General features: G+C 63.3%; 52 protein-coding genes (2 of these 52 running past the window's edge). 21 read left to right on the forward strand and 31 right to left on the reverse strand.

Features of this window, described 5'->3' with window-relative positions; all coding sequences use genetic code 11:
• The 3 genes from egtB to AC1Q6C_RS01310 form a co-directional block, all read right to left on the reverse strand.
• Positions 1–731, reverse strand: the 5' portion of a protein-coding gene (gene egtB / locus AC1Q6C_RS01300; protein WP_042920949.1) for an ergothioneine biosynthesis protein EgtB. Its footprint begins 577 nt before the window's first position; only the first 731 of its 1308 coding nucleotides appear in the window; it begins with the start codon at positions 729–731; the stop codon falls past the left edge of the window.
• Positions 728–1951 (reverse strand): ergothioneine biosynthesis glutamate--cysteine ligase EgtA, encoded by a 1224-nt coding sequence (gene egtA / locus AC1Q6C_RS01305; RefSeq protein ID WP_211920660.1) that lies wholly within the window; start codon positions 1949–1951, stop codon positions 728–730. The genes egtB and egtA overlap by 4 nt, the downstream gene beginning before the upstream one ends.
• Before the next feature lie 78 nt (positions 1952–2029).
• Complete coding sequence (locus AC1Q6C_RS01310) at positions 2030–3304, reverse strand: APC family permease (RefSeq protein ID WP_492666338.1); 1275 nt, start codon at positions 3302–3304, stop codon at positions 2030–2032.
• Between the two features lie 14 nt (positions 3305–3318).
• On the opposite strand from AC1Q6C_RS01310, the gene AC1Q6C_RS01315 reads away from it, so the two are divergent.
• Entirely contained in the window at positions 3319–4500 is a 1182-nt protein-coding gene (locus AC1Q6C_RS01315; protein WP_050654520.1) for an aminotransferase class V-fold PLP-dependent enzyme, read from the forward strand.
• Positions 4501–4582: 82 nt separating this feature from the next.
• Positions 4583–6043 (forward strand): FAD-dependent oxidoreductase, encoded by a 1461-nt coding sequence (locus tag AC1Q6C_RS01320; protein WP_211920664.1) that lies wholly within the window; start codon positions 4583–4585, stop codon positions 6041–6043.
• Here AC1Q6C_RS01320 and AC1Q6C_RS01325 read toward each other — a convergent pair.
• Positions 6040–7245, reverse strand: coding sequence for a GAF domain-containing protein (locus AC1Q6C_RS01325; RefSeq protein WP_307850414.1), 1206 nt, complete (start codon positions 7243–7245; stop codon positions 6040–6042). The genes AC1Q6C_RS01320 and AC1Q6C_RS01325 overlap by 4 nt on opposite strands.
• A gap of 290 nt (positions 7246–7535) precedes the next feature.
• Here AC1Q6C_RS01325 and AC1Q6C_RS01330 point away from each other — a divergent pair, with 290 nt between their 5' ends.
• Entirely contained in the window at positions 7536–8144 is a 609-nt protein-coding gene (locus tag AC1Q6C_RS01330) for a 50S ribosomal protein L25/general stress protein Ctc (protein WP_003946242.1), read from the forward strand.
• A gap of 106 nt (positions 8145–8250) precedes the next feature.
• Positions 8251–8823, forward strand: a complete 573-nt coding sequence (gene pth / locus AC1Q6C_RS01335; protein ID WP_003946229.1) for an aminoacyl-tRNA hydrolase — start codon at positions 8251–8253, stop codon at positions 8821–8823.
• A gap of 3 nt (positions 8824–8826) precedes the next feature.
• Here the strand turns inward: pth and AC1Q6C_RS01340 are convergent, their stop codons facing one another.
• Positions 8827–10461: a fatty acyl-AMP ligase gene (locus AC1Q6C_RS01340; RefSeq protein ID WP_007728923.1), complete on the reverse strand. Its 1635-nt coding sequence runs from the start codon at positions 10459–10461 to the stop codon at positions 8827–8829.
• A gap of 352 nt (positions 10462–10813) precedes the next feature.
• Here AC1Q6C_RS01340 and AC1Q6C_RS01345 point away from each other — a divergent pair, with 352 nt between their 5' ends.
• The 3 genes from AC1Q6C_RS01345 to AC1Q6C_RS01355 all read left to right on the forward strand — a co-directional run bounded on the left by AC1Q6C_RS01345 (position 10814) and on the right by AC1Q6C_RS01355 (position 13717).
• A complete protein-coding gene (locus tag AC1Q6C_RS01345) occupies positions 10814–12418 on the forward strand; it encodes a peptide chain release factor 3 (protein WP_135000451.1) in 1605 nt (534 codons plus the stop codon).
• Positions 12418–13068 carry a nicotinamide riboside transporter PnuC gene (gene pnuC / locus AC1Q6C_RS01350; RefSeq protein ID WP_050654516.1) on the forward strand — a complete coding sequence of 217 codons (651 nt, stop codon included), beginning with the start codon at positions 12418–12420 and terminating at the stop codon, positions 13066–13068. The genes AC1Q6C_RS01345 and pnuC overlap by 1 nt, the downstream gene beginning before the upstream one ends.
• 340 nt (positions 13069–13408) lie before the next feature.
• Positions 13409–13717 carry a hypothetical protein gene (locus AC1Q6C_RS01355; protein ID WP_306669658.1) on the forward strand — a complete coding sequence of 103 codons (309 nt, stop codon included), beginning with the start codon at positions 13409–13411 and terminating at the stop codon, positions 13715–13717.
• Positions 13718–13735: 18 nt separating this feature from the next.
• Here the strand turns inward: AC1Q6C_RS01355 and AC1Q6C_RS01360 are convergent, their stop codons facing one another.
• The 7 genes from AC1Q6C_RS01360 to AC1Q6C_RS01390 form a co-directional block, all read right to left on the reverse strand.
• Entirely contained in the window at positions 13736–14410 is a 675-nt protein-coding gene (locus tag AC1Q6C_RS01360) for a pyridoxine/pyridoxamine 5'-phosphate oxidase (RefSeq protein WP_397524172.1), read from the reverse strand.
• Between the two features lie 25 nt (positions 14411–14435).
• Positions 14436–14936: a nuclear transport factor 2 family protein gene (locus tag AC1Q6C_RS01365; protein ID WP_003946235.1), complete on the reverse strand. Its 501-nt coding sequence runs from the start codon at positions 14934–14936 to the stop codon at positions 14436–14438.
• Positions 14937–15033: 97 nt separating this feature from the next.
• Entirely contained in the window at positions 15034–15675 is a 642-nt protein-coding gene (locus AC1Q6C_RS01370) for a TetR/AcrR family transcriptional regulator (protein ID WP_235867843.1), read from the reverse strand.
• Between the two features lie 5 nt (positions 15676–15680).
• Positions 15681–17417, reverse strand: coding sequence for an ABC transporter ATP-binding protein (locus tag AC1Q6C_RS01375; RefSeq protein WP_003946272.1), 1737 nt, complete (start codon positions 17415–17417; stop codon positions 15681–15683).
• The gene (locus AC1Q6C_RS01380) at positions 17414–19327 is read right to left on the reverse strand and encodes an ABC transporter ATP-binding protein (RefSeq protein ID WP_492666339.1); all 1914 of its coding nucleotides are present in this window, start codon (positions 19325–19327) and stop codon (positions 17414–17416) included. The genes AC1Q6C_RS01375 and AC1Q6C_RS01380 overlap by 4 nt, the downstream gene beginning before the upstream one ends.
• Positions 19324–20316 (reverse strand): ABC transporter substrate-binding protein, encoded by a 993-nt coding sequence (locus AC1Q6C_RS01385; protein ID WP_058037023.1) that lies wholly within the window; start codon positions 20314–20316, stop codon positions 19324–19326. The genes AC1Q6C_RS01380 and AC1Q6C_RS01385 overlap by 4 nt, the downstream gene beginning before the upstream one ends.
• Positions 20317–20371: 55 nt before the next feature.
• Positions 20372–21754, reverse strand: a complete 1383-nt coding sequence (locus tag AC1Q6C_RS01390) for an MFS transporter (protein WP_047270341.1) — start codon at positions 21752–21754, stop codon at positions 20372–20374.
• An 84-nt stretch (positions 21755–21838) separates the two neighbouring features.
• On the opposite strand from AC1Q6C_RS01390, the gene AC1Q6C_RS01395 reads away from it, so the two are divergent.
• Both AC1Q6C_RS01395 and AC1Q6C_RS01400 read left to right on the forward strand, forming a co-directional pair.
• Positions 21839–22477, forward strand: coding sequence for a TetR/AcrR family transcriptional regulator (locus AC1Q6C_RS01395; RefSeq protein ID WP_030536301.1), 639 nt, complete (start codon positions 21839–21841; stop codon positions 22475–22477).
• 70 nt (positions 22478–22547) lie between these two features.
• Positions 22548–23522 (forward strand): ABC transporter substrate-binding protein, encoded by a 975-nt coding sequence (locus AC1Q6C_RS01400; RefSeq protein ID WP_492666340.1) that lies wholly within the window; start codon positions 22548–22550, stop codon positions 23520–23522.
• Position 23523: 1 nt separating this feature from the next.
• Here AC1Q6C_RS01400 and AC1Q6C_RS01405 read toward each other — a convergent pair whose 3' ends face one another.
• Genes AC1Q6C_RS01405 through AC1Q6C_RS01425 form a run of 5 tightly spaced genes read right to left on the reverse strand, consistent with a single transcriptional unit; the run spans position 23524 to position 28493 of the window.
• Positions 23524–24564: an ABC transporter substrate-binding protein gene (locus AC1Q6C_RS01405; protein ID WP_050654511.1), complete on the reverse strand. Its 1041-nt coding sequence runs from the start codon at positions 24562–24564 to the stop codon at positions 23524–23526.
• Entirely contained in the window at positions 24561–25412 is an 852-nt protein-coding gene (locus AC1Q6C_RS01410) for an ABC transporter ATP-binding protein (protein ID WP_042449225.1), read from the reverse strand. Before AC1Q6C_RS01410 ends, AC1Q6C_RS01405 begins: the two co-directional genes overlap by 4 nt.
• Positions 25413–25435: 23 nt before the next feature.
• Positions 25436–26485 (reverse strand): iron-enterobactin ABC transporter permease, encoded by a 1050-nt coding sequence (gene fepG / locus AC1Q6C_RS01415; RefSeq protein ID WP_492666341.1) that lies wholly within the window; start codon positions 26483–26485, stop codon positions 25436–25438.
• Entirely contained in the window at positions 26482–27609 is a 1128-nt protein-coding gene (locus AC1Q6C_RS01420) for a Fe(3+)-siderophore ABC transporter permease (protein WP_003946222.1), read from the reverse strand. Before AC1Q6C_RS01420 ends, fepG begins: the two co-directional genes overlap by 4 nt.
• Entirely contained in the window at positions 27606–28493 is an 888-nt protein-coding gene (locus tag AC1Q6C_RS01425; protein WP_235808371.1) for a siderophore-interacting protein, read from the reverse strand. Before AC1Q6C_RS01425 ends, AC1Q6C_RS01420 begins: the two co-directional genes overlap by 4 nt.
• 257 nt (positions 28494–28750) lie before the next feature.
• On the opposite strand from AC1Q6C_RS01425, the gene AC1Q6C_RS01430 reads away from it, so the two are divergent.
• Both AC1Q6C_RS01430 and AC1Q6C_RS01435 read left to right on the forward strand, forming a co-directional pair.
• On the forward strand, positions 28751–30409 hold the full coding sequence (locus AC1Q6C_RS01430; RefSeq protein WP_241199025.1) for an ABC transporter ATP-binding protein: 1659 nt from the start codon (positions 28751–28753) through the stop codon (positions 30407–30409).
• Positions 30406–32163: an ABC transporter ATP-binding protein gene (locus AC1Q6C_RS01435; protein WP_492666342.1), complete on the forward strand. Its 1758-nt coding sequence runs from the start codon at positions 30406–30408 to the stop codon at positions 32161–32163. Before AC1Q6C_RS01430 ends, AC1Q6C_RS01435 begins: the two co-directional genes overlap by 4 nt.
• Positions 32164–32206: 43 nt before the next feature.
• On the opposite strand, the gene AC1Q6C_RS01440 is transcribed toward AC1Q6C_RS01435, so the two are convergent.
• Positions 32207–33031, reverse strand: a complete 825-nt coding sequence (locus AC1Q6C_RS01440; RefSeq protein ID WP_003946247.1) for a helix-turn-helix domain-containing protein — start codon at positions 33029–33031, stop codon at positions 32207–32209.
• 139 nt (positions 33032–33170) lie between these two features.
• Between AC1Q6C_RS01440 and AC1Q6C_RS01445 the strand changes: the two genes are divergently transcribed.
• Positions 33171–34661 carry an acetyl-CoA acetyltransferase gene (locus AC1Q6C_RS01445; RefSeq protein ID WP_397524175.1) on the forward strand — a complete coding sequence of 497 codons (1491 nt, stop codon included), beginning with the start codon at positions 33171–33173 and terminating at the stop codon, positions 34659–34661.
• Between the two features lie 80 nt (positions 34662–34741).
• On the opposite strand, the gene AC1Q6C_RS01450 is transcribed toward AC1Q6C_RS01445, so the two are convergent.
• Positions 34742–35980, reverse strand: a complete 1239-nt coding sequence (locus AC1Q6C_RS01450; protein ID WP_492666343.1) for an HNH endonuclease signature motif containing protein — start codon at positions 35978–35980, stop codon at positions 34742–34744.
• A 287-nt stretch (positions 35981–36267) separates the two neighbouring features.
• Here AC1Q6C_RS01450 and AC1Q6C_RS01455 point away from each other — a divergent pair, with 287 nt between their 5' ends.
• Positions 36268–36765 carry a TetR/AcrR family transcriptional regulator gene (locus AC1Q6C_RS01455; protein WP_397524177.1) on the forward strand — a complete coding sequence of 166 codons (498 nt, stop codon included), beginning with the start codon at positions 36268–36270 and terminating at the stop codon, positions 36763–36765.
• Here the strand turns inward: AC1Q6C_RS01455 and AC1Q6C_RS01460 are convergent.
• The 4 genes from AC1Q6C_RS01460 to AC1Q6C_RS01475 all read right to left on the reverse strand — a co-directional run bounded on the left by AC1Q6C_RS01460 (position 36762) and on the right by AC1Q6C_RS01475 (position 41395).
• Positions 36762–38570 (reverse strand): ABC-F family ATP-binding cassette domain-containing protein, encoded by a 1809-nt coding sequence (locus AC1Q6C_RS01460; protein ID WP_003946255.1) that lies wholly within the window; start codon positions 38568–38570, stop codon positions 36762–36764. The two genes, AC1Q6C_RS01455 and AC1Q6C_RS01460, sit on opposite strands and share 4 nt — an antisense overlap.
• Entirely contained in the window at positions 38570–39505 is a 936-nt protein-coding gene (locus AC1Q6C_RS01465) for a 4-(cytidine 5'-diphospho)-2-C-methyl-D-erythritol kinase (protein ID WP_042921272.1), read from the reverse strand. The genes AC1Q6C_RS01460 and AC1Q6C_RS01465 overlap by 1 nt, the downstream gene beginning before the upstream one ends.
• 81 nt (positions 39506–39586) lie before the next feature.
• Positions 39587–40363, reverse strand: a complete 777-nt coding sequence (locus AC1Q6C_RS01470) for an ABC transporter permease (protein WP_042448972.1) — start codon at positions 40361–40363, stop codon at positions 39587–39589.
• Positions 40364–40399: 36 nt separating this feature from the next.
• A complete protein-coding gene (locus AC1Q6C_RS01475) occupies positions 40400–41395 on the reverse strand; it encodes an ABC transporter ATP-binding protein (RefSeq protein WP_082654798.1) in 996 nt (331 codons plus the stop codon).
• 97 nt (positions 41396–41492) lie between these two features.
• Between AC1Q6C_RS01475 and AC1Q6C_RS01480 the strand changes: the two genes are divergently transcribed.
• Positions 41493–42461 (forward strand): helix-turn-helix transcriptional regulator, encoded by a 969-nt coding sequence (locus AC1Q6C_RS01480; RefSeq protein WP_204855501.1) that lies wholly within the window; start codon positions 41493–41495, stop codon positions 42459–42461.
• A 96-nt stretch (positions 42462–42557) separates the two neighbouring features.
• Here AC1Q6C_RS01480 and AC1Q6C_RS01485 read toward each other — a convergent pair whose 3' ends face one another.
• Positions 42558–42761, reverse strand: a complete 204-nt coding sequence (locus AC1Q6C_RS01485) for a cold-shock protein (RefSeq protein ID WP_003946232.1) — start codon at positions 42759–42761, stop codon at positions 42558–42560.
• Between the two features lie 314 nt (positions 42762–43075).
• Here AC1Q6C_RS01485 and AC1Q6C_RS01490 point away from each other — a divergent pair, with 314 nt between their 5' ends.
• The 3 genes from AC1Q6C_RS01490 to AC1Q6C_RS01500 are packed head-to-tail and all read left to right on the forward strand — an operon-like array spanning position 43076 to position 46468.
• Positions 43076–43285, forward strand: coding sequence for a heavy-metal-associated domain-containing protein (locus AC1Q6C_RS01490; protein WP_003946267.1), 210 nt, complete (start codon positions 43076–43078; stop codon positions 43283–43285).
• Positions 43286–43292: 7 nt separating this feature from the next.
• A complete protein-coding gene (locus AC1Q6C_RS01495) occupies positions 43293–44207 on the forward strand; it encodes a DUF8832 domain-containing protein (protein WP_099697980.1) in 915 nt (304 codons plus the stop codon).
• Entirely contained in the window at positions 44207–46468 is a 2262-nt protein-coding gene (locus AC1Q6C_RS01500; protein ID WP_492666344.1) for a heavy metal translocating P-type ATPase, read from the forward strand. The genes AC1Q6C_RS01495 and AC1Q6C_RS01500 overlap by 1 nt, the downstream gene beginning before the upstream one ends.
• Positions 46469–46526: 58 nt before the next feature.
• On the opposite strand, the gene rsmA is transcribed toward AC1Q6C_RS01500, so the two are convergent.
• Genes rsmA through AC1Q6C_RS01515 form a run of 3 tightly spaced genes read right to left on the reverse strand, consistent with a single transcriptional unit; the run spans position 46527 to position 49719 of the window.
• Positions 46527–47426, reverse strand: coding sequence for a 16S rRNA (adenine(1518)-N(6)/adenine(1519)-N(6))-dimethyltransferase RsmA (gene rsmA / locus AC1Q6C_RS01505; protein ID WP_003946263.1), 900 nt, complete (start codon positions 47424–47426; stop codon positions 46527–46529).
• Between the two features lie 9 nt (positions 47427–47435).
• Positions 47436–48563: a resuscitation-promoting factor gene (locus AC1Q6C_RS01510; RefSeq protein ID WP_007729017.1), complete on the reverse strand. Its 1128-nt coding sequence runs from the start codon at positions 48561–48563 to the stop codon at positions 47436–47438.
• A gap of 31 nt (positions 48564–48594) precedes the next feature.
• A complete protein-coding gene (locus tag AC1Q6C_RS01515; RefSeq protein ID WP_042921286.1) occupies positions 48595–49719 on the reverse strand; it encodes a resuscitation-promoting factor in 1125 nt (374 codons plus the stop codon).
• A 236-nt stretch (positions 49720–49955) separates the two neighbouring features.
• On the opposite strand from AC1Q6C_RS01515, the gene AC1Q6C_RS01520 reads away from it, so the two are divergent.
• Both AC1Q6C_RS01520 and AC1Q6C_RS01525 read left to right on the forward strand, forming a co-directional pair.
• Positions 49956–51404 (forward strand): amino acid ABC transporter substrate-binding protein/permease, encoded by a 1449-nt coding sequence (locus AC1Q6C_RS01520; protein ID WP_003946214.1) that lies wholly within the window; start codon positions 49956–49958, stop codon positions 51402–51404.
• Positions 51401–52168 carry an amino acid ABC transporter ATP-binding protein gene (locus AC1Q6C_RS01525; protein WP_003946239.1) on the forward strand — a complete coding sequence of 256 codons (768 nt, stop codon included), beginning with the start codon at positions 51401–51403 and terminating at the stop codon, positions 52166–52168. Before AC1Q6C_RS01520 ends, AC1Q6C_RS01525 begins: the two co-directional genes overlap by 4 nt.
• Positions 52169–52204: 36 nt before the next feature.
• Here AC1Q6C_RS01525 and AC1Q6C_RS01530 read toward each other — a convergent pair whose 3' ends face one another.
• The 3 genes from AC1Q6C_RS01530 to AC1Q6C_RS01540 all read right to left on the reverse strand — a co-directional run bounded on the left by AC1Q6C_RS01530 (position 52205) and on the right by AC1Q6C_RS01540 (position 53914).
• Complete coding sequence (locus AC1Q6C_RS01530; RefSeq protein ID WP_042448984.1) at positions 52205–52630, reverse strand: DUF6578 domain-containing protein; 426 nt, start codon at positions 52628–52630, stop codon at positions 52205–52207.
• Positions 52627–53010: a DUF6578 domain-containing protein gene (locus AC1Q6C_RS01535; RefSeq protein WP_042921287.1), complete on the reverse strand. Its 384-nt coding sequence runs from the start codon at positions 53008–53010 to the stop codon at positions 52627–52629. Before AC1Q6C_RS01535 ends, AC1Q6C_RS01530 begins: the two co-directional genes overlap by 4 nt.
• 76 nt (positions 53011–53086) lie before the next feature.
• Positions 53087–53914 carry a TatD family hydrolase gene (locus AC1Q6C_RS01540; RefSeq protein WP_030536315.1) on the reverse strand — a complete coding sequence of 276 codons (828 nt, stop codon included), beginning with the start codon at positions 53912–53914 and terminating at the stop codon, positions 53087–53089.
• 21 nt (positions 53915–53935) lie between these two features.
• Here AC1Q6C_RS01540 and metG point away from each other — a divergent pair, with 21 nt between their 5' ends.
• Both metG and AC1Q6C_RS01550 read left to right on the forward strand, forming a co-directional pair.
• Positions 53936–55534: a methionine--tRNA ligase gene (gene metG, locus AC1Q6C_RS01545; RefSeq protein ID WP_050654503.1), complete on the forward strand. Its 1599-nt coding sequence runs from the start codon at positions 53936–53938 to the stop codon at positions 55532–55534.
• Between the two features lie 81 nt (positions 55535–55615).
• Positions 55616–56863 (forward strand): DUF2786 domain-containing protein, encoded by a 1248-nt coding sequence (locus tag AC1Q6C_RS01550; RefSeq protein ID WP_397524180.1) that lies wholly within the window; start codon positions 55616–55618, stop codon positions 56861–56863.
• Here the strand turns inward: AC1Q6C_RS01550 and rsmI are convergent.
• Positions 56860–57671, reverse strand: partial view of a 16S rRNA (cytidine(1402)-2'-O)-methyltransferase gene (gene rsmI / locus AC1Q6C_RS01555; RefSeq protein ID WP_003946264.1) — the 3' portion only. It continues 19 nt past the right edge of the window; 812 of the gene's 831 nt are visible here — the last part of the coding sequence; its start codon lies beyond the right edge, outside the window — the gene reads right to left on this strand; the stop codon is at positions 56860–56862. The two genes, AC1Q6C_RS01550 and rsmI, sit on opposite strands and share 4 nt — an antisense overlap.

Here is a 57671-nt window from a genome sequence, read left to right on the forward strand (position 1 = left end):
GCGTCGACGCGATGCCGCCAACCGTCTCGAGACCACAGTTCCGGTCGGGAATAGCCGCCGTCCTCGATGAATTCGACGAACTGCCCATTGGTGACCGGGAATCTGTCGATCGCGAAGTCGGTGAGATAGACCTGATGCGCAGTGCGCTCGTTGTCGAGTGCCCACGGTTCGTCGTCGGTCCCCATGACGAAGGGGCCGGCGGGGATCGTGACCTCGTCGAGTTCCGGCATGCGGGCCGCTTGCGGAGCGGGTGTGGCAACGAGTGCCGTGGGTCCCGAACGCAATTGGTGTGTTGCGAGCATGGTTTCGGCGTGTTGCTGCTCGTGCTGCGCGATCATCCCGAAGGCAAAACCGTCCATGTCGAGTTCTGTGCGTCCGAAGGTGCTGGCTTCGAGCACATCCCAGACCTTCCCGCGAACCGTACGTACGTATTCGCGCGCCTCGGCCGGGTTGAGCAGGGGAAGTGTGGGTCTCGACGATCTCGAATGCTTGAACGCGTCGTACAGCTCGTCTATGTCGCTACGCACCGGATCGCGGCCACCGACATCTCGCACCAGCCAGAGTTCCTCTTGATTGCCGATATGCGCCAGGTCCCACACGAGTGGACTCATCAACGGAGAATGCTGAGCGACCAATTCGGTATCGTCGACGCAGTCTGTGAGCAGCGTCGACCGTTCACGCGCTCGCAGAAGTACGGCCTCGACCGCTTCCTTGGTGATCTCCCCCGTCATGTGTCGCTCTCACCGGGCACAATTGCGCGACAACACCGTTCGGCTGCGGCATCGAGAAGACGGACAAACTGCGGCTCCGGCGCGTACGACGCGGCAAGCGACATCAGAGAGGTTGCCGCCGAACGCAGTTCGACGTCGTCCAAACCGTACTCTGCCGCATCCCGCCATCTCCCGGCCGTCGACGCTGCGGCATCACTCGCCTCACGCATCACGGCAGGCCCGGACAGCAACGCGTCGATCGCTGCTACCGGTACTCGCCACAGATCTCCCGGCTGCGCATCGATGTAGCGAACCTCCAGATGGCCGACAGCGCGAACCGGCGGGAACAGCGTGGACAGGTGATAGTCCAAGTCCGCCCAGACGGGTCGGCGTCCGACCTCGGCATCCAAAGCGCCGTCTATCCAGTCCCCGAAAGTGGCACCCCGCGGAGCCGTCCAATCGTCGCCCTCGTTTCGCACACACATCAGCGGAACATCGAGCGCCCAGCCGGCGTAGTCCTGCACTTCCGGGACTGCGACCGTTCGCCAGGAATCGAGTTCGAGCCACGTCCGCATGCGTTGGGACGCCCAATCCCCTCTCGGAACCCCTTGCAAGCGTGGAGAACACGCAAACGCAGCGATGAGCGCCGGCCCCATGTCCCCGAGGAGCCGCCAGCGCTTGGCAATGGACTCCGGGCTGCCGCCGGCATCGACACTGACCTGCACTGCTGCTGTATTGCACATCATCAAGGTGCCGTACGGTCCTATCCCGGCGAAGCGGGATTCCATTGCGCAATAACGTGGCAACCGGAGAATCCGGGAAGGTGGTCGGGCGACGTCGGCCGCGGCAGAACTGATTTCGATGGAGTACGACGCGAGGAGTGTTTCGAGAGTACGACGGTCTTCGTCGAGACAGTCACACAGTTCTCGGGCGGACGTCCGCGGCGCTGACGAGAGTTCGATCTGTCCGCCAGGTTCTACGGTGACGAGGCTGCCACGAGGAAGCGGAACCGCTGGTGAATCCGGGTCGATACTGGTGGGTGCGTGTCGCCCGAGTGCCTTTGCCAGAGTCGCTGCTGACGGCCGCTCCCCACCGGGAACCTGGCTGGTCAGCCATTCGAGCTCAGCTCCGACCAAACGGGGTGGCCCCTGTTTGAAGCACACACCACCGACGTAGGCCTCGGCCGCAGGACGTGAATCCACCTGCGTGGTCTGTGCTGCTGTCAACGCTGCTGTCACCATTCGACTTCCCCTTCGGGCGGTCTTCGCGGTCGCTACCGACGATAGAACGCCAACGTCCGAGATGCACCCTTTGTGGTGTTACGTGTCGTTGAATTTCTTCAGTCGTATCCACCGGTACCCACAACCGGCCAGAACCACACCTGCGCCGGAAACAACCGCGATCCACGGAAGTGTGACCACCAGAACGACACAACCAGCCGCGCCGACCGCTTGCAGCCACTTCGGATACATCCGGTCCACACCGCGTTGGCTGTACGCACTCACGTTCGCGACGAAGTAGTAGAGCAGCACTCCGAACGACGAAAAGCCGATCACCCCACGAAGATCGGTTGTCGAGACCAAGGCGATCACAACGGCACCGACCACAAGTTCCGCATGGTGAGGGACCCCGAACCGTGGATGGACTGCAGCGAGGGCCACTGGCAGATCGCGCTCGCGGGCCATCGCCATCGCCGTACGACTCACGCCGGCGATCAGAGCCAGCAGCGCCCCCGCCGACGCCGCCGCGGCACCGATCACCACTACGGGAACGGCCCAGCTCCACCCGACTGCGCCCACCGCATCTGCCAGTGGTCGCGCCGAATTCGCCAGCCGATCAGGTCCCAGCGTCACCAACAGCACCACCGCTACCAGCGCATAGAGGATGACGGCGACGGTGAGTGCGATCAGGATCGTCCGCGGAATCGTTCGACGCGGATCACGCACTTCCTCCCCCAGCGTCGCGATCCTGGCGTACCCGGCGAAGGCAAAGAACAGCAGTCCCGCCGATTGCAGAATGCCGTACCACGACCCGAATGCGAGATCCGGGAACTCGCGCACCGCACCAGGACCGACGACGGCAACCACCAGCGCTACACACAGCGCCGTCGTCGACACGGCGACGATCACCCTGGCCATGTGCGCCGTCCGCGTGACTCCGCGGTAGTTGACTGCAACCAGCGCTGCCACCACCAATACCGCGACGGGGACACGCCACGCCGTAGGCGCAACATACGTCGCGAAAGTTAGAGCCATTGCCGCGCAGCTCGCGGTCTTCCCGATCACGAACGACCAGCCGGCGGCAAACCCCCACCAGGGTCCGAGCTGCTCACGTCCGTAGACGTAGGTCCCGCCTGAAGTGGGGTATCTGGCCGCAAGCTGCGCCGACGACGTCGCGTTGCAGAATGCGATGAACGCTGCAATCGCCAGGCCCACAAGCAACCCGGTACCGGCTACTGTGGCAGCGGGCGCGAACACCACGAAGACTCCGGCGCCGATCATCGCGCCGAGGCCGATCACCACGGCATCGGCCGTGCCCAGTCTTCGCTCCATCGGGACAGCTTCGTTCACAGGTAGTTTGAACCACACCGACATGAACGGAAGGTGCCATGTTCGATCTCGACACGATCCGCCGCGACACTCCCGGATGCCTTGACAAGGTGTTCCTCGACAGCGCGGGATCCTCGCTCCCGCCCGAGCCGGTGCCGGCCACGATGATCGAGCACCTGCGACGTGAAGCCGACGTCGGCGGATACGTCGCAGCTGCTCGTCAGAGCGGCGCCCTCGCTGCTGTTCCCCATTCGCTGGCCCGGGTCATCGGTGCTCAGGCAACCGATATCGCTTTGACGGACAGCGCGACCCGCGCGTGGAACGACTTCCTCGCTGCCGTTCCGCTCGGACCCGGTGATCGAATTCTCATCAGCGGAGTCGAATACGCGAGCAACGCCATCGCTGCACTGGGGCGGGCGCGTTCGACCGGTGCCCACGTCGAGATCATCCCGAGCGATCAGTACGGACGCATCGACCTCGACGCACTCGAGAACATGCTCGACGATCGGGTTCGCGTCGTCTCCGTCGTCCACGTCCCCACCAACGGCGGCCTGATCAACCCCGTTCGCGAGGTCGTCGAACTCGCGAGGGCCCACGGCTCGCTCGTTCTGCTCGACGCATGCCAGTCCGTCGGCCAATTGCCCATCGACGTCACCGAACTCGGCGTCGACGCCCTCAGCGCAACCGGCCGCAAGTGGCTCCGCGGGCCACGCGGAACCGGATTCCTGTACGTCCGCCCCGGACTCGTCGATGCACTCGAACCCGCTGCGATGGACCTGCACGGAGCGGAATGGACCGGCGAGAACAGCTTCGTCCCTGCGCCGGATGCAACACGATTCGAACTCTGGGAAACGAGTGTCGCGGCGCGCCTGGGTCTCGGCGTCGCCGCCGACTATCTGCTCTCGATCGGCACCGACACGGCGTGGGAGCAGATCGAATCCCGAGCAGTCACGCTGAGGGAAGGTCTGGCAGCGATTTCCGGAGTCGAAGTCCGCGATCGAGGAACCCATCTGAGCGGCATCGTTTCCTTCACCGTCGACGGTATTTCCGAGCACCTGGTTCGGGATCAGCTTGCAGCACAGAACATCACCGTCACCGTCAGCGGTCGCGGGTCCACCCTCCTCGACATGGATGCCCGCGGACTCGACGCCGTGGTTCGCGCATCGCCGCACTACTTCGTCGACGAAGCCGACCTGGACACATTTCTGGGCGCGGTGAGGAGTTTGCAAACCTCCCGTTGACCGGGACCATGCCTGATCTGCGGAAGTCGAAACTGCAACTGTGGGGTGATCAGCAGTTTCGCCTTCCGAGAGGACTATTCGCATGGCCGACCCCACCGTCAGACCGATCTCCGCTGCCGACATCACCACCTGGGACTACGAGGCCGACGTCGTCATCGCGGGATACGGCATCGCCGGCGTCACCGCTGCGATCGAAGCAGCTCGTGCCGGCGCCGAGGTGCTCGTCCTGGAGCGGACGGGCGGTTGGGGCGGAGCCGCGTCACTGGCTGGTGGATTCATCTACCTGGGCGGTGGAACGCCGTTGCAGAAGGCGTGCGGGTTCGAGGACTCGGTCGAGAACATGAAGACGTTCATGAAGGCAGCGCTCGGCCCCGGAACCGACGATACGAAGATCGACGCGTACTGCGAGGGCAGCGTCGATCACTACAACTGGCTCGTCGACGCCGGGGTCCCGTTCAAGGAATCGTTCTGGGGTCAGCCCGGCTGGGAACCGCCGTACGACGACGGCCTGATGTACTCGGGAGGCGAGAACGCCGCGCCGTTCAACACCCTCGTCGACCCCGCGCCCCGCGGACACGTTCCGCAGATGTCCGAGAAGAACACCGGCGAGAAGGGCGGCGGCTACATGCTGATGAAGCCACTCGTCGAGACGGCCGAAAAGCTCGGCGTCCGAGCAGAATACGATCTGCGCGTCCAAACTGTGGTGGTAGACGGCGATCGGGTTGTCGGCGTCGTCGCCAAGCGTTACGGCAAAGACGTCGCGATTCGCGCACGCAAGGGAGTCGTGCTGGCGATGGGCAGCTTCGCGTACAACAACGAGATGGTGCGCTCGAACGCACCGCGTATCTTCGGCCACCCGGCGGCCTCCATCGAGGCGCACGACGGCCGCGCAATCCAGATCGGTCAGGCACTCGGCGCCGACACCGCACACATGGACGCCACCGAGGTCGCGTTCTTCTGCGACCCGCAGTTGATGGTGCGCGGCATTCTTGTCAACGGCCGCGGTCAGCGATACATCCCCGAGGACACCTACCCCGGCCGCGTCGGCCAGGCAACGCTGTTCCAGCAGGACAACCAGGCATTCCTCGTGATCGACGAAGCTGCGTACGAGGAAGGCATGAATGCCGAATCGTCCAGTGCACAGTTGCGGGCGCAGCCGAGCTGGGTGGCGGAGACCGTCGAGGAACTCGAAGCCGAGATGGGATTGCCCGCCGGATCGCTGCAATCCACCGTCGACCTCTACAACCGGCACGCGGCTGAAGGTTCGGATCCGGTGCTCGGCAAGAAGTCCGAGTGGGTGAAGCCGATCGTCGGCCCGTTCGCGGCAATCGATCTCCGTGGCCGCACAGGCGGATTCACGCTGGGAGGATTGAAGACCACCGTCGATTCCGAGGTTCTGCACGTCTCGGGTGCGCCGATCCCCGGACTTTTCGCAGCGGGTCGCTGCACGTCCGGTGTCTGTGCGGGCGGTTACGCCAGCGGGACAAGTCTCGGCGACGGCAGCTTCTTCGGACGTCGTGCCGGAATCAGCGCGGCGCGCTAGATCACCACAACTCGCACGCCCTCGGCAAAGCGGTACGGCTGAGTCTGCAGGACCGCGCCGAGGTGTTTCCTCAGTCTGGACACCTCGGCGCGCACTGCCACGACATGCTCGCGATCACCGAAGAGCACTTCGCTCAGGCCTGCGGCATCCACACCTGCCGGACCGACGGCTGCCAGTGCCCGCAAGATCTGGGCGTGACGCGGCGAAAGCGCGCGCGTCCAGTTGGCGTCACCACGCACCGTCACCTGCGGCGATGCGCCGAGGGCCAGCTCCAGCTCGATCAACGGCCCGCCGACGCCGGTGCGCAACAGCCAGCCGTCTCCGAGCGGCTCAGGCAGACACATCCCCAGACCTGGCACGATGACGGGCTTTCCCGCACTGGGTGCTGCCACGCGGTCAGGCGCGGCAATCCCGCTGGCGCCGGCCACCCAGCCGTACTCGTCGACCACCAATGCCGGACCTGTTCCTGCCGCGAACAGCGGTGCCGCCCGCGAGCGCAGGCGCTCGAGCGAAGCCGCGTGCTCGCGCCACAGCGTCGCCTCCGCGAGGCGAACCGCGGTGCGCACCAGCGCGACGGTGGTGGGATGCACCGAAGCTGCGGATCCACTGATGTCCACCACGCCCAGTATCTCGCCCGTCCGTGGGTCGTGCACGGGCGAGCCGGTACACGACCAATTGTGATGCGTGGGCGCATAGTGCTCGGCCGAGAAGAGTTGCACCGCAGAGTCTTCGATCAGCGCGGTACCTATCGCGTTGGTCCCCACCGACTGCTCCGACCAGCGTGCGCCTTCCGCGAACCCGAGAGCGTCCGCCGCACGTTTGACGGTCTTCGCCCCTTCGCGCCAGAGCAGGACACCGTCGGCGTCGGCAACGACCACGATGAAGCCCGCGTCCTCGGCGACCTCGGTGAGCGTGGTTCGCAGTTCGGGCAGAACGCTTCGCAGCGCGGTACGCGAACGCCTCGCCTCCAACTCGGAGAAATCGGCAACAGTAGACGCACCGCAGTGATCCGGCGTGAGCCCGCCGGCGGCCACCCTCGACCACGACCGCGCCACGACGGTCCGCGGCTGCGCCGGTGGTTCCTGGCCGGAGAGAACTGCGTCGTGCACCCGACTGAGTAGGCGAGCATGCTGCGACAGGTCGGTACCCGGCACGACGGCACCGAGCCGACTGCCTTCGGGAGCGTTCCCCACGGTGGTCACTCCGTCAGGCTACCGCTTTCGATGTGACGCGAACCACGTCCACACGGCCAGGTCCCCACCACCTGCGATTAGCGGCCGGGAGCAAACTCCGGTAACGTATCCAAAGTTGTCTCGGCGAGGGTGAATCGCAGCAGTTCCACACGTTGCAGGTTTACCGTGATCGACGCGGCTACGGCTCAGCTCGAGCGTTTCGCTCCTGGCCGTGTGCGCGCCTGTCCGCCTTGCCGCAGGCAAAACCACACGTCAGTAAACCGAGCACGAACCCCGTGAGTTGTAGGAGCCGTTTCATCATGTCTGAAGAAAACAACCTCGTCGCCGTCGTCCGCACCGAATTCGGCAAGGGCGCAGCTCGCCGCGCACGTCGTGACGGCCAGGTCCCCACGGTTCTGTACGGCCACGGTGAAGATCCCCGCCACCTCAATGTGCCGGCTCGCGACTTCGCCGCCATCCTCCGTGCACACGGCACCAACGCCATCCTCACCCTCGACATCGAGGGCACGGAGCAGGTTGCACTGACCAAGTCGGTCGTCGTGCACCCCATCCGCAACTACATCGAGCACGCCGACCTCCTCGTCATCAAGAAGGGCGAGAAGGTCACGATCGACGTGAACGTCATCGTCGTCGGCGATGCTGCTGCAGGCACGATGGTCGCGCAGGACGCATCCACGATCTCCATCGAGGCCGACGCGCTTCACATCCCCGAGCAGATCGAGGTTTCGGTCGAGGGTCTCGAGATCGGAACCCAGATCCTGGCCAGCCAGCTCGAACTGCCCAAGGGCTCGACCCTGCAGGCTGACGCCGACACCCTGATCGTCAACGTCGTTGCTGCACCCACCGAGGCAGACCTCGAAGAGGGCGCAGAAGCTCCCGCCGCCGACGAGGCTGCAGAAGAGGCCTGATCCTCTCGGTTCCAACAGAACTCACTGCGCGCGGCGCGTCATTCCGATTCGGAGTGACGCGCCGTTCGTGCGTAGCAGGAAAAATCAAGCCAGAAAGTAGCGTCCGTTGAGCACAGATACCGCCCTCGTCATCGGCCTGGGTAATCCCGGCCCCCAGTACGAGAAGACCCGGCACAACGTCGGCTTCATGGTCGCCGGCACCCTTGCCGGGCGCATGGGCGGAAAGTTCAACGTACACAAGAAGAGTGGTGCCGAAATCGTCGAAGGTCGCCTCGCCGGCCGGCGCGTGATTCTCGGAAAACCACGCTCGTACATGAATCTCTCGGGTGGCGCTGTCGCCGGTCTCGCACGGTTCTTCTCGGTCGACGCCGCGAACATCATCGTCGTCCACGACGAACTGGATCTCGATTTCGGGACGATCAGACTCAAACTCGGCGGCGGCGAAGGCGGCCACAACGGCCTGCGGTCCATTTCGAGTTCGTTGACCACCAAGGACTACCTGCGCACGCGCGTCGGGATCGGTCGTCCGCCGGGCCGCATGGACCCGGCGGACTACGTTCTCAAGCCGTTCTCGTCCACGGAGCGAAAAGAACTCGATCTCGTATGCGAAGAGGCTGCGGATGCAGTGGAGCTACTGCTTGAACTCGGGTTGGAAGCCGCACAGAACCGCCTGCACTGACGGTCAGTTACCCAGCAGTGCAGCCGAATTCGCGCGGCGGAGCTTCCCCGACGACGTCTTCGGGATACTGCCGGGACCCAGGACCGCAACGGCGCGAGGTCGGACACCGACGTCGGCAACCACGGCGTGGACCACTTCGCGTTCGATACGCTTGACCTCTTCCGGATCTTCGAAAGCGTTGGTCTCGACGGCGACTGCAAAGCTCTCACGCTTCTGGCCGGCGTCGAGACGAATCGCGACGGCATTTCCGGGACGCACACCGGCAACGGTTCCGGCCGCCCGTTCGATGTCTGTGGGGTACACGTTCCGGCCGCCCATGATGATGACGTCCTTGACTCGCCCGCACACCACGACCAGTCCTTCCTCGGTGAAGTACCCGACGTCACCGGTGTCGAGCCAACCGTCGGCGTCCTGGGCCGGCTTGTGTCCGTCGACCGTGACGTACCCGGGAGTGACTGCCTTGCCGCGAACCTCGATGATTCCGACACCGCGGGCCGGAAGCACCTGACCGTCACGGTCGACGATGCGTCCCTCGAGGTCAGGCACCATCTTGCCGAGTGTGGCGAGGGCACGAGCGTTGGGGCGATTGGACGGCACCGCTCGAGACATCGATTCGAGAAAGTCTGGATCGACGTAGTCGAGGACCTGACCTTGATCGGGATCCGGAATCGACACGGCGAGCGTGGTTTCCGCCATTCCGTACACGGGCGCCAGCGCAGTCGGGTTCAAACCGAAACGCGCACCGGCCTCGGCGAGTGCATCCATCGTGTCGGGATCCACCGGCTCGGCGCCGTTCCACATGTATCGGACGCTGGACAGGTCGACTGCCCCGTCTTCCGCCTGTGCGAGTCGACGAGCCAAGAGCGAGTACGCGAAGTTCGGTGCGGCGGTGACAGTTCCGCCGTACTTGCCCATCAGTTCGGCCCACAGCACCGGGGTGCGCAGGAAATCCATCGGCGTGATGCTGATGACCTCTGCGCCCACCTGCATCGGAACCGTGAGAAAACCGACCATGCCCATGTCGTGGAAGAGCGGAAGCCAGCTCACCATCACGTCGTCTTCGATGGAGAACTTGATGCGGTTGATCATGGCGTAGGCATTTGTGTAGAAGTTCTCGTGCGTGATCTGCACGGCCTTGGGCGAACCGGTGGAACCGGACGTCAACTGCTGGAGTGCGATATCCGATTCGGCCGTCTCCACGGGATCGATCGACGTTCCGCTGCGAAGCTCGTCCACCGTCACGACGGTGATGCCACGCTCTTCGAGGAGCGGCTTGGCCGCGTCGAAGGGCGCACCCAGAATGACGGCTTTCGCGGAGATCATGTCGATCACAGTCTCGGTGTCCTGAGCCCAGACGCCCAGATCCGTTCGGGGGGTCGGCTGATGCAGCATCGTCACCGACGCACCGCGCATCCACGTCGCCTGGCAGGCAGGTGCGATGTCGACGGGCTGTCCGGCGAGAATGCCGATCGCGACGCCGCGATCGATACCGACCTCGGCCAGGCCGCCGGCCATGCGCCGAGCCTCCTGGTGGATGTCGCCCCAGGTCTGACGGAAAGCGTTGTCCGGCTCTCCCGTCACCAGGCCGCGGTCGGTGACTGCGGCGGTCGCATACATCTCTTCGGTGAACTTGCTCAACGCAACTCCTCGGTCAGTGTCACTCTTCGATCAGTGCAACTCTTCGCAGGACACAAATGGCTGTGTGTTCGAACACACACATACATGGATAATCAGCGATCGTTCGCCGAGTGTTACGCCGCAGTGGCTATTGCATCGTGGTCTGCGAGTATCCTTTCTCTGTTGTGCTGCCGCACTCTCCACCTGTCCGCGCACCGGCACGTCGCCGGCACCGACGCCCACTTCGAGAGGTTCTTCGTTGACTACCCCGTCCGACTCGACCGTCCCTTCCGACTCGACTGTCCAGTCCGACACCGAAGGCCCCGATTCAACCGAGAGCGGGTCGGTCGCGGTCACGACGACGACCAAGGGCCTGTCCGCCGAGGCAGAGCGTCGCCGCACCTTCGCCGTCATCTCGCATCCCGACGCCGGAAAGTCGACGCTGACCGAAGCGCTGGCACTGCACGCGAAGAAGATCTCGGAGGCAGGAGCCGTCCACGGCAAGGCAGGCCGCAAGTCGACGGTCTCGGACTGGATGGAGATGGAGAAAGCCCGCGGCATTTCCGTCAGTTCCACCGCACTGCAGTTCAACTACCACTCCTCCGAGACCCCGGACGAGCAGATCAACGTCATCAACCTCGTCGACACCCCCGGTCACTCCGACTTCTCCGAGGACACGTACCGCGTCCTGACCGCCGTCGACGCGGCGGTCATGCTCATCGACGCTGCCAAGGGCCTCGAACCGCAGACGCTCAAGCTGTTTCAGGTGTGTCGTCACCGCGGCATTCCGGTCATCACCGTCATCAACAAGTGGGACCGTCCCGGTCAGACTCCTCTCGAACTGCTCGACGAGATCAGCGAACGGATCGGCCTCACGCCCACCCCCCTGTACTGGCCGGTCGGCATCGCCGGCGACTTCCGCGGACTGCTGCGGCGCGGTGAAGACGGTGAGGCTCGCGAGTACGTCCGCTTCACCCGCACCGCAGGCGGCGCGAAGATCGCCCCCGAAGAGGTCATGGACGCCGACGCGGCGCTCGCCAAGGAAGGCTCCGAGTGGGAGACCGCGGCCGAGGAGAGTGAACTGCTCTCCGCTACCGGCCAGGACCACGATCAGGAGATGTTCCTCGCCGGTCAGACTTCCCCGGTGATCTTCGCGTCCGCGATGCTCAACTTCGGCGTCCGCCAGATCCTCGACACCCTCGTCGAATTGGCGCCGCCGCCGCGTGGGCGCGAAGACCTCAGCGGAAAGCCACGCGAGGTCACCGATCCGTTCAGTGCGGTCGTCTTCAAGGTGCAGGCCGGTATGGACACCGCGCACCGCGACCGTCTGGCGTTCATGCGCATCGTCTCCGGCGTGTTCGAGCGCGGCATGGTTGTCACACACGCCCAAACCGGCAAGCCCTTCACGACCAAGTACGCCCAGACGGTGTTCGGACGTGAACGTTCCACCGTCGAATCCGCGTTCCCCGGCGACGTCGTCGGCCTCGTCAACGCCACCGCACTCGCACCCGGCCACACGCTGTACACCGAGAAGAAGGTGGAGTTCCCGCCGATCCCGTCGTTCGCGCCGGAACACTTCTCGATCCTGCGCGCCGAAAGCGCCGGCAAGTACAAGCAGTTCCGCCGTGCTGTCGACCAACTCGATTCCGAGGGCGTCGTCCAGATTCTCCGCAACGACATCCGCGGCGACGCCTCCCCCGTCATGGCGGCTGTCGGCCCGATGCAGTTCGAGGTCGTCGCAGCGCGCATGAAGGCCGAGTTCAACGTCGAGGCCAAGATGGAACCGCTCGGCTACGCATTGGCTCGCCGTACCGACGCCGCGTCCGAGGTCGAACTGAACCGTCAGCGCGGTGTGGAGGTCTTCACCCGTTCCGACGGTGTTCTGCTCGCCCTGGTCAGTGACAAGTGGCGCCTGCAGTACATCCAGAAGGAACTCCCGGATCTGACGCTCGAACCCCTCGTCGCTGCTGCGGACTGATGAGCCTGATCGAGGCGCTGTTCGACGCCGAACTGCACATCGGCAGCGCCACGATTCTCTGGCGAGAGATCATCGGAAACGCGTTCGGAATCGGCTCCGCGATCGCGGGCGCGCGACGCTCGGTATGGGCGTGGCCCGTCGGTATAGCCGGAAATGCCTTGTTGTTCACGGTGTTCATGGGCGCACTTTTCCACACGCCGCAAGAGCTCAATCTCTACGGCCAGGCCGGCCGTCAGTTGTTGTTCATCACCGTCAGCGTCTACGGGTGGACTCAGTGGCGACGCGGGGCACGCGACTCCGGTCGCGCAGTCCTGCCCCATTGGGCGACAACTCGCGAGCGCGTCGCCATGATCGCCGTCATGACCAGCGGCACAATCGCTTTCGCCTGGATCTTCGACCTCCTCGGCTCGTACGGAGCGTGGGCAGAGGCCTGGATCTTCACCGGCTCCATCCTCGCGACATACGGCATGGCGCGCGGCTGGACCGAATTCTGGCTCATCTGGATCGGCGTCGACGCCGTTGGTGTTCCCCTTCTTTTCCGAGCCGGCTATTACCCTTCGGCGATCCTCTATCTGGTCTATGCATTCTTCGTCCTGTGGGGCTTCGCAATGTGGCTGCGCATTCAACGCCGAACTCCACAAGGGGTGTGACCGTAAACCAACTCCTGGTATGTTTGCGTCGATTAAGCAAACCGGCGGTCTGTTTACGGGCATCAGGAGCGAAACAATGGAAGACAAGAATTCTCACGGAATAGTGGGCCCCAACGGTTCCGGCAACGGATCGAGAGCCAATAGCTCCGCAAGTAATGGTTCTGCAAGCAATGGTTCTGCAAGCAATGGTTCTGGGAGCAACCTTTCCACGGGTAACGGTTCCACCAGTCCCACCGCCACAGCGGATTTTCTGTCGACCGCACCCAAGCAATCCGATGCATTCACGTTTCCGCTTCCTGCCCGAACCACGGCCGCACACAGCAGCGGAGAGGACCTTTCAGTGCCAGCTTCAACACGCGAATCATCGAGGACGCTCGAAACTCGGAGTCGTACCGTCGTACGTCGCGACGCGATGGGCGTAGCCGCCGTTCGAGTGGCCGGTCGACTCACCCACACCGAACTCATCGCAAATCAGGCCTCACCCTCGAGCGCACATTCCTCCGATCCCACGACGGATCTGGACGAGTTGCTCACGATGCTCGGCAGCTACCTGTTGTCCTCGGGGTTCGAACATCCCGAAATCCACGCCAAGCTGGGCGGACAGTCGATCGTCGTCAACCTCGTATCGCCGGAGATCAGCGCGAGCTGATCTGGGCCCAGCTGCCCCTTAGGGCCACAGCACTGCTCGTGTCCATGCTCGGTCCGAGCCGCGCCGGTACAACCACCGCAGATGCCGACGCCCGGAGTCTGCCTGCCAGAACTCGACAGACTCCGGCTGGAGGCACCACGCACGCCAGTCCTCCGACACGAACCCTGGGTCGTCGCTGATTCTTGCTTCCGCAGCGGCCACCGACGTGTCGTACGCCCCTAAGTCTTCGAGCACCTCGCTCTGCTCACTTGCCGTCGCCACCGCTCTCGCCGTGACGGAGCGTTCGACGAAGTCTCGGCGTCGAAGTGCGTCGTCGCCCTCGCGAACCGTTCCGCGAATCCGGACCTGTTGGCCTGTTTCGCGCCAGTAGAAGGCGAGCGATGCTCGCGGATTTTCTTTCAACTCAACACCTTTCGGCGAAGCAGCTGAACCAGAGAACCAGAACCCACCCTCGGTCACGTCCTTGAGGATGAGGAAACGAGAATCAGGCATACCGTCGCCGTCCACGGTCGAGAGCGCACACACGTGTGGCTCGACGACGCCGAAGGCCACGGCCGCACGGAGCCAGTCGAGGAACAACTCCCCCGGCTTTTCCGGAAAACACTCGGGCGCGGGCGGCGGAGTTCCGGTCAGCGCGGGGATACCGCGAATCCACGTCCGTACGTCAGGCAGCGAAAAATCTGCATCAACCATGAGCCGACTCTAATCGCGGGCGACCTCAGGAGACGTTGCGAACGACCGAGTCGCCGAACGACGGTTGCTGCAGCAGCGCCCACTTGTTGGACGTCAATCGGAAACTCGGCATGTCGGCGAGCGCCACCACCGATTCCCAGGTCCGCTCGTAGCTCGTGTGGGAGATTCGCCATTCACCGTCGCTGCAGCGGGTGTATCTGTCGTGATAGAAGGCCGATCCGCGAAGCAGCATGCCGTCTTCGGGGATTACCACTGTGTCCGCGAGGCACCAGATCCCGGTTGCGGTGTCTCCGTCGACGTCGATCTCGGGTTGCCCGCACTGATGTTCGGTGATGATGTGTGATCCGAGAGTGTTCTCGAGGAAGGAGACGAACGAATCTCGGGAATCGAAACTGAGTTGTTCTCCGTAGATCGCGGTGGCGTCGACGGTCAGAGTGTCGGCGAATTCGACCCACGATTTGGTGTCCAAGGCGCGTGCGTATCGGTACTTGAGTCTTTGGATGAGAACAATCGCTTCGAGATCCATGATCCCCGCCTCCCGGTGCAGCAACCACCCGTCCTATGTGTGCACATTAGCCTGTATCACGCCGAAACGGGCATTACTCTCAAAGCTAGTAGAAATGTCAGCCGATAACACGCTTTTCCAGGCCGTCGAGCATGATCGTGATCTTCTCGTCCAACCAACCTCGCCCGTGCCACGTCGATTCGTCGCCGATTCCCTCGATCAACGACTCCGATGCATTCCAACTTTCCTGATACGCCTGTCGCGCGGAACGTGAATCGGCGGAGCTGACGGTCTTGTCCATCGCCGCCATCATTGCGAACTGCGTCATGGTCACCTCGGAGATGAAGTCCACCGCCAATATCGCATCGTGGGGTGTGAAGCCTTGCGCAGTCAACGAACCGACCAGTTTCTCCACGATCTCGATTATCGCCGGCGGCGTGCCCGGAACTGCGAGACCGACCTGGGCCAGACCTGGATAGCGCTCGAACGAGGACCACAGAACGTCGCAGAAATCCTTCAGGAATTCGCGCCACGGACGATTCGTATCGGGCCATACAGTCTGACGCACAACATGATCCGAGCAGGCACGCAGCAGCGCTTCGCGGTCTGCGAAGTAGCGATAAAGTGCAGAATGACTGACGCCCAGCCGCTTTGCCACGCTCGGCATGGTCAGTTCACTCAGATCACCGGCCAGGGCGGCCTCGACGATGTCCGTTGTCGACAACGTCGGCGGCCGCCCCGTCTTCTTTCCGGTCTGCATTCTGCTCAGCTTGCCACCAACCGCCATCCCGACGCACGGTGGCGCTGGTTCCAGAACGCGGCGTAGTTCCCACCGGCTGCGAGCAGAACTTCGTGGGTTCCCACTTCGACGATCGATCCGTCGTCACCGAGCACGATGATCTGATCTGCGGCCACGACGGTCGACAGTTTGTGAGCGATCACGAGCAGTGTGCTTTCCCTGGCGAGTTCTTGCATCGCACGCTGCACGTGTGCCTCGTTCTCGGGATCGAGCGCGGCCGTCGCCTCGTCGAGCAGAACGACAGGTGCGCGTTTGAGGAGTGCGCGCGCAATGGAGACCCGCTGCCGCTCTCCACCGGACAGTGCCGTCCCGCCCTCACCGACACGGGTGTCCCAACCCCGCGGAAGCCGCTCGACGATTTCCGCGACGCCCGCGATCCGAGCCACGTCGAAGACTTCTTCGTCCGTGGCTTCGGGGCGGCCGAGGCGGATGTTCGCGATCAACGTGTCGTCGAAGAGGTACACGTCCTGGAAGACCAGAGACAGCTGCGACATCAGGTCGGCACTCGTGAGGTCCCGCACGTCGACGCCGCCGACACGCACCACACCGGAGTCGACGTCGTAGAAGCGCGAGATCAACCGGGTGACGGTGGTTTTGCCGGACCCTGACGGACCGACCAACGCCGTCAACGACTTCCGTGGCACGTCGAAGGAGATGTTTCGCAGAACCTGCCCACCGTCCGCGTATCCGAAGTCGACGGCGTCGAACTGCACTGCCGTCTCCCCCGTCGCCGTCCCGCTGGTATCGGGTTCAACCATTGGTTCAACTTCGAGGATCTCGGACATTCGCCGGATTTCATTGCGTGCCATTCTGATTGCACCGCCGAACTCGCCGATCTCACCCAGCGGCTGGATGAACCGTGCGGTCAGCCCGAGTAGCGCGATCAACGTGACCGGATCGATGTCGCCGCCGAGCGCGAGGAACGCACCCAAGATGATCACGGCAGAGAACACGAATTGCAGGGCGATCCCGTTGACCACGGACCCGATCACCACGAACCACAGTTGTGAGCGACCCGCAGTGTGTTGCGCTTCGATCGCGTCGTCAAGCGGTTCGTACACCCCGTGGGTGCGTCCGAAAGCACGCAGGACCGGTTGGCAACGCGCGTATTCGAGCACTCGATTGTTCGATTCGACGGCCGCTGCATGAGCCCGATCGTCGGCCTTGGCAGTCATCGTCGAGGCAAATCGTGCTGCCGCGAAGAGAATCGGAACGCTGATTACCAGCGCGAGCCCGAGCCGCCAGTCGAAGAACAACATGCACACGACAATGGTTGCCGGGCTGGCAATTCCGGAGATGATCGGTGTCATCAGGTGGGCAGCGGCCCCCATCACCGAGATGGTGCCCTTGCTGGCAACCTGCGACACCTGCCCGAGTCGGCCGGCGCCGAACCAGCCGAGCGGCAGAGTGACGAGATGATCTCCCAGGCGCAGATGCATCGTCCGCAGCAGAGTGAGGGCCGACTCGAAACCCTTCATCGCCTGCAGGTAGTGCGCAATCGAACTGATCACAGCGCATACGGCCATGGCGGCGAGCCACCGAACGAAACTGCCCCAGTTCTGATCGAACAGTGCCTGCACCGCCGGGACCAGAAGCGCCACTGCCAAACCCTGCATCACGCCGTACAACACTGCCCACACCAGGAACTCGCGATATCGGCCCTGATTCTGCGGGCCGAGTATCCGGAAGAGGTCGCGAATCATGAGTTGGCCTTTCCTGCTGCGTCAGACGTACCTGCGATGCTGTCGGCCCGACTGTGCTCAATCGAGTCGGCCCGACTGTGTTCAATCGAGTCGGCCCGACTGTGACTCGCCCACATCCGGGCATAGGTTGAACCACTCGCCACAAGCTGATCGTGCGTGCCCTTCTCCACGATCCGTCCGGCGTCGAGGACCACGATCTGATCGGCACTCACGATCGAAGCCAACCGGTGCGCGATCACCAGCACGGTGCGCCCCACCGTCAAGCGCGACAGCGCTTCTTGGATATCGGCTTCGGACTCCGGGTCGGCGAACGCAGTTGCCTCGTCGAGCACGAGAACAGGAGTGTCCGCGAGAATCGCACGCGCGATGGAGACTCTTTGGGCTTCACCACCCGAGAATCTGGCGTCGACCCCGACCACCGAGTCGTACCCCCTCGGGAGCGCTTCGATTCGGGTGTCGATCTGCGCGGCTGCGGCAGCGGCCTTCACCTCGGCCGAAGTCGCCTGCGGTCGGGCAAGCCGAATGTTGTCGAGCACGGTCGCTTCGACCAGCTGCACGTCCTGCAGAACGAATCCGACGTGGCGGTACAGCTCGTCGGTAGCGACTTCCCTGACGTCGACACCACCGATGGCCACGGATCCGGCACGCACGTCGTGGAACCTCGGAACCAGCGTTGCCAGCGTCGACTTACCCGAACCCGAAGGTCCGACCAACGCCGTCACCGTGCCCTCCGGCAGCGTCAGATCGATGTCGGACAGGACGTCGGCGCCGTCGTCGTATGCAAAGGAAACTCCGGAGAATCGAACTTCGTTCCCCACAGGCTTTTTCGGATGATCGGTTTCCGGCAGAGCGTCGGTTGCGAACAGCGCGATCAGTCGCGCCGCAGCGGCGGCTGCCTCGCGGCGAGCCTGCATACCGAAACCGATGGTCGTCACCGACACCGGAATCACCATCGCGACAAGAGAACTGGTCAGCACATCGACGGGTGACACCCATCCGGAGTGGACGAACCACGAGCCGAGGCCAAGGTTGACCACCAGCACAACCGGTGCGCTCAACGCAATCGAGGCCAGCGCCTCGGTCCGGAGCATCGGGCGAACCCAGCCCTCGTACGAGACGGCAAACGCCTTGGCAGCGTCGCGGTATCGAGAATGTGACTGCTTGTCCTGACCGAAGGTCTTGACCACTGCGATGCCGGTGACGAACTCGACGATGGTGTTGCTGATGGCCGCGATGCCCTCATTCATCCGGCTCATCTTGACGGCCATGTCCTTGGTCATCATCGCGTAGGCGATCATGTAGATCGGGAGGGTGGCAATCGCGACCAGTCCCAGACGCCAGTCGATCGAGATCACGTAGCCGAGCCCGACGAGCGGCACCGCAATGGCGCCGGTGGTCTCGACGGCGCTGTGCGCAACCAGGTAGTGGAGATCGGAGATGTCGTTCTGCGCGGCTTTTCGCACGGTTCCGGACGAGTGGGAGGTGAACCAGCCCAGTGGAAGTCGACCGAGTGTCGCTGCGATTCGACGCCGAAGCACAGCTTGAAGATTGACATCGGCGAAGTGCGTCACGATCAATGCACCGCCTCCGAAGAACGCGCGCATACCCAGACCGAAGACGACCACCCACACTATCGTCCAGACGCGAGACGAGTCGATGTCGCCGCCCACGATCAGCGTCTTACCCAACTCGGCGATGGCCACGTACGGCACGATGGCCGCGACCGCGGCGATCACCTGCATCACCATCGCGATGGTGGTCCGTGTACGAACTGGCGCAAGGAGTTCGCGAAGCGCGCTCTTGTGCGCCGCCGCTTCAGCTTTGGCTTGCGAGGCTTCGGCCGTCGCTCCTTGTGATGCGTCGGCCTCTTCAGATGAAATGTCTGCTTTCGTAGCCTGTGTCGTCGTCATTTCGAGAACGCCTTCCATCGGGTTACTGCGTCGGCGTCGGATGCGATGCGGCCTTGGAGTTCCGCGCCGGTGAGAGTGCGATCGGCAAGAGCCTCGAGGTCTTCGAGGATCCAGTAGACCGCGAAAGGATAACTGCCGAACCAAAGTTCACCGCTCACGTCCGCCGTGCGTCCGGCCTTCACTGCGGAGATCTCGTTGAACAGTGGATTTGCGTGAACTAGAGCGCCGTCGTAGATGTTGCCCGAGGTCACGACCATCGCGTCCGCCGCGTGCTGTCCGACCTCCTCGCCGGACACCGAAGACGTGGCAACACCTGTGTTGGGGCCGATCTTCGCGTCGAGTTCGGCTTGCGGGCGCCCGAAACCGGCTTCCTCGATGATCGAGGACATCGGCGACTGTGGGATGACGGTGTAGATGCCGCCGGAGAATCCCACCAGCACTGACAGTGTCTGCGGTTGCGCCTCGACCGTTCCGGATACTTCGGCAAATTTGGCCTCGAGCCTCGACACGATTTCGCGAGCTTCGGACTCTCGACCCAGTGCAGTCGCCGCGGTATTCAGAACTTCGCGCCACGGCGCCGCATAGGCGAGCACCGTCGTCGGGGCAATCTCGTTGGCCTGCACGGTGATCGACGTCAACGAGCCGACATCACTGAGCAGGATTCGGTCAGGATGAACGGCCGCGATCTGCTCCACATCTGGTGATTGGAAGAACGTCGGTTTGTCGACGACCTCGATCCCCTCACTCTGCAATATCTCCTTCGCCGCCTGCGACTGCAGCGTGGCGAAGACCGTATCGGGCTTGACCCCGAGCGTGAGTGCGTTGAGCGCTGCGAACTCGTCCAGTGCGAGCAGTTTCTGAGGTGCAGGTACGGCCGACGACTCGCCTGTTTCCGATGCGTCTGCGTCATCGCCGCCCACGGAGCAACCGACAAGCGCCGTTGCTGTCGCTGCGAGTGCCGTTGCTCGCAGGCCCCACTGCTGCCGCATCCTTCTCTCCCCGCTTTAGTTACACGCTGTCTCGATTAGGGGAGCCTACAATAAGTCACGCCTTTTGTGCAGTCCTCGTCGCTGGAAGTGCAATCGCCGGCAGACAGGCGACAACACTGATGACGGCACCCATCACGAACGCCAGCGCGAACGAGTCGCCGGAAATGCCGATCGCCAGGACCGCTGTGGTCACCGGGGCGCCCACCGCCGAACCGACGGTTCTGATCACACTGTTGACTCCACTGGCTGCTGCCATTTCCGATGGCGGGACGATCGAGGCAACCAACAGAGCACAGACCGCGAACCCCACGCCGTTCCCCAATCCGACGAGGGAAAAGAACGCCACGATCGCAACCACCGAACTCGGCCAGATCGCGAGTCCGACTGCGCCCGCCGCCATGAGGGCCAGCGCTATGACAGCGGGCACCCGCGGCCCGAATCGCCGCGCGAGAGCCGGCGTCAAGCGGCCACCGAGAAAGACGAGGACAGCGGCGGGCAAGAGCGCCAAGCCGGTCTGCACAACGGTGAATCCGCTTCCATACGTGGACGTTTCCGGCGCCTGGAGGATCCGCGGCAGACAGAGATAGAAAATGTACGGCACGAACCCGAACACCAGGGTGAGTGCGCTGGTGATCATCATCGGCTTGTCCCGAAAAACTCGCATGTCGACGATCGGCGCGTCGTGGCGGGAATCGACGGCAATCAGTGTCGCGAACGAAACGAACGCGACTACCACCAGACCCCAGAATCCGAGCGACAAAACTCCCCAGTCGGAGGCTTTCGTGATCGCCAATAGCAGGCTCACCAATCCGAACGCCAGAGCGCCGGCACCGGCCCAGTCCGTCGGCATACCCGGGCGGCGATGCGAGCCCGGAACCACGGCCACCACTGCGACCAATGCGAGCACGATCAAGATCCCGGTGATCACGAACAACCACTGCCAACTGAGATACTCGAGGATGACACCGCCGATCACCAGTGCACTTCCGGCACCGATTCCCAAAGTCCCAGCGAGCCAACCTATCCCTGAAGACAACTCGGGACCTACTACCGTTCTCCGCAGTACTGCCATCGCAAGCGGGAAGCTCGCCATGCTCACTCCCTGGACAGCTCGAACGACAAGCAGCACCCCGATATTCGGGGCGGCTGCCGCGGCAAATGTCGCGAGAGCGAAGATGATCAGGACGATCACCAGGACTCGCTTGTCGCCGAATCGGTCACCCATCGCGCCGACTATCGGAGCCATCACCGCGGCCGCCAACAGGTACGCCGTCAGGATCCAGCCGGTCACCGCCACGGACGTGTCGAAATGCTCACCCAACACCGGCAACGCCGGTACCAGCATGGTCTGCATGAGCGAGTAGACGAGTACCGCCCCCGCAAGCGCGGCGATCACCCGGCTCCCGGATCGCGTGGGCGCCTCCGCCAAGGTTGTCATCGACACCTTCCTCCAATCATGAATCGAATCGGAACGGAACACTCCGTTCCGATTGAGTAAACCATGCATTGCTAGCCTGTGGGAATGGCGAAAGAGAATGCGAGCCTCCCCGGACGCGCCCGAGAAGCCGCAGACAACGACGTCACCGTACTGCGAGCAGCGCGCGAGATTTTTGCCGAACAGGGTTGGAATGCACCGGTATCGGCAATTGCCACCCGGGCCGGAGTGGGAGTAGGCAGCATCTATCGCCGATACCGAGGCAAGGAGGAACTGGCGCAATCCCTGCGCGTCTGGGCGATCGACCACCTCGCCACCCTCGCCCGAGAGTGCATGAGCACCGCGAAAACCGATGAAGCCGTATTGAAGACGTTCTTCTCGCGATATCTCACCGAATCAGTGGGACCGCTCATTCCGGTCCTCGGCGGCAAGTTGCCTGAACACGCCGAAGTCACTCGTGCCGCCGAAGAATTGGAGGCCGCACTGCAATCGATGGTCGACGTCTGCATCGACGCTCGCGAAGTCCCGCCCGACTTCACTGCTGCGGACGTCATGCTCATGACAGTGCATCTGCGGCCGACTCTGCCAATCGAGGGTGATCGAGCCACCGAAATACACACGCGCTATCTCGACTTCATGCTCGACGGACTTCGTGGCGGAACACCTCGACCAACGATCACTCCCCCGTCCTGGAGCGAATGGCTTCAGATGTGGCAGGGCAACTGACCCCGAGAACACCCGAATGACATGTCAGGTTAGGCTTACCTAGCTTATTCGCCATGTTCGGAAGGTTCTCATGAAAATCAATCGCCGGCTCGCCGGCTTCGCCGCACTACCCGCCGTCGCCACGCTCCTACTCGCCGGTTGCGGAAGTAGCGACGCAGCGCCCTCTACCGAGACCAGGTCTGCCGACCAGTCCTGGAGTTACACAACGGGATACGGAAACACGATCACCCTCGACCACGCCCCGGAGCGGATCGTCGTCGACGCGTACTCCGCTGCGGCTCTGTGGGACTACGGCATTCGGCCGGTCGGCATCTTCGGTTACGGCGTCGGCAATCCAGACGTCACCGATCGCGCTGACGAGTCGACGATGACCGTCGTCGGCCGTGAAGGTGAACTCAGCGCGGAAGCTCTTGCGGCGCTGGACCCAGACCTGGTCATCGGGTACGGCAACAGCGACGACCCGACACGATGGACTTGGTGGGACGAGCCGATGGGCAAGACCGTCAACAATGTTGCACCGTTTGTCGGCGTCAAGTTCTCCGGAGCCTCGACACCGGACGTGTTGAACGAGTACGCCTCACTCGCCGAAGCTCTCGGCGGGGACACCGACACAGCCGCAGCACGCGAGGGCAAGGAAGCATTCGAATCCGGTGCAGAGCGCATCCGAACTGCTGCGGCCAAGGTCGACGACATCGAAGTCCTCGCCCTGAACGGTGACAGCTCCGAGTTGTACGCAGGCACAACGGCGCTCGCTCAGTTCGGTTACCTGAAGGAACTGGGCGTGAAGTTCACCGGTCCGGGAGGTGACAAGGGCTGGGCCGATCTCAGCTGGGAACAGGTACCGGACTATCCGGCGGACATCGTGTTCCAGTTCGCGAAGTCGGCAGAGGCATCCGCGGCATCACCCGTGTTCGTCAAGCTGCCCGCGGTGACCGCGAACCAGGTGATCGACTTCGACGACAAGCGTCCCAACACCTACGCCAATTACGGCGCCTGGTTCGAGCAGGTTGCACAACTACTCGACCAGGCCCGCAACGTCGCCTGAATTACTGCCCAGTAGTGATTCGTCCGGCCGCTTCCTCGAGAACGTCGAGGAAGATGGCCGCGGTGAGCGCAAATCCTTGGTTGTATCGCGCGTCGCTGGTCAACACGTTGCCCGCTTGAACTGCAGGCAACCGCTGCCACGTCGGCTGCGACTTGATCGCGTCGAGCGCTTCCTGATCGCGTGCTTGGGCGATGATCACATCCGCCGGAGCCAAGGTGTCGAGTTGCTCGAACGACAACTCGAACGAGTTCTCTGCATTGTCGTCGTCACGGAAAAGCACGTCCAGGCCGGCATCGAGTGCAACACTGATTCGCAGATTCCGCTGATGCACAAGGAAGCCCGTCGGCGTCTGAACGCCGAACACGATCTTCTTTCCGCCCAGCTTCTCCTGCAACATCGGTCGCAGTCTCGCGAGCTTGTCGTCGTACTCCGCAATGGAAGCCTCGGCGATCGTCACCCGGTCGAGCTGGCTCGCCTGCGCCATCAGAGCACCTCGCCAGTCGACCGGGTGCCCGGCAATCGGTTCGACGTCGTCGCCGACGACCAACAGCGGCGCGATGGAAGACAAGCGCTCGGTGCCGTACCAGTCACTGGTGTATCCGATCGCAGTGATGACGATCAGATCGGGCTCGAGAGCGAGCAGAGCCTCGAAGTTGGTGGAGAAGTCGCCGGCGACGTTGACGAAGCTCGCGTCCTCGATGGTGCGGCCGGGAAACTGGAATCCTGCCTTGGCGTCGGGGAACCAGAAGTTGCCCGATCCGACGATCGGGTAGTCCATCATCATCGCGAATTCGAGGTCGACGCGGCCGTCGAGCACCACCACACGCTTCGGGTCGCGCGGAACGTCGCCGCTGAACTCGGCCCACGTGTACGGGAGAGTGTCACTGGCAGAGTCGGATTCGCCATCGGAGCTTCCGCAGGCGCTCAGCGCCAATGCTGCAGCCACACCAGCTGCGCCACCGAAGAATCGGCGTCGCGAAATGCGGTCGACGATCTGAGCCCACTCCGTGTCGGTAACCTGCGCATCCAGGACGAGTGTCATACCTTTGCTCCTTCGATGTTTCGCTGACGCTCGCGTCCCAGCGGAATGACCAGCGGTGTGTGGGAAACCGGATCGTCGATGATGCGGCACGCCATGCCGAACACCTCCTGCACCAGTTCTTCGGTGATGATCTCCGCGGGCGGGCCCTCGGCGACCACCGCGCCGTCCTTCATCGCGATGATGTGAGTTCCGTAGCGGCACGCGTGATTGAGATCGTGAAGCACCGCCACCAGCGTGTGTCCGTCGTTCTCGTTCAGATCGCGGCAGAGTTCCAGCAGCTCGATCTGGTGCGCGATGTCGAGGAACGTCGTCGGCTCGTCCAGTAGCACCAACGGAGTCTGCTGCGCGAGAACCATAGCTACCCAGACACGTTGGCGCTGACCACCGGACAGTTCGTCGACCGGCCTGGCCGACAGATCCGTGACCTTGGTTGCTTCCATCGCCTTGATGACGGCGGCCTCGTCCTCTCGGGACCACTGGCGGATCAGCTTCTGGTGCGGATAACGCCCTCGCGCAACCAGATCGGCGACTTTGATTCCGTCCGGCGCGATCGACGTCTGCGGCAGAAGCCCGAGTCGCCTCGCAACTTCCTTTGCCGGGTACGACGTGATCGTCTTACCGTCGAGAAGGACCTTGCCGGTGGTCGGCTTGAGCAACCGGGACAGCGCACGCAGAAGCGTCGACTTGCCGCAGGCATTGGGACCGACGATGACGGTGAAGCCACCGTCGGGGATTTCGACGTCGAGGTGTTCCGAGATGACGCGCTTGTCGTAACCGATCGTGACGTCCTCGGCGCGAAGCCGATTCGTCCTTTCGACCACGACGGCGGCCGTACTTGTCTCGTTCACGCTGTTCCTCGTTCCTTCACCGATCACTGCTTACGTGGCTCTCGCGCGAGAAGCCATACGAAATAGATGCCACCGATGGAGACGGTGACGACGCCGACCGGCAACTGTGTCGGCGCGAAAGCTCGCTGCGCCACCCAGTCGCTGACCATCAGCAACGCGCCACCCATTGCTGCCGACGGCAGCAGGGTCACTCCGGCACTACCGGTCAATCGCCTCACCAACTGCGGAGCCGCCAGCGAGACGAACCCGATGGGACCGGCCGCTGCTGTCACCATGGCCGTCAGGGCGACGCCGAGAACAACCAGGGAAAGCCGCGTGGGTTCGGCCCGGACGCCGAGCGCCTTGGCGGCGTCGTCGCCCATCTCGAGCATCTGCATCCGCCTGCCCAACACCAGGATCAGCGGAACGAGGATGGCCAGCACGACGACCACCGGCCACACCTGAGTCCAGCCGAGTCCGTTCAACGAACCGGCACCCCACACTGCGGCAGCCATGGCGTCGTCAAGTTTCGCCTTGAGGATCATCCAGGTGTTGACCGAGCCCAACATCGCGCTGATGGCGATACCGACGATGATCAACCGGAATCCCTGCACACCTCGCTTGTACGCAAGGAGATAAACAACTGCTGCGGTGGCGATTCCGCCCACCAGAGCACCGACTGCGATCTCGTAGTAAGTACCACCGATGAGGAGGATGACCACCAGAGCGCCCGTGTACGCACCGGAGTTGAAGCCGATGATGTCCGGGCTACCCAACGGGTTCCTGGTCAGCGATTGGAAGATCGCACCGCTCATACCGAGCGCCGCACCGAGCATCAGCGCCAACAGAACTCGGGGCAGACGCCATTCCACGACGACCATGTGGATACGCGCGGGGGCTTCGCCGAACAGTGCACCGAGGACGTCCCCGATCGGCACTTGGTAGTCACCACTACCGAGCGCGATGACACCGATGGCCAATGCAAGCGCAACGAGGACGAGGCAGACTGTGACCGTGCGGACGTCGATCCGCGCGGACCAGCCTTCTTTGGGTGAGCGCACCACCGTGGTGGCGCGCCCGAAATCGATGCTCACAGACCGCTCACCTTGCTTCGACGCACCAGCATGATCAGCACCGGAGCGCCGATGAAGGCCGTGACGATGCCGACCTGAAGTTCACCCGGGCGCAGCACGATTCGGCCGACGACGTCGGAGAAGAGAAGAAGAATCGGCGAGCACACCAACGTGTACGGGAGAATCCATCGCTGATCCGGTCCGACGAACCATCTCGCGACGTGCGGAACCATCAATCCGACGAATCCGATCGGCCCGGCCGCAGCTGTCGCCGCGCCGCACAGCAATGTCACCGCGATGACACCGAGGATGCGAGTACGAGTGATGTTGGCACCGAGCGAACGTGCCAGATCGTCACCCAGGGCCACCGCGTTGAGTTGGCGCGCCAACGCGAGCGCCAGGAAGAGCCCGATGAGAATGAACGGTGCGACGGCGAGAACGATTTCCAACGAACGCCCGCTGAGTGAGCCGGCATTCCACTGGCGCATCTGGTCGAAGGCGGTCGGGTTGAGCAAGGTGATCCCGGACGAGATACCGCCGAGCACGGAGCCGATGGCAACACCGGCAAGCGTCAGCCGAATGGGCGTCGCACCACCTCGACCGATCGAGCCCAGCGTGTAGACGATCGCTGTGGCTATCACCGCTCCGAGGAAAGCGAACCATATGTACGACCAGATGCTGGTCAAGCCGAAGACCGCGACGGCAACGACCATCGCGAAGCCCGCGCCGGCATTGACACCGAGAATTCCGGGATCAGCCAAGGGATTTCGTGTCATCGCCTGGATGAGGCCACCGGCCACACCCAGTGCCATACCGACTATCAGACCGAGCAGAGTACGCGGTAGTCGCAGGTCACGGATGATCACGTGATCGTTCGAGTCGTCGTAGTTCACCAGCGCGTCGATCACGGTCCCGAACGGAATGGTCTTCGATCCCACCGCGATACTCAGCAGGAGCACGGCGGCGAGCACCACCAGACACACCAGAAGACCCGCCATACGACGAGAGTTGGTCGATACCAGGCCGTCCGGTTGCTTCTGCTTCTCGTGCAGCGACTCGTCGATCAGTTCTTCGGTGTGTTTGTCGACTGCACTCTTGTCCGCCGCACCGCTGTCGACAGCACTCTTGTCGAATCCAACGGTCACAAGCCGGCGCTCTCTAGAGTCTTCTCGACCTCGTCGCGGATCTCTTCCTCGTCGCGGTCCGATTCCCAAGCCGCATCGAGTGCCGCGCGGACACTTTCGTCGAGGGCCTCGTACTTCGCGTTCCACACCTCGGCTTTGTACGTCCAGTAGCCGATGACCTTGTACTGCTCACCCGGCAACTTCAGTTCGTGGCGAAGGTACTTGCGGATGTCACGGAGCATCGTGCTCTCGCCTGCAACCCACACGTATCCGAGTTCGGTGGGCAAGTTCATCGCGCGAACCGCGTCCGGCAACTTCGACGGTGCAACACCGTTGCCACTGCCGACCAGCCAGATGAACTCGACGTCGGCGTCCGAGGTGATCTGCTGCTTGTGAGACTCGTCCACCACCTCGACGATCGCCTTGGCCGACATCCCGGCGGGCAACTGTTCGATCAAGCGCCCGAGTGCGGGGAGTCCAGTCGCGTCGGCGACGAACACCTGCCAACGTGCGTCGGCCGGGGGCTCGTAGAGGCCACGAGACTCGCCGATCGCCAACTTGTCACCGATCTCGGCCTTCTGTGCCCAGTCGCTGGCGATACCACCCTCGTGAACGACGAAGTCGATCGTCATGCGGCTGGTTTCGGAATCGAACCGTCGCACGGTGTACGGCTGGCACGGGGACGGTTCCGCTCCCTCCGGGTATCGCCAACCGCGCGGTGCATCCGGATCTTCCGCCGGAAGAACGAACTTGCCTGTAGCCGGGACCGGGAAGTGGAGGCGCAGGTATTCGTCACCGGTACCGGTGGTTTCGAAGGCGGTCAGCTCCTCCCCACCGAACACGATACGAACCATTCCCGGGGTCACGTACTCCTTGTGAAGTACCTCGCCGAACACAAGACTCACAACAATCTCCAACATCGATGGAACATGAACCGGACCCGAACACGAGGATCTATCCGACTTCCGGACATAGTTAACCCGTGCTAAGTAAGGTAGACCTTAATTTATTGCAGTGTCGTCGATGAGTCGATGCCTTCTCCGCTGCAACGGGGCCAACTACTATCGCAATTCGGCCAACGCAATACGTATGGCCTGTTCACGACAAGTATTGGCACCGGTGTGACTTCTGACTACCGCCCACGATCCCTAGCGTGGACCCAGTGCCTTCGACACCACTTCTTTCGGCCGAGACAAACGGTCCCCCAACCAGCCCGGCGATCACGCCGCGTCAAGTAATCACACGCGCGATCGCTTCCGAAGGTCGCGGAGCCAAGCTGGCGGCCGCGTCCGTCGGCTTCACCGGCCACCAGGTCGCGGAAGCGTTGGTGCCGGTGGTGATCGGTGCGGTCATCGACCGTGCTGTGGCGACCAACGATGCCGCCGCACTCGGAAAGTGGATCCTCGTTCTCGGAATTCTCTTCACCGGCTTGTTGCTCAGTTGGCGCTTCGCGGCGCGCATCTCCGATTCCGTCACCGAGCACGGAGCACATCGCTTGCGGATGGACATCGCGCGCCGAGGCCTCGATCCGCACGGCATGTCGCCGCGGCGTATGCCGGGCGAGGTCTACTCGATTGCAACATCCGACGCGGGTTCGGTGGCCGGATTCACGCACACGCTGAGCACCAAACTTGCGGCCGCCTGCGGAGTGCTGACCGCCGCGATTTCGCTACTGGTGATCTCGGTGCCACTCGGCCTGCTCGTCATCCTCGGCACTCCCCCGGTGCTGGCTCTCATGCAGGTGGTCAGTCGGCCGCTCGAACGCCGAGCCGAAACCGATCAGTGGCAGGGCGCCAAGGCCGGCGCGCTAGCCGCAGATCTACTCTCCGGACTCCGAATCCTCTCCGGAATCGGCGCCGGAGATGCTGCAGCGCAGCGGTATCGGGGAGCCAGCCGGACTTCGTTGGAAGCAACCCTTCGCGCACAGAGATACCAAGCGATGTACTCCGCCGCCAACGTTGCGATCGCCGGCGCTTTCCTCGCTGTCATCGCGTACGTGGGCGGACGGATGGCAGCGTCCGGGAGCATCTCGGTCGGTGAATTCGTTGCCGTGGTTGGTCTGGCACAGTTCCTTCGGGGTCCGTTGATCGACATCATCTACTTCGGCGCCGGTCTGGCACGGGCGCGTGCTTCCGCCAACCGCGTCGCAGCACTTCTCGGGACCACCGAGGCTGTGACTCCCGCGGGTGAACCTGTGTCCCTGAATCACTCCGAGTTCCTGACGCTGCGCGACGTCGTGTTGGCCGGAGCGTCACCAGTCGATCTCGACGTCAAACGCGGCGAGATCATCGGCATCGTCACCGAGAATGCCACATGGGCGGATGCGTTGGTCGACGCACTGGCGCGTCGAATCGAGCCTTCGAGCGGAACAATTCATCTCGGCGACAACGCCATTCACGAGCTGCACATCGACGAACTTCGCACTCACGTTCTGGCAGCACCGCACGACGCGGCACTGTTCATCGGCACAGTCGGCGACAACATCGACGCCCTCGCACCGATCGGCAGCCGCAACGACGAGGCCATCGCCGCTGCTGCGGCAGATCAAGTGATCTCGGCACTGCCGCTCGGCCTCGCAACCCGAGTCACCGAGCAAGGGAATTCTTTGTCCGGCGGTCAGCGTCAGCGCATCGCGTTGGCGAGGGCACTGGCGAGCGAAGCTCCCGTCCTGGTCCTGCACGATCCCACCACTGCCGTCGACTCCGTCACCGAAGCGCGCATTGCTCGCGGGATCGCCGAGGTACGCGGGGCGCACGCCACAATACTTCTGACCAGCAGCCCCGTGCTGCTCGATATCTGCGATCGGGTGATCGAGCTGTGAACGAACTACTCCCCACCGCAACACCGAAACAAGCGCGCCGCGCGGCACTTCGGTTGATGGGACCCCACCGGATTTCCGCGATCGCAGCAGTCGTCACCCTGACCGCCGCGACCGCGATCGGTCTGCTCACACCGCTGGTCCTCGGCGCCATGGTCGACGCCGTGACCGAGGCAGACGGCGACGCTGTCTCTCGCATCGGCACATTGACTCTCGCGTTGGTCGGCATCGCGGTTGCCTCATCCCTTCTCGTCGGAGTGAGCAACTACCTGCTCGCCGGCGTCGGCGAGCGCGTTGTCGCCGACCTTCGCGAAGAAGTCGTCGTCCGGGTTCTCGACCTTCCGCAGAGCGACGTCGAACGCGCCGGGCGCGGAGATCTCGTCTCCCGCATCACCGGCGACGTGCGGTTGGTGACCCGGGCTGTATCCGAAGCACTTCCGGTTTTTGCCACCGCGGCACTGACCATCGTGTTGACGCTGATTGGCTTGGGTAGCCTCGATTGGAGATTCGCCGTCGCCGCGGTGATCGCGGCACCCATCCAGATCCAGGCGCTGCGTTGGTACCTCTCGAGGTCGGCACCGGTCTACCGCGAGGAGCGGGAGGCAGAAGGTGCACGTGCGCAACAGCTCCTGGACTCGCTGAGCAACTCCGACACCGTCGGATCGCTTCGCCTGGCCCAGCCGCATCTCGAACAGATCGAATCTCGATCGATGGCCGCCGTCCGCCTGAGCTTGTTGACCACGCGTCTACGCACCAGGTTCTTCGGCCGGCTCAACATCGCGGAGTTCATCGGCCTCTCCGCCGTGCTGATCACAGGCTTCCGGCTGGTGAAGGACGGTCAGATCAGCATCGGCGCCGCCACCGCCGCAGCCCTGTTCTTCCACCGCCTCTTCGATCCGGTGGGCGCAGTTCTCAGCGTGTTCGACGAATTGCAGGAAGGCACAATAGCGTTGGCTCGGCTGGTCGGAGTCACCCTTGCGCCCGTGCCATCCGCACCGACCGATCCGCAGGAACCTGTCGACAGCTCAGCATCTTTGGAACGCGTCACGTTCTCGTACCGAAGCGGCGACGCTCCTGTTCTGCGAGACATCGACATCACCATTCCGGCAGGAAGCGTCACCGCACTGGTGGGCGCTACCGGAGCCGGAAAATCTACAGTCGCAAAGCTGATCGCGGGAACCTACGAACCGACCGAAGGCGTCGTGAAGATCGGGACGGTGCCCCGGAACGAACTGCCACCGTCGACATCTCGGAGCGCGGTGGCCCTCGTGACTCAGGAGGTCCACGTCTTCGCCGGCACGTTGGCCGAGGATCTGCGGCTGGCCGACCCGTCGGCAACCGACAACGACATCACCGCGGCGCTCGATACCGTCGGCGCGTCGGATTGGCTGCGGGCCCTCCCGGACGGACTCGAAACCGTGGTCGGAGACGGTGGACACCGGCTGACCGCAACACAGGCCCAACAACTTGCGTTGGCAAGAATCGAATTACTGGATCCGCCGCTGTTGATTCTCGACGAGGCGACCGCCGAAGCGGGCAGCGCCGGAGCCAGGGTCCTCGACGATGCCGCTCTCGCTCTGACCCGGGGTCGCACTGCTGTCACAGTGGCACACCGACTCTCACAGGCCGTCGACGCCGATCAGATCCTGGTGATGGACGACGGCCGCGTCGTCGAGCACGGCTCTCACGACGAGTTGGTCAACCTCGGGGGTCGGTACGCGGAGCTGTGGGAAGCGTGGTCCGCTCCGCGGAGTTGACCGCGACGGTTGCACCGAGCACTTCCGCCCGGTGCAACCCAACTCATGCGTGCAGAAGGTACGGCACCGATTCGGGCGCCACACTCCCCTTGTTCATCATGCTGCCGGGCGTACGGCCGGTGACCCGGCGGAACACTGCGACAAAAGCACTCGGAGTTTCGTATCCGACCCGCCTACTGACAACCGAAACCGGCACTCCAGCAGCCAGATACGTCAGTGCTGCGCGGACACGTACCTGTATTCGCCACTGCGCAAAAGTCATTCCAGTGCCCTGCGCGAACACACGCGTCAGCGTACGGACGCTACCGCCAGCCGTCAGCGCCCATTCGGACAGCGACCGCTGGTCTGCCGGATTGGCGACCAACGCTTCGGCGACGAACAACGCTCGCGGATCGGTCGGCATCGGAACCTCCACCGCAGCAACTTCGAGCGGCTGCAACATGTCGAAGGCCACCCGCTCGGCGCGACTGCGCGCCTCGTCGGGCATGTTCCTCCGATGCATGTGCAGGAGTACCTCACGCAGGAGAGCGCTGACACCGAACAAGCCCGGAACACCCGACGGCGCGGCGTGAGCCTCGGGCCGGAAGTAGGTGCAGAAGAACTCCGTACCCGGACCTGCCTTCACGGCATGCAACGCCCCGGCAGGCAGCCACAGTCCGGCCGAAGGCGGAACCTCCCAGGTGATGCCGTCAGCGACAACCGTGAGCATTCCGCCGGAGTTTCCCCAGATCAGCTCATGTTCAGGGTGACGGTGCGGTGCCCACTGCCGCTGGTGCGAGAGCTTCAGAGTCACCGTTGTCATCGAGTAGGGGTGATCGATGGAACGCGGCCCCACGGGCACCGAAATTCTCTCTGCCACAGCTGTCATGAAGACGAGTATAGGACTTTCGTTAGGCATACCTAAATAGGAACCCGAAAATCGTTGACTGTGACCCCAGAGTTACACATACCAGGGTCCCCGATATCGTGACTGCAACTCCCGGCTACGGGTCGGCAACGAGAGGTACATGATGGTTGACGCATCACGAATCCCGGTCATCGTCGGCGTCGGCGATCTGCGCTGGAATCCTGCCGACGGGCACCGCGAACCCCTCGATCTGATTCACGACGCCACCGTCGCCGCGTTGAACGACAGTGGACACGCTGAACTGGGAACACAGATCGATTCCGTGTTCGCGATCAAGACAGTCAGCTGGTCGTACGACGATCTCCCCGGGCTGCTTGCCTCACGATTAGGCGCGACCCCCACGGTCACCTCTACCTCGCCGATCGGTGGCCACTGGCCCGCGGCGCTCCTCGATCGGATCGGCGCGGCCATCGCTCGCGGTGAATCCTCGGCTGCTCTGCTCGTGGGCGGCGAATCGCACGCCAGCAGTACCGCCCTGCGAAAGTCCGGAGTCGCCCCCGACTCGATCGGGTGGACAGCCGCGCCGGGTGGGCCTCCCGGATTCGATCCGACCGACCTGGGAAGCGCCGAAATGCAGCGCGCCGGTTTCATCGTGCCGACTCGTGTCTACCCGCTCTTCGAGAACTGTTTCAGTGCTGCCGAGGGCCACGACGCCCGTGAATCGCTCGACTGGTCCGCGCGGATGTACGCCGCGTTCTCGGAACTGGCTTCGAAGAATCCCGCCTCCTGGACGTCGGAGATCCGATCGGCAGACGAGATCGGCACCGTCGGCCCCTGCAATCGGATGGTCTCCGAGCCGTACCCGCTGATGCTCAACGCCATGCCTTTCGTCAATCAGGCTGCGGCCGTTGTCGTCTGCTCGTTGTCGACGGCCCGCGAGTTCGGGATCGATGAAAGCAAACTGGTGTACCTCTGGGGCGGCGCAGGTGCGAGTGATCCGTTGGACATACTCAGCCGCAACAGCTTCGACAGCTCGGCCGCGATGCATGACGCCGTACATCGCACACTCGACGGTGCCGGAGTCGGCGCCGACGCACTCGACATCGTCGATGCCTACAGCTGCTTCCCGATCGTGCCCAAGCTGTTGATCCGCGAACTCGGACTTCCCGATACCGCGATCCCAAGCGTCACCGGAGGACACTCGTTCTTCGGCGGACCGCTCAACAGCTACACCCTGCATTCCGTCGCTGAAGTCACCAGGCGAATTCGCGACGGCGCGAACCTTGCCCTCGTCCACGGCAACGGTGGATTCCTCACCTACCAGCACTGCGTACTGCTGTCGTCCGCCGCTCATGCCGACGGGTACGTCGGTGATCCCGACGCACGCGCTTTGACCGCGGAGGCTCCGGAACTGATCACCGATTACCAGGGCACTGCAGAAATCGTCACTGCCTCTGTCGAATACGGTCGCACCGGGGAGCCTGAGATCGGGTTCGTGATCGCGGCAACGCCGGACGGCCGGCGCGTCGCCGGTCACACCGGTCCCGAGAATGCCTCCGAACTGACCCAGCTTCGCGGTGACAACCCTCCGTCGATCGGGCGAACTGTTCACATCAGCGACGAGAACGGGCGACTCACGCTCACGTTCTGACAGTAGCGTTCTGACAGTAGACAGCCGTCAGCACCGGGGCATGGTTGTGCCCCGGTGCTCACGTCTTCAGTTGTCGCGATTCACGCCGCGGTGGGTGGGCTGTTCCCGCCGATCGGCTGCTGATACGGATCGATCGACATCGGTGGATAGAACACCGTCTTTCGATCCGGTCCGATCTCCACCCGCCATTCCGTGTGGTGCAGTGTCCGGTGGTGATGACCGCACAACAAGATCAGGTTGTCGAGATCCGTTGGGCCACCATCGTTCCAGTGAACAATATGATGGGCATCGCACCACCCCGACGGAGTCCCGCACCCCGGAAACGCACACCCACCATCACGAACCGCCAACGCCCGCCGCTGCGGCACCGTCGCTGTTCTCGCTTCCTTACCGCAGTCGAGCGGAACACCACTCTCATCCAGGAGGATCCGGGTGACTGTGCAGTCGCACGCCAACATCCGGGCGGTGTCGATGCTGATCGGGCCCACCCAATCCGTCCACGCAAATCCCAGCTCCTCGGTGGACGGCAACAGGTCTTTCAGAACTTTAAGGTCGGTCATGTCTTTCGCGGACGCGGTAACGGTGATGTGCGGTTTCACCCCGCCCTCGATCGGACCCAACCCCGCCCGCTCGTACCGGCGCAACAACTCGCAGAACCCGTCCGCACGTCGTAATGCCGGAGTGCGGGTGTCTTTGGCGCCGTCCTTCTCCGGCGTCGGAGCCGACAGACTCGACAACAATGTGATCAGACGCGCCCCGTTCACAGCATCTAGGTCTCCCTTCACCGACACGCGCCCGTACAAACCTTTCGACGCGTAGAACTCGTTACGCTCCGAATCTTCCCCCACCGGAACGCCGTCCTCACGGTTTCCGTACTGCTTGTCGATCCGCCGGATCGCCGCCCGCACCGCATCACAATCCGCAATATTCTGCGACGCCAGGCCAAGCAGGATCCCGCGAGCCTTGTCCACATCCGCCAGGGTCATGTTCTTCGGCGGATGCTGACAAAACGACGCCACCTGCCGCGCCTTCAACGCATCAACGTCACCGCGATGAAACGCATCCGCGACAACAGGTTCGAGCATCAACAACCGCGCCAACCCGACCAGCAGACTGCACTCACCGATCTCCAGATTCGTCGACCCGTACAACCACTGCGCGATCGCCCGAAAACCCTTCCCGCCGAGAACCTCACGGGAAAACATCTCCACGATCAGCAACACCATCCGCGACTGCAACTCGTGCCGGGCGCGCACCAGATCGAGAACCTCACTCTTGAGGCCCTCGCCATCCAGCTGCCACGCTTCCCGACTGTCCATGCTCAAAGTTTAATCGAACATACTTTCGATAACCAGAGACAAACCGGACAACTTCGGGAACATGAAGACTTGAGACCTGTTGAAGTACATCACCATTCAGCTAGCCGTCAAAGACGACGCGATAGAGGACGTATCCCGCGAAACACACAATCGCAACAACGCACAGCACAAGCAGGATGTCGAAAAAGATGACCACGCTTCACCCCAATCAGTTCGACCCACCGGCCACTTCTCCGTGCGGAGAAATTCTCCAAGCGGAGAAGAGGATATCACGGTATCTTCTCTGCGTGGAGAAATCGACTCGAGAAGCACTTCTGGACGCCGGGCTCGACCTGCTGGGCCGGGTTGGGTTTCGAGCCTGGTCGATGAGAGGCGTCGAAGACGAGGCGGGCGTGCCACACGGCAGCGCACGGCACTACTTCGCAAACCAGCGTGGACTGATAGTCGAGGTGGTGCGACACCTTCTGGACGGTGATCTTCCTCGCCCGGGCGAGACGCCGAAGCAACAGGTGGCCCGGTGGCTGGGGCCTGAATCCGGCCGCACTCGGGCGCGTTACGAACTGATCATCGCGTCATTCCACGATCCCGACCTCGCAGTGGAACTGGTGCGTGGTCGGGATCGGTTTGTCGACATCTTGATCGAACGCGGCATGACCTCGTCCGATGCAACGGAGTTGGTCGCAGCACTGGACGGGCTCGTTCTGGACGCACTGCTGCGCAGGCATGCTCCGGAAACCCTGGATCCCGAGCGAATCTTCAAGAGGTTCGCAGCGAAGTTCCCCTAGCCGTCCAACTCGGCGAAGAGCTCCATCCACTGCTCTTCGGCGGCTTCCTTGTCGGCGATGACCTGCTTGAGTTCTGCGCCGAGTTTCTGCAGCTTGTCCGGGTCGGTGGCCGCGTCGGCGAGGGAAGCGTGCAGCTTCTTCTCTCGGTCGTCGAACTTCGCAATGGACCGCTCGAGCTTCGAAAGTTCCTTGCGTGCAGCGCGATCCGCGGCGCCGTCACGGACCTGCTTGCTCTTCGACGCACCACTCGCCGTCGAGGCCACCGACGGGTTGTCGCCATCCCCCATTGCTGCGCGCCGACGCAGGTAGTCCTCGATACCACCGGGCAGGTTGGTGAGCTTGCGGTCACCGAAGAGCGCCCAAGTGGTGTCACAGATGCGCTCGATCAGGTACCGGTCGTGCGAGATGACCACCATGGTGCCCGCCCAGCCGTCGAGCAGATCTTCGAGTTGCTGAAGCGTGTCGATGTCGAGATCGTTGGTCGGCTCGTCGAGAAGCAGGACGTTGGGCTCGGCCATGAGGACACGCGTCAACTGCAGACGGCGGCGCTCACCACCGGACAGATCGCCGACGGGGGTGCGCTGACGCGCCGGTGTGAAGCCCAGCCGCTCAGCCAGCTGACCGGCTGATACTTCCTTGTCTCCCAGCGTGATTCGCTCGGCTACGTCCTTGACCGCGTCGAGTACACGCATGTCGGTCGGCAGATCGTCGAGTTCCTGCTTGAGCCAACCGATGTGGACGGTCTGCCCCTGAATTCGCTTGCCTGCTGCCGGCTCGAGTTCACCGGCCAGCGTCCGCAGCAGAGTCGTCTTGCCCGAGCCGTTGACACCGACCAGGCCTACACGCTCACCTGGAGCGAGACGCCAGGTCAGATCCTCGACGAGTACACGGCCGTCCGGAGTCTCCAGACGCGCGTCTTCGAGTTCGATGACAACCTTGCCGAGCCGTCGCTGCGCGAACGACGCAAGAGCGACCGCGTCACGAGGTGCCGGAACGTCGGCGATCAGAGCCTCTGCGGCTTCGATGCGGTACTTCGGCTTGGACGTACGGGCCGGCGCACCGCGGCGCAGCCATGCGAGTTCCTTGCGCGCAAGGTTGCGTCGACGCTCTTCGGAAGCGTCAGCCTGACGCGAACGCTCGGCGCGAGCGAACACCCAGTCGTTGTAGCCACCCTCGTAGCTTTCGACGCCGCCGCCGACAACCTCCCAGGTGCGGGTGGCGACGGTGTCGAGGAACCAGCGATCGTGGGTCACGACGACAAGCGCGCTGCGACGCGAGACGAGGTGCTCGGCCAACCACTGAACACCTTCGACGTCGAGGTGGTTGGTGGGCTCGTCGAGCACCAGCAGGTCGAGGTCCTGAACCAGGGCCGCAGCGAGAGCCACGCGGCGACGCTCACCGCCGGACAGGCCGTCGACCTTGGCATCCAATGCGGACCGCTCGCCGCCGGCGCCCAGGTTGTCGATGCCGATACCCGAGAGCACCGAACGGATGCGCGCGTCGCCGGCCCATTCGTGTTGCGCCACTCCGAGCGGCCCCAGGACTACTTCACCGACAGTGGAGCCGGGAGGCAGTACACCGCGCTGCGTCACGACGGCCATACGCAATCCGCCGACGCGGCTGACGCGTCCCGAATCCGGCTGCTCCACACCCGCGAGGACTTCGAGCATGGTCGTCTTACCGCCACCGTTGAGGCCGACGACGCCGATGCGCTCGCCCTCCTCGACGCCCAGGGAGACCCCGTCGAGCAACGGCTTGACGCCGAAAGACTTCGACACGTTTTCCAGATTGATCAGATTCGCCATCAGTGCTGTCCCTTTGCCGCATTGTCGAGTATTCGTGCTCCGGGAACGGGTCCGCTCGCCACGCGAACGGTGCGGCACACCCCCGCTCCCGCAAGTTCTGCGCTCACTTCCACCGCGGACTGTGCGTCGGCGCAGAGAAAGGCGCATGTCGGTCCGGAGCCGGAGACGATGCCGGCCAAAGCTCCGGCTTCGACGCCCGCTCGAAGCGTCCGTCGTAGATCCGGGTTGAGTGAGAGTGCCGCAGCCTGCAGATCGTTGCCGAGCAGCGACGCAAGCAGATGAGCGTCACCCGTGGTCAGTGCCTGGATCAACGCATCGGCGCTCCCCACCCGTTTCGGGGAGCCTTCTGCCCGCAGCTTGTCCAGCTCGCGGAACACGACCGGTGTGCTCAAGCCACCCTTCGCCAGCGCCAACACCCAGTGAAAAGTGTGGCGGGTCAACACGGGGACAAGTTGTTCGCCGCGGCCGGTTCCGAGGGCAGTGCCACCGTGCAGCGAGAACGGAACGTCACTCCCGAGGCGTGCCGCAAAAGCGTCGAGATCAGGCCGCGAGAAGTCGAGCTTCCACAAAGCGTTGAGCGCAACCAAAGCGGCGGCTGCGTCGGCACTCCCGCCGGCCATTCCGCCTGCGACGGGGATGCCTTTCTCGATGACTATCTCGACGTTCGGGGCCACGCCACCCTCGACGGCGAGCATCTCGGCGGCACGCCACACGAGGTTGGTGCGATCGGTCGGCACGGCCGCGGCGTCGTCGCCGATCACCCGCACGGTCAAGGTGTCCGCAGGCGCCACCGTGAGGGTGTCTGCCAGCGACAATGCCTGAAAAACCGTCGTCAGCTCGTGATAGCCGTCGTCTCGCAGGTCCCCGACGGCAAGGTGGAGATTCACCTTGGACGGGGCCCGGACGACTACGGGGCGTGGAACGACGGAGAGCACAAGGAACAACAATAGGCGCTGCGAACACCTGGGCGAAAACCTGCGACCGCAGCAGCCCGTCCGACAGCCAGCACACCCACGCTATTTCACCGCGCGCACACCTACGCCCAGACCGACCACCGCCACGCCCAAGGCGGCGACGATTCCTGCCAGAACGCTGCTCGACGCGAAGTCTCCGGCAAAGAGTGCCCGCTCGGCGTCTACGACGTAGCCGAGCGGATTGATGTTCACGAGGACCTTCATCCAACCTGGTGCGTCCTCGAGTGGAAGCATGGTTCCCGACAGGATCAGGAGCGGGAACATCAGCGTCTGCTGAACGACCCAGAACATCCAATCCTGCTCCCGCACAGCCAGAGCGAGAGCGTACGAGAGCGCACCGAGTCCGACGCCGAACACTCCCAGCAGGACTATCCCGAGCGCGGCTCCCGCTGCATTGACGTCCAATCCGAGCGGAAGTGCGACCAGAATGATCAGAATCGCCTGCGCGGCAAGCGGAACCATCTCCTTGCACGCTCGCCCGATCAACAAGGACGAGCGTCGGAGCGGAGTCACCAACATTCGCTCGTGCGATCCCTGCTGCATCTCCATCAGGAGGTTGGACCCGGTCATCGTCGTTCCGAAGATCGCGATCATCACCAACACACCGGGAATGAACCAATTCCATACGCCGTCACCGGTACCCGGAACCCCTTTGAGCAGAGGCCCGAACAACGCCAACAGGATCAGCGGCTGGATGAGGCTGAAGATGACGCTGACCGGGTCGCGCAACATCGGTCGCAGCTCACGGCCCATCACGATTGCGCTGTCTCGAACGATGTTGCCGTGCACGGTACGTGGGGTATCGAGTGTGATTGTCATGGCGGATTCCTGTTCGTCGAAGTTCTTTGTCGTGTTTCAGGAAGCGACCGCGGCGGCGCTCTCGCGCAGGCTGCGGCCGGTGAGAGTGAGGAAGACGTCGTCGAGAGTCGGCCTGGTGATGTCGGCAGTGAGTGCGCGGGCACCACGGGCATCGGCTTCACGCAGCAACACCGGTAGCGTCGAATCACCCTCGCCGGCACGGATACTCACCGAACTCGCCTGGACGGTGACGTCACGCACAGTGACAAGTCGCTCGGCCACCGACGCTGCGACGGCGGCCGCCTCGACGCTGTCGAAGGTGAGCAGAAGATGATCCCCCGCAAGATCCGCTTTGAGTGCAGCGGCGGTGTTGTCCGCGATGACAGTGCCCTCGTCGATGACGATGACCCGCTCCGCCATCGAATCCGCTTCTTCCAGGTAGTGCGTGGTCAGCACGATCGTGGTGCCCATCTCGCGCCGCAACCGCAGGATGTGGTCCCAGAGGTTGGCCCGACTTTGCGGGTCCATGCCCGTGGTCGGCTCGTCGAGGAACAGGAGCGGTGGGCGATGCACCAGGCCGAGGGCGATATCGAGCCGCCGGCGCTGCCCGCCGGACAGCGTACTGACCTTTCGAGTACCCAACTCGGTGAGTTCGAGATCACGCAGCAATTCGTCGGCCCGGACCTGCGAGTCGCCCTTGGGCATTCCGTAGCACAACCCCTGCGTCACCAACTCGTCGCGAACCCGCTGGTTGTGGCCGGCTCCGTTCCCCTGCCCGACGTACCCGAGGCTCGATCGCACCTCGTTTCGTGCCGCAGCGATGTCGAATCCTGCGATTCGCGCGCTGCCGGACGTGGGCTCGAGCAAGGTGGTCAGCATGCGCAACGTCGTCGATTTCCCGGCGCCGTTCGGCCCCAGCAAGGCAACCAACTCACCCTCCGCTACGTCGAGCGTGACTCCCTTGACTGCTTCCACGAGTTTCTTGCCCTGAGCGAAGTGCTTGGTGAGCGCCTTCGTCTCGATCATCGGTCCGCCGTCGTTGATGCGACTCATGATGTGGCCCCAATTTCTTCTCGATTGGTCGGATGCGGACCAACCTAAATTCAATTGAGGACGCATTGGGTCCTAAATGTTTGGCAGACTTCTGGCCATGAAGGAGACATCGGCTCGCCTACTGCGGTTGCTGTCACTGCTCCAGACGCGTCGAGACTGGTCCGGTGCCGAACTCGCGGACAAACTCGCGATCACCCCGCGCACAGTCAGACGTGACGTGGACCGCCTCCGCGATCTCGGCTATCCGGTCGACGCGACAGTCGGAGTCGGTGGCGGATATCGCCTGGGTGCCGGCGCGGAGATGCCCCCGCTACAGCTCGATGACGAAGAAGTGCTCGCGGTGGCACTTTCTCTGCAATCCGGAGCGACCGGCTCTGTGGTCGGCATCGGCGAGGCTTCGATGCGCGCGCTGGCGAAGCTGCGGCAGATCATGCCGTCGAGGCTGCGACACCGTCTGGAGTCGCTGTCGATCGATGTCGTGCCACGCGAGCCCGCCGCGAGCGCAGTCGATGCGTCGGTCTTGTCCGCCATCGCGTCGGTGTGCCACAACCACGAACGCCTGCGATTCGACTACTGCACTCACGACGGCACCCAGAGCCGGCGCGAGGTGGAACCGTACCGGCTCGTACGGTCGGGCGTCCGGTGGTATCTGGTGGCCTGGGATCTCGCTCGCGAAGACTGGCGATCATTTCGCGTAGACAGAATGGAACCCAAGATCCCCACCGGCCCACGATTCGTGCCGCGGGAACTACCCGCCGGTGGTGCAGCAGACTTCGTTTCCCGCGGTGTCGCTCGGGCCTATTCCTCCACGCGCGCAACAGTTCTACTGCATGCACCCATCGAGCAGATAGCACCCATGGTCAACGAACAGTGGGGATCGGTGGAGTCCACCGACGAAGGGCGTTGCGTCATAGTGCTTTCGGGCACTTCTCTGCGATCGATCGCACACTGGCTCAGAGCTTTCGACGTCGATTTCACCGTTGTGAATCCACCTGAACTCCGCGAAGAATGCCGCACGATCGCGGCGGAAACGGCAGTCGCCACTCAGCGGTATCTGGATGCATGACAGCGTTTTTCACCCAAATACAACAAGACCCCAACTCCGAAGAGTTGGGGTCTTGTCAGTACGTCGTGCGTCGGTTGCCCGACTCACATGGACGTCTTAGACGATGGTAACGCCGGTGGCCTGCGGGCCCTTGTTGCCCTGACCAATCTCGAACGCCACGCGCTGGTTCTCCTCGAGAGTGCGGAAGCCGCCACTCTGGATCTCGGAGTAGTGAACGAAGACGTCAGCACTGCCGTCTTCGGGAGCGATGAAGCCGAACCCCTTCTCGGAGTTGAACCACTTCACGATGCCCTCTGCCATGTAAATCTCCTCTAACACAGTGTCAACAGGCAGTCGCTTCGACCGCCCGGGTCACTTACTACGACCGTTCTGAGACAAATCCGTGGAGGATGTCCAAACGCTCGCAACCTAACCATTTGCGAGCGTGGAAACACAAACACAAACACTTACGACCACCACAAGTAGACCACACATCCGCCGTGTTGTCTTCCCTGAGGCCTTCATCACTGCCCAGCCCGTTGACAGGCATACCCCCTGGGGGTACCTTCGATTGCAGAGCGATACCTACACCGGGTATCCGTAAAATAAGCTTTCCACAACCGAAGGGATCTGCGATGACCACCGCCGAATACACCGTTTCCGGAATGACCTGCGGACACTGCGTCGGATCCGTCAAGGAAGAGATCGGCAACATCGCGGGAGTAACCGCGGTGGATGTCGAACTGGCGAGCGGACGCGTCGTCGTCACCAGCGATGCTCCCGTCTCCGCAGCCGACGTCGTCGCAGCAGTCGACGAAGCCGGCTACGCAGTCGTACCAAGCTGAGTCAGCCGTGCGCACCTCGACAACACTTGCCGCCTACGCCGTAGGGCTGGTCGCCGTCTTCGGCGCCGCCCTCGGCGTGGGGGCCGCAATCGGAAGCCCGATAGACATGTCCACCACCCAGCACAGCACCCACGAATCAACCACAGAATCGATGCCAGGCATGGATTCGGCAACACCTGCAGGACTCGAAGTCTCTTCCGGCGGATACACACTCACCGATGTGACCGCACCCGGTCGAGCTGGGGAGCCGGGAACCTTGACCTTCCGGATTCTCGACGACACCAACACGCCCGTCGTCGATTTCGACCTCCTGCACGAGAAGAAACTCCACCTCATTGTCGTCCGAAACGACACCAGCGAATTCCGCCACGTACATCCGTCCCTCGCTGCAGACGGCACCTGGTCGATCGACTGGGCCTGGCCCGCCGCCGGCACCTACCGAGTCTTCGCGGACTTCGATCCCACCGACGGCACCCAACTGACACTCGGCCGAAACTTCGACGTGGCAGGCGAATTCACTCCTGCGCCGCTACCTGCGAAGAGCGCGACCGCAACCGTCGACGGATACACCGTGACTCTCGACGGTGATCTGACCACTGCCGGCGGCCCGATCACGCTGAGCGTTGCTCGCGACGGAGCCCCGGTCACCGATCTCGATCCGTACGTCGGTGCCTTCGGTCACCTCGTTGCCCTGCGCACCGGCGACCTCGCCTACCTGCACGTGCACCCCGAAGGCGAGCCAGGCGACGGCGTCACAGCTCCTGGTCCGGACATTTCCTTCCACGCACAGGCACCGAGCGAAGGCACATACCGACTGTTCCTCGACTTCCAGCACGAGGGCGTGGTTCGGACCGCCGAATTCACTGTTGATGCAGGCACTTCCACAGCTTCAGTTCCAGACAATCACGAGGGAGGGCACTGATGACGTCACCGACTGCGGTCGACAGTGCTGCCAACTCGAGCAGCGTCGAACTCGCGATCACCGGGATGACCTGCGCCTCCTGCGCGTCACGAATCGAGAAGAAGCTCAACAAGATCGACGGCGTCACAGCCACTGTCAACTACGCGACTGAGAAGGCCAAGGTCACCTTCCCGGACGGGGTACCCGTCGAAGATCTGGTCACTGCCGTCGAGAACGCCGGTTATTCCGCCGCGCTCCCCAAGCCGCCCAGCGCGCCGGACACCGTCGACCCGGATGCGGAAACCCCGCAGGATCGTGATCTGCGCGAGCTTCGTACCCGCCTGATCATCTCGACTCTTCTCTCCGTGCCGGTCATCGCTATGGCAATGATTCCTGCGCTGCAATTCGACAACTGGCAGTGGCTCTCCCTCACGCTGGCCGCACCGGTCATCGTGTGGGCGGCCCTCCCCTTCCACCGGGCTGCCTGGGTGAACCTGCGTCACGGCGCGGCCACGATGGACACGCTCATCTCGCTGGGCACCATCTCGGCCTTCGTCTGGTCGCTCTACGCACTGTTCTTCGGCACTGCGGGCGAAGCCGGTATGAAGCACGCCTTCCGGTTGACGGTCGACCGGATGGACGGCAGCGCCAACATCTACCTCGAAGTTGCCGCGGGCGTCATCACGTTCGTGCTGGCCGGACGCTACTTCGAGCACAAGTCCAAGCGCACGTCCGGCGCCGCACTACGCGCACTCATGGAACTCGGTGCGAAAGACGTCGCGGTATTGCGCAACGGCGTCGAAGTACGAATCCCCGCCGAAGAACTGGCAGCGGGCGACTCCTTCATCGTCCGGCCCGGCGAGAAGATCGCCACCGACGGCATCATCACCGAGGGCCGCTCAGCCGTCGACATGAGCATGTTGACGGGTGAATCCGTGCCTGAGGAAGTCGGTGTCGGGGACACTGTCGTCGGCGCCACCGTCAACGTCGGTGGAACCTTGACCGTCGAGGCAACCCGGGTCGGGAGCGACACCCAACTCGCCCAGATGGCGGCACTGGTCGAAGACGCCCAGAACGGCAAGGCCGAAGTTCAGCGCCTCGCCGATCGGATCGCCGGTATCTTCGTACCGGTCGTCATCGCGATTGCCGTTGCGACACTGGGCTACTGGCTCGGTACCGGTAACCCCATCGAGATGGCCTTCACCGCTGCGGTCGCCGTGCTGATCATCGCGTGCCCCTGTGCCCTCGGATTGGCAACGCCCACAGCCCTGTTGGTGGGCACGGGTCGCGGAGCTCAGATGGGAATCCTCATCAAGGGACCCGAGGTGCTCGAATCGACGCGCGCAGTCGACACCGTCGTGCTCGACAAGACGGGAACCGTCACCACCGGTCAGATGACATTGCTGGACACCGTGGTGGGCGAAGGAACAACCGTCGACGAGGTCCTTCGGCTGGCCGGCGCACTCGAACATCGCTCCGAGCACCCCATCGCCGCAGCGATCGCGAAGGGTGCGACCGAAGCTGTGGGCGAATTGCCTACGGTCGAGGATTTCGTGAACGTCGCCGGGCGCGGCGTACAGGGAATGGTCGACGGTCACGCCGTCGTCGCGGGCCGAGACGCGCTGCTCGCCGACTGGTCGATGCCGTTGCCGGAAAATCTCCGCGAGGCGAAGGCTGCAGCAGAGAAGGCCGGGCGCACCGCAATCGCGGTGGGCTGGGACGGCAAGGCGCACGGCATCCTCGTGATCGCCGACGCGGTCAAGGACACGAGCGCCGAAGCAATCGCGCAGTTGAAAGCACTCGGCCTCGAACCGGTTCTGCTGACCGGTGACAACGCCACCGTTGCTCGCACTGTCGCGGATCAGGTCGGGATCAGCACCGTCTTCGCCGAGGTCATGCCTGCGGACAAGGTCGACGCCGTCAAGAAACTGCAAGCGGAAGGACGCGTCGTGGCCATGGTCGGCGACGGCGTGAACGACGCGGCAGCCCTGGCTCAGGCCGATCTCGGCCTGGCGATGGGCACGGGTACCGACGTTGCGATCGAGGCCAGCGACATCACTCTGGTGCGAGGTGACCTGCGGTCGGCAGCCGATGCAATTCGACTGTCCCGCAAGACGCTCAAGACCATCAAGGGCAACCTGTTCTGGGCATTCGCCTACAACACGGCTGCGATCCCGCTGGCTGCGGCCGGCCTGCTCAACCCGATGCTCGCCGGTGCCGCAATGGCATTCAGCAGTGTGTTCGTGGTGAGCAACAGCCTGAGGTTGCGGCGGTTCAAATAAGGGGCAAGCCCCCTGTGCGCGGTTAGGGAGTCCCTGCACTCCTTAACCGCGCACGGGGCTATTCGCCTCCAGCCAGCCGAACGAAGGCTGCTGCGTCGAGCATCTCGCCACGCGTCTGAGGCTCGATACCGGCAGCGAGGAGCCGTCGTTCGGCCTCGGCAGGCGAACCTGCCCAACCGCTGAGAGCGGCACGCAAAGTCTTGCGGCGCTGTGCGAACGCGGCGTCGATCGCCGCAAAAACCTGCTTGCGGTGCTTCTCGTCCATCGGCCACGGCGGCTCCGCGTACCGATCGATACGAACCAGTCCTGATTCGACCTTCGGCACCGGCCAGAACACGTTGCGTCCGACTGCACCAGCGCGGCGAACCTCGCCGAAGAAGTTGGCCTTGACGCTGGGAACGCCGTAGATCTTGCTTCCCGGATCAGCCGCCAGGCGATCGGCAACCTCGGCTTGCACCATCACGAGTGCGGTCCGCAGACTCGGAAGCGACGCGAACAGGTGCAACAGCACCGGCACCGCGACGTTGTACGGCAGGTTCGCGACAAGCGCGGTCGGCTCGCCGGGAATCTGCGAAGGCAGCACACGCATCGCGTCGGCTTCGACGACGGTCAGGCGATCGGCCAGTTCCGGCGCTCGCTCGGCCACCGTCTTCGGCAGGCGAGCCGCGAGGTTGGGATCGATCTCGACCGCGATGACCCGATCGACCACGTCCATCAGCGCCATCGTCAGCGAACCGAGACCAGGCCCTACCTCGAGAACGACGTCGTCACGTGTCACGCCTGCCGTGGTGACGATGCGCCTCACGGTATTGGCGTCGTGAACGAAGTTCTGCCCCAACTGTTTCGTGGGCCGGACACCGAATTCCTCGGCAAGAGCGCGCACCTCGACCGGACCGAGCAGGGCTGCCTGCCCGCGCGGAGTAGCGATGGGTTCGTTCGATTGTTCGGCGTCTGACACCAGTAGAACTTATCCCAGTCCGAGGCGACCCGAGCACGACGGCCATGCGCCCCAACCCTGAGTGCGCTGGGTCTGTGTCGCAATCGCGATCTGTTCTTCACGGGTGGCGAGGTCGGCGCGGGGCGCATACTTCAACCCGCCCTGTCGTTCCCAGGTGTTCTGATCGAACTGCACGCCGCCGTAGAAACCGTTGCCGGTGTTGATGGCCCAGTTACCGGTGGCCTCGCACTGTGCGAGCGCATCCCACGTCGAACCGTTCTCCACGGGCGGCACCTCGGTGCCCGGCTTCGTTCCGACACGCACGACCTTCGGCTGCGCCGGTGTGGTGATCGTCTCCGAGACCTGGGTACGTCCGGCTTCGACACCGTTGACGAGATTCACGGCGAACGTCACGTCACGCACGCCGGGCACGCCCGGGTTCTCGACGATCGTGCGACTCTGGTTCATCGTCGGATCCTCGATGCGCTGATCCGGCGGATCGAGCGGCAAGGTCTCGACCTTGTTCTCGGTGCGGTTGCGCGTCACCGTGACCTCCAGGCCCTCGGTCAGTGGAGCGTCGGCGGCGGGAACCACCGTGTCCGACTGCTCGAGCGGAGTGCCGTTGGCGGTAAGGAACTCCCCGACCGTCGGCGCCGCGATACGCACGTCTGCTGCCGCGTTTGCGCCGTCGACCAGTTTTGCGACGACCGGTGTCAGCACGTCGAGCGCGGCGCCGTCCAGCGGAAGACGCTGCGAGCGCGAAGCCGACACGTGCACATCCGCCGCGACGTCCAACTGCTTCAACGCGTCGTCGACGGTCAAGGCAGTGGTCCAGAGCTTCTGCGGCTGACCGTCGACCGTCAGCGTGATCTCACGGGCACGACGGAGCACCACGGTGTCGCCGTCGGACAGCGAAGCGTCGGCCGCGGGAGCAACTGCATCCTTGTCACCGATCGGGTAACCCGCGTCCTCGAGAGCGCCGTCGACGTTGGTCGACATGGTGCTCAGGCGAATCTGCTCACCGTCGACATCGAGAGTGATGGTCTTGTGCCGGACGACGGCCAGAACACCACCCACGAGAACCGTCAGGAGAAGAGCGGCGATCGCCGAGTACAACAACGGCGACCTGGTCGAGTTGATCTTGGCGAACGGTGACATCGGTTCCTGTGTTCTGTGAGGTGTGAGCGCGTCAGCGCAGGCCCAATTTGCTGGTGCAGGACGGCCAAGCACCCCAGCCCTGACCGGCGCGGACTTTCTCGCCGATCGCGATCTGCTGTTCACGTGATGCGAGGTCGGCGCGAGCTGCGTACTGACCGCCGCCGAATGCTTCCCAGGTGCTCTGGGTGAACTGAAGTCCTCCGTAGAAACCGTTGCCGGTGTTGATGGCCCAGTTTCCGGTCGCCTCGCACTGAGCAATGGCATCCCACGTCGACGCGTTGGACACAGCGGGAGCGGAAGCCTGCTTGGTACCGACCTTCACCACTGCTGCGACCGGTTCCTTGATCACGGTCGCGGACAGTTCGGTTCGTCCGGCCTCGACGCCGTTGACGGTCTTGACCTCGACAGTGGCCGTGCGCTCACCCGGAACACCCGGGTTCTCGACGACGGTCTTGTCCTTCTCCAGCTCGGGATCCTCGACCTTGTTCTCCGGCGGCGCGATCGGCTGCGTCTCGACGCGAGTGTCCGTGCGGTCGCGAGTGACCTGGATGGTCAGGCCGTTGGTAACGGGTGTGTCGGCGGTGGGAACCACCGAGTCGGCCTGCTCGAGCGGCGCATTCTTGGCCGCGAGAAGATCGCCGACGGTCACGGCGGCGAGCTTGACCTCCGCCGCCGGAGCACCACCGTCGCTGACGCTGACGGTCTTCGGGCTGACGACGTCGAGCTCGGTCCGTTCGAGCGGCAGACGATGCGAGCGCGAAGCTGAGACTGCGAAGTCGTCGGAAACATCTACCTGCTTCAATGCCTCGTCGACCGTCAACGCGGTGGTCCAGATGGTGGTCGGCTGACCGTCGACGGTCAGAGCCAACTCACGGGCACGGCGCAGTACGACGGTATCGCCATCGGACAGGGAGGAATCGGCACTGGGTGCGAGCGCGTCCTTGGGATCGACCGGGTATCCGGCGTCCTCGAGAGCGGTACCGACACTGCTCGACATCGTGGACAGCGAAATCATGTCGCCGTCGACATCGAGGGTGATCGTCTTGTGCCGAACCACGGCGAGCGCACCCCCGACGATGAGCGTCAGAAGCAACGCACCCACCACTGAATAGAGAAGTGGTGACTTCGTGGAGTTGATCTTGGCAAAAGGCGACACAGGAAATCCCAAGGCAGACGACGTTCGATCACAATACGGTAACGACCGAGCGTTGTATCGGCAACCAAATCACAACGAAATGCGACTTTTGTCACGGAACGGCAACGGCGTGTCGTGTGTTCTGCACTTTCCGGCTCCGATACCCGTGTATCGATTCAGCTCTGGGCGCAGTATGTTCTCGTCTGGTTCAAAGCAGTCCGGCGATCCCGGGCGCGACAGAAGAAAGCTGGGCGATAGTGCGAAGAAGATTCGACAGACCACGTAATGCCAGGTGGCCGATCCTGGCCATCCTGCTGGCGCTGATCGCAGCGCTGTTCGCCCCCGGAATCGCGAGCGCGCAACCCGGCCGCACCTACACGATCGCCACCGATCTGACATTCGCCCCGTTCGAATTCGAGAACGAAGACGGCAAACTCGTCGGCATCGACATCGACCTGCTCAATGCGATCGCCGAGGACCAAGGCTTCAAGGTCGACATCAAGCAGCTCGGCTTCGACGCTGCACTGCAGGCCGTGCAGGCCGGCCAGGCGGACGGCGTCATCGCGGGCATGTCCATCACCGACGCCCGCAAGCAGGTGTTCGACTTCTCCGACCCGTACTTCGAGTCGGGCGTGCAGATGGCGGTCCTCGAGACCGACAACGACGTGAAGTCGTACGAGGATCTGAGGGGCAAGCGCGTCGCCGTCAAGAACGGCACCGAGGGCGCCAGCTTCGCCGAGTCCATCAAGGACCAATACGGCTTCACCACAGTCTATTTCGCCGACTCCGCCAGCATGTACGACGAGGTCCGCACCGGGAACTCCGTCGCAGTCTTCGACGACTACCCCGTCCTCGCCTACGGCATCACACAGGGCAACGGCCTCAAGACGGTCACCGAAAAAGAGGTGGGCGCGAGCTACGGCTTCGCAGTCAACAAGGGCCAGAACGCCGAACTGCTCCAGATGTTCAACGCCGGACTGCAGAACCTGCGCGACGACGGCCAGTACGACGAAATCGTCTCGACCTACCTCGGTCAGGGCGCGTCGACGTCGGACAACTCCATCATCGGCTTGATCAAGAGCACCTACCCGCAGCTTCTCAAGGGCCTGTGGTTGACGATCGTTCTCTCCGTCGTCTCGATCGCGATCGCTCTGGTCCTAGGCGCGATCTTCGGTCTCTGCCGCGTGTCCACCAACATGTTCGTCCGAGGTATAGGCACAACCTACGTCGACATCTTCCGCGGCACACCGCTGTTGGTGCAGGCATTCTTCATCTACTTCGGCATCCCGGCAGCCCTGCATTTCCAGATGTCCGCCTTCACCGCAGGCATCATCACGCTCTCGCTCAACGCCGGCGCGTACATGGCTGAAATCGTCCGCGGCGGCATCCTGTCCGTCGACAAGGGACAGATGGAGGCGTCACGAAGCCTGGGCATCAGCTACATGAAGTCGATGCGAAAAGTCATCATGCCGCAGGCAATTCGCACGATGATCCCGTCGTACATCAACCAGTTCGTGATCACCCTCAAGGACACGTCGATCCTGTCGGTCATCGGACTCGCCGAGCTCACTCAGACAGGGCGCATCATCATCGCGCGCAACTTCCAGTCGTTCAACATGTGGCTGATCATCGGCGTCATGTACTTCATCATCATCATGGCGCTCACCAAGCTGTCGAACCGCCTCGAGAAGAGGATCAACAAGTGACCGAAACAGCCGTCAACATGGGCAAGTCCGCCACCGAGGTCAAGATTTCGGTCAAGGGACTGAAGAAGTCGTTCGGCGACAACGAGGTCCTCAAGGGCCTGGACGTCGACATCAAGAGCGGTGAAGTGGTCTGCGTCATCGGGCCTTCCGGTTCCGGCAAGTCGACCTTCCTGCGTTGCCTCAACCGCCTCGAAGACATCACCGCCGGATCCGTGCGCGTCGACCAGTTCGACCTCACGAACAAGGATGTCGACATCGACAAGGTGCGCCAGCACATCGGGATGGTGTTCCAGCACTTCAACCTGTTCCCCCACATGAGCGTCGTCGAAAACGTGATGCTCGCTCCGGTGCAGACCGGGCGATCGACCAAGGAGCAGGCTCGCGAGATCGCCGTCAAACTGCTCGGCCAGGTCGGTCTCGCGGAGAAGGCAGATGCCAAGCCCGCCAGCCTGTCCGGTGGGCAGAAGCAGCGCGTTGCCATCGCCCGCGCACTCGCGATGAGTCCGGACATCATGCTCTTCGACGAGGCCACCAGCGCCCTCGACCCCGAAATGGTGGGTGAGGTTCTGCAGGTGCTGCGCGACCTCGCCAAGCAGGGCATGACCATGGTCGTCGTGACCCACGAGATGGGCTTCGCCCGTGAGGTTTCCGACCGAGTCATCTTCATGGCCGACGGATACATCGTCGAAGAAGGTAAGCCGGAGAGTCTGTTCGGCAACCCCCAGCAGCAGCGCACCCAGGACTTCCTGGCGAAGGTTCTCTAGGGGCAAGCCCCCTGTGCGCCTTTTTGGTAGTGGGGACTACCGGAAAGGCGCACGGGTGGTGGCCAATTCGACGACCAGCCCGGTCTCGATCCGATTCTGCGGCTCGAAGTCGAAGTCGCCGAACCTTCGGAACCACCGAGGACTGGCCTCGACCCTTCGATAGGTCTCGCTACCTTCGACGGGCAACCACATGCGTGGACTTCCGACTTCCTCGTACGTCGTCGTGACCACGAGAATCCCGAGCACCACACCGGTGGTCACGACTCCAGACGCCGGCATCCCGCCGTGAACCCAACCGTCGAAATCGTCGTCCTGCGATCGCGGTGTCAATGTCCACGAGCATGGTTCACCGACCACCGGAAACGGCCCGCAGCACTCGACTTCGACCGCGTCGACATGAACGCTGACGATCCGGACCGAAGAGTCGACCGGCGTCGGCTCAGTGAAGCTGTGCGCCCTCATCCCCTCGCGGGAAGAGCAAGCTCGACGACAACGGCCGTCTCCATCCAGCCACGACGACCGGCAACCAGCGACGACATGCCGCGAAAAGACCGTGGGACCTTCTCGACTCGAACGTGATCGGTGCTCCCAGGTACCAATACCCAGTGCCTGGGTTCTTGTTCGACAAACTCGCCGCGCTCGAGTCGGATCGAGAGAACGATCCCGGCCGTAGGTTCCACGTCGTCGGGATAGATTCCTCCATGAACCGTCCCGTCGAACCACAGCGACTCACGTGTGGGGTGCAAAGCCCACGCAGATTTTTCGCCGACCACCGGCAACGGTGCACAGCACTCGAATTCCCACGTTTCGATGCGGACTGTGACCACGTTGTAGTCATTCATCTGAATACTCCGCGCAGTAGACGAACCGGGACACGACCGTCCCGGGCGCGGAGTTACCTGTCAGACCACCATAGCGTCAGAGCTTGTAGACGCGCTCCGCTGTCGCCGTGGACGCTGCTGCCAGCGCCTGCGGATCCTCACCGCGGATGTCTGCGAGCGCGCGCACTGTGTACGGCAGGCAGTACGACTCGTTGGGCGCACCGCGGAACGGGTGCGGCGTCAAGAACGGCGCATCCGTCTCGACGATCAGTTGATCCGACGGCACCAACAGCGCGGCCTCACGCAGCGCCTTCGCATTCTTGAAACTCACGGTTCCCGAGAAACTCAACACGTAGCCCGCGTCGATGCACGCACGGGCCATCTCCGAATCCGAGGAGAAGCAATGGAACACCACGGTCTCCGGCGCGCCTTCCTCGTGCAGCACCCGCAGCAGGTCCTCATCGGCTTCGCGATTGTGAATCATCAGCGTCTTGCCGAGACGCTTCGCGAGGTCGATGTGCCACCGGAAACCGTCGACCTGCTCCTCGATGGTGGCGCACCCTTCGAGCTTGCCTGGCCAGTAGAGATCCAGCCCGGTCTCCCCCACCGCGACGACCCGCGGATCGGACGCCAACCGTTCTATCTCGGCTCTGGTGTCGACATCGAGGACGTTCGCCCTGGTCGGATGGATTGCGACGGCTGCGTAAACCCTCGAATCCCAGTTCGCAGCGTCGACGGCAAAGCGTGCGGCATCAAGGTCGTCGGCCACCGTGACGACCCGTCCGACGCCGACGGCTTCGGCCCGATCGACAATTTCGGCCACGGTCGCAGCGTCGTGCGCACCACAGGCGTCGAGGTGCGTATGTGCGTCGATCAGAGGCGACAAGGGCTCAGGGGCATCGGGGGCGGGACGGTCTTTGCTCACGCCCGATAGAGTAAGCCCACCATGACTGTGCCTGCCTCACCCTCCCAGACCCCGCGCCCGGACTCCGCTGCCCCGGAAGGCGCGGAACGATCGCCGTTCTACATCACGACAGCGATCGCGTATCCCAACGGCGCTCCGCACATCGGCCACGCGTACGAGTACATCTCCTCGGACGCGCTCGCCCGTTTCAAGCGGTTGGACGGTCATGAAGTGTTCTTCATGACCGGCACCGACGAGCACGGTCTGAAGATGCAGCAGACAGCGATCAAAGAGGGCATCGACGTCCGCGAACTCGCGGCTCGGAACTCCGACGTGTTCCAGAACCTCGACAAGGTCCTGAACATCTCGTACGACCGGTTCATCCGCACCACCGACGCCGACCATCAGGTCGCCAGCAAGGCGATCTGGGAAAAGATGGCCGCATCGGGCGACATCTACCTCGACACCTACTCGGGGTGGTATTCGGTTCGTGACGAGGCCTTCTACACCGAAGCCGAGACCACGCTCCTGGACGACGGCACCCGTCAGTCGACGGAGACCGGCACTCCGGTGGAGTGGACCGAGGAGTCCAACTACACTTTCCGTCTCTCGGCCTACGAGGACCGTTTGCTTGCTCTGTACGAAGAGCATCCCGAGTTCATTGCCCCCGCGACTCGTCGCAACGAGATCGTCAGCTTCGTCAAGGGCGGCCTCAAGGACCTGTCGATCTCGCGTACCACGTTCGACTGGGGCGTCGAGGTTCCCGGAGACCCCGACCACGTCATGTACGTCTGGGTCGACGCCCTCACCAACTACCTGACCGGCGTGGGTTACCCGAACGTCGACTCGGCGGAGTTCGAGAAGTTCTGGCCCGCGAGCCTGCACATCATCGGCAAGGACATCACGCGTTTCCATACCGTGTACTGGCCGGCGTTCCTCATGTCTGCCGGCATCGAACTGCCAGAGCGGGTCTTCGTCCACGGGTTCTTGTACAACAAGGGCGAGAAGATGTCGAAGTCGGTCGGCAACGTCGTCGACCCCATCGCGATGGTCGATCAGTACGGCCTCGACGCGGTCCGCTTCTTCCTGCTCCGCGAGATCTCGTACGGCCAGGACGGCAGCTACAGCCACGAAGCAATCGTGACGCGTATGAATGCAGACCTGTCCAATGAACTGGGCAACCTCGCGCAGCGTTCACTGACGATGGTCGCGAAGAACTGCGATGCCCAGGTACCGACCCCCGGCGAGTTCACCGAGGACGACCTGGCGATGCTGGCGTCGGCGGATGCCCTGCTTGCCAAGTGCCGCAGCGAGTTCGACGTGCAGGCGCTGCATCTCGCACTGGAAGCCATCTGGGGCGTTCTCGGCGAGACCAACCGGTACTTCTCCAAGCAGGAACCGTGGGTTCTGCGCAAGACGGATCCGGCACGCATGGCGACGGTTCTGTACGTGACGCTCGAAGTGGTCCGTATCGTCGGGCTTCTCGTTCAGCCGGTGATGCCCGACGCGGCGTCACGCATCCTCGATCTGCTCGGTCAGAGCGAAGAGAACCGTCAGTTCACCGACATCGCGGTTCGCATCGACGCGAACCGGAAACTGCCTGCTCCGGCACCGGTCTTCCCCCGCTTCGTCGAGGAATGAGCTAAGCGAGAGTGCCGCACGTGGGGTCCGAGATATCCGGTTACAGGCGGATGTGTCGGACCCCACGTGCACACTCCAGCCATGACGGAAAATAGAACATACATTCGAACCAGCGCTTCGGCGCAGACACTGCCATGGAACGGAGCGCGGGTGTCCACTCAGGAGGTCAGCCCTCAATCCGTTTCCGCGGTGCGAGATCTCGTTTCCGAACTGTCCGCGGCGTACGACCGCGGATGGCAGCCGGCGGATCTGATTCATCTGGCGCGTCGAAGCAAAGAAGCGTCCGACGCCGATCTCGCCGCCACCACCATCCTGTTCGACGCGAAGGCGTCGCGCGCCTCCGATCGCGCTCCGCTCGAATGGGTGGGGCAGTTGCAGACAATCGGCGAGCAGTATCCGAAGTCTCGGCACATCGCTTCTCGAATCACCGTGGACGACGACGTTTTTCGCTCCCTCGCGGCCGGCCTTCTGTTCCAGGATCCCTACTTCCTCGTTTCGCAGATCGTCGACGTCGCGCGATCGTGGATGCGCCTACCTCAGTGGACGGTGTTGCTCGCGCCACCATCCACCTGGCCGTCGCATCGCACCGATACCAGCTATGCCGGCGTCGGCGATACCGAGGTCGACGCCAAGGTACTCAAGCGAATTCGTGGACTACTCGCCAAAGCGGAAGCAACCAACTTCGCGGAAGAAGCCGAGATTTTCACCGCGAAGGCCCAGGAGTTGATGACCCGGTACGCCATCGACTCCGCACTGCTCCACAGTCGCGCCGGGGTCACCGACACATCCGTCAATGCCCGACGCATTCACATCGAGAACCCGTACGTGAAGGAAAAGGTTCACCTCCTGACCGAGATCGGCGAATCGAATCGAGTCAGGACTGTCTGGTTCAGCGACATTGCACTCGCGACCGTCGTCGGCACTCCGGTCGACCTTCAGCAAGTCGACATGCTGTTCACTTCCCTGCTCGTACAGGCAACCCGTGCAATGCAATTCGCCGACTCGAGCAATCGTGGCGGCTCACGCACCACCTCGTTCCGCAAGGGATTCCTGGCCGGGTTCGCCAGCCGCATCGGGCACCGCCTGCGTGACGCCGGCACCAAAGCCACCGCCGAAGCGGCCGACGCGGCATCGATGGACGTCGCGGATCTTCTGCCGATCCTCGCCACCACATCCGAGGCCGTCGACGCCGAATTCGATCGATTGTTCCCGACAACCCGCAAGACTCGCGGACGGTCCGTGGACGCCGAAGGCTGGCACGCCGGCCAGGCTGCAGCCGACGACGCCAACCTGCGTCCCGGCGCACCCGCCGTGAACCGCTCCCGCTAGTCCTTTCGAGCGGCCAGGACCGTCTCGTACAACTCACGCTTGGAGACTCCGGCCGTTGCGACCAGAGCACACGCGTCCTTCAATCGTGCTCCCCCCTCGACCAGCCTTTCCACCTCGTCGACCAGATCGGCAGGATCAGATGCCACCAGCACTGCGCCTTCGAGCACCACCGTGATCTCACCGCGAACGCCCTCGGCGGCCCAAGCAGCTAACTCCCCGAGAGTGCCGCGCTTCACTTCCTCGTAGGTCTTGGTCAATTCCCGGCACACGGCCGCGCGGCGATTCGGCCCGAGCACTTCCACCGCATCTGCGAGGCAGTCGGCAAGGCGATGAGGCGCTTCGAAGAACACACACGCTCGCTGCTCGGTTGCCAAGGCAGAGAGCCACGTCTTGCGCTGCCCCTGCTTACGGGGCGGGAACCCGTCGAAGCAGAACCGCTCGACGGGCAATCCGGAGAGTGCCAGCGCCGTCGTCACCGCCGACGGACCGGGCAAGCACGTGACGGCGAGGTTCTCGGCTACGCAGGCGGCGACAAGGCGATATCCGGGATCGCTGACCGACGGCATGCCCGCGTCCGTGACCAGCAGGACGGTCTTGCCTTCGGCGACGTCGGCGACCAGCGCGGGCAGCCGGGAAATCTCGACCTGATCGTAGAAACTGACGATCTTCCCGGTGATGGTTACCTCGAGCGCGGAAGCCAGAGACTTGGTGCGTCGTGTGTCCTCCGCAGCAACGACGTCGGCGGTTGCGAGAGCAGACCGAAGACGCGGAGACGCGTCACCGACATCTCCCATGGGTGTTGCGGCGA

The organism is Rhodococcus sp. MT28 (assembly GCF_058792695.1).

Coding starts and splice junctions, on each gene's coding strand:
- AC1Q6C_RS01510 (WP_007729017.1), bottom strand. CDS start 48,563: ATGTCACCGTTCGCCAAGATCAACTCGACCAGGTCGCCGTTGTTGTAC.
- AC1Q6C_RS01470 (WP_042448972.1), bottom strand. CDS start 40,363: ATGACAATCACACTCGATACCCCACGTACCGTGCACGGCAACATCGTT.
- AC1Q6C_RS01500 (WP_492666344.1), top strand. CDS start 44,207: ATGACGTCACCGACTGCGGTCGACAGTGCTGCCAACTCGAGCAGCGTC.
- AC1Q6C_RS01375 (WP_003946272.1), bottom strand. CDS start 17,417: ATGATTCGCGACCTCTTCCGGATACTCGGCCCGCAGAATCAGGGCCGA.
- AC1Q6C_RS01485 (WP_003946232.1), bottom strand. CDS start 42,761: ATGGCAGAGGGCATCGTGAAGTGGTTCAACTCCGAGAAGGGGTTCGGC.
- AC1Q6C_RS01450 (WP_492666343.1), bottom strand. CDS start 35,980: ATGGACAGTCGGGAAGCGTGGCAGCTGGATGGCGAGGGCCTCAAGAGT.
- AC1Q6C_RS01460 (WP_003946255.1), bottom strand. CDS start 38,570: ATGGCGAATCTGATCAATCTGGAAAACGTGTCGAAGTCTTTCGGCGTC.
- AC1Q6C_RS01320 (WP_211920664.1), top strand. CDS start 4,583: ATGGCCGACCCCACCGTCAGACCGATCTCCGCTGCCGACATCACCACC.
- AC1Q6C_RS01365 (WP_003946235.1), bottom strand. CDS start 14,936: ATGGATCTCGAAGCGATTGTTCTCATCCAAAGACTCAAGTACCGATAC.
- AC1Q6C_RS01390 (WP_047270341.1), bottom strand. CDS start 21,754: ATGACAACCTTGGCGGAGGCGCCCACGCGATCCGGGAGCCGGGTGATC.
- egtA (WP_211920660.1), bottom strand. CDS start 1,951: ATGGTGACAGCAGCGTTGACAGCAGCACAGACCACGCAGGTGGATTCA.
- AC1Q6C_RS01310 (WP_492666338.1), bottom strand. CDS start 3,304: ATGTCGGTGTGGTTCAAACTACCTGTGAACGAAGCTGTCCCGATGGAG.
- AC1Q6C_RS01360 (WP_397524172.1), bottom strand. CDS start 14,410: ATGGTTGATGCAGATTTTTCGCTGCCTGACGTACGGACGTGGATTCGC.
- AC1Q6C_RS01480 (WP_204855501.1), top strand. CDS start 41,493: ATGAAGGAGACATCGGCTCGCCTACTGCGGTTGCTGTCACTGCTCCAG.
- metG (WP_050654503.1), top strand. CDS start 53,936: ATGACTGTGCCTGCCTCACCCTCCCAGACCCCGCGCCCGGACTCCGCT.
- AC1Q6C_RS01400 (WP_492666340.1), top strand. CDS start 22,548: ATGAAAATCAATCGCCGGCTCGCCGGCTTCGCCGCACTACCCGCCGTC.
- AC1Q6C_RS01380 (WP_492666339.1), bottom strand. CDS start 19,327: ATGACGACGACACAGGCTACGAAAGCAGACATTTCATCTGAAGAGGCC.
- AC1Q6C_RS01490 (WP_003946267.1), top strand. CDS start 43,076: ATGACCACCGCCGAATACACCGTTTCCGGAATGACCTGCGGACACTGC.
- AC1Q6C_RS01315 (WP_050654520.1), top strand. CDS start 3,319: ATGTTCGATCTCGACACGATCCGCCGCGACACTCCCGGATGCCTTGAC.
- AC1Q6C_RS01405 (WP_050654511.1), bottom strand. CDS start 24,564: ATGACACTCGTCCTGGATGCGCAGGTTACCGACACGGAGTGGGCTCAG.
- AC1Q6C_RS01445 (WP_397524175.1), top strand. CDS start 33,171: ATGATGGTTGACGCATCACGAATCCCGGTCATCGTCGGCGTCGGCGAT.
- AC1Q6C_RS01395 (WP_030536301.1), top strand. CDS start 21,839: ATGGCGAAAGAGAATGCGAGCCTCCCCGGACGCGCCCGAGAAGCCGCA.
- AC1Q6C_RS01530 (WP_042448984.1), bottom strand. CDS start 52,630: ATGAGGGCGCACAGCTTCACTGAGCCGACGCCGGTCGACTCTTCGGTC.
- AC1Q6C_RS01550 (WP_397524180.1), top strand. CDS start 55,616: ATGACGGAAAATAGAACATACATTCGAACCAGCGCTTCGGCGCAGACA.
- AC1Q6C_RS01535 (WP_042921287.1), bottom strand. CDS start 53,010: ATGAATGACTACAACGTGGTCACAGTCCGCATCGAAACGTGGGAATTC.
- pnuC (WP_050654516.1), top strand. CDS start 12,418: ATGAGCCTGATCGAGGCGCTGTTCGACGCCGAACTGCACATCGGCAGC.
- AC1Q6C_RS01385 (WP_058037023.1), bottom strand. CDS start 20,316: ATGCGGCAGCAGTGGGGCCTGCGAGCAACGGCACTCGCAGCGACAGCA.
- AC1Q6C_RS01370 (WP_235867843.1), bottom strand. CDS start 15,675: ATGCAGACCGGAAAGAAGACGGGGCGGCCGCCGACGTTGTCGACAACG.
- AC1Q6C_RS01475 (WP_082654798.1), bottom strand. CDS start 41,395: ATGAGTCGCATCAACGACGGCGGACCGATGATCGAGACGAAGGCGCTC.
- AC1Q6C_RS01440 (WP_003946247.1), bottom strand. CDS start 33,031: ATGACAGCTGTGGCAGAGAGAATTTCGGTGCCCGTGGGGCCGCGTTCC.
- AC1Q6C_RS01330 (WP_003946242.1), top strand. CDS start 7,536: ATGTCTGAAGAAAACAACCTCGTCGCCGTCGTCCGCACCGAATTCGGC.